Source organism: Streptomyces sp. NPDC000878, from assembly GCF_053599695.1.
Genome location: NZ_JBSFMT010000011.1, coordinates 1 through 56,872, shown reverse-complemented (window position 1 = coordinate 56,872; position 56,872 = coordinate 1). Strand labels below are relative to the sequence as shown.

At 70.8% G+C, this 56,872-nt stretch carries 50 protein-coding genes (1 of these 50 cut by a window edge); 21 read left to right on the top strand and 29 right to left on the bottom strand.

Annotated features, from left to right (window positions below; genetic code table 11):
• Positions 1-870 carry the 3' portion of an ABC transporter substrate-binding protein gene (locus ACWDR4_RS12940; protein ID WP_450407555.1) on the top strand. It extends 462 nt beyond the left edge of the window, so the window shows 870 of its 1,332 coding nt (coding positions 463-1,332); the start codon falls outside the window, past its left edge; it ends in the stop codon at positions 868-870.
• A 22-nt stretch (positions 871-892) separates the two neighbouring features.
• Here ACWDR4_RS12940 and ACWDR4_RS12935 read toward each other — a convergent pair whose 3' ends face one another.
• Both ACWDR4_RS12935 and ACWDR4_RS12930 read right to left on the bottom strand, forming a co-directional pair.
• Entirely contained in the window at positions 893-2,872 is a 1,980-nt protein-coding gene (locus tag ACWDR4_RS12935; RefSeq protein ID WP_450407553.1) for a hypothetical protein, read from the bottom strand.
• A 130-nt stretch (positions 2,873-3,002) separates the two neighbouring features.
• Positions 3,003-4,388 (bottom strand): transcriptional regulator, encoded by a 1,386-nt coding sequence (locus tag ACWDR4_RS12930; protein WP_450407550.1) that lies wholly within the window; start codon positions 4,386-4,388, stop codon positions 3,003-3,005.
• Positions 4,389-4,719: 331 nt separating this feature from the next.
• Between ACWDR4_RS12930 and ACWDR4_RS12925 the strand changes: the two genes are divergently transcribed.
• From ACWDR4_RS12925 to ACWDR4_RS12895, 7 genes are all read left to right on the top strand, one after another.
• Positions 4,720-5,382, top strand: a complete 663-nt coding sequence (locus tag ACWDR4_RS12925) for a bifunctional DNA primase/polymerase (RefSeq protein WP_450407547.1) — start codon at positions 4,720-4,722, stop codon at positions 5,380-5,382.
• A gap of 213 nt (positions 5,383-5,595) precedes the next feature.
• Positions 5,596-6,372 carry an ABC transporter ATP-binding protein gene (locus ACWDR4_RS12920; protein WP_450407544.1) on the top strand — a complete coding sequence of 259 codons (777 nt, stop codon included), beginning with the start codon at positions 5,596-5,598 and terminating at the stop codon, positions 6,370-6,372.
• Entirely contained in the window at positions 6,369-7,967 is a 1,599-nt protein-coding gene (locus ACWDR4_RS12915) for a transporter (protein ID WP_450407542.1), read from the top strand. Before ACWDR4_RS12920 ends, ACWDR4_RS12915 begins: the two co-directional genes overlap by 4 nt.
• 208 nt (positions 7,968-8,175) lie before the next feature.
• Positions 8,176-8,991, top strand: coding sequence for a hypothetical protein (locus tag ACWDR4_RS12910; RefSeq protein ID WP_450407539.1), 816 nt, complete (start codon positions 8,176-8,178; stop codon positions 8,989-8,991).
• A gap of 2 nt (positions 8,992-8,993) precedes the next feature.
• Positions 8,994-13,265 (top strand): CHAT domain-containing protein, encoded by a 4,272-nt coding sequence (locus ACWDR4_RS12905; RefSeq protein WP_450407537.1) that lies wholly within the window; start codon positions 8,994-8,996, stop codon positions 13,263-13,265.
• 38 nt (positions 13,266-13,303) lie between these two features.
• On the top strand, positions 13,304-13,477 hold the full coding sequence (locus tag ACWDR4_RS12900) for a hypothetical protein (RefSeq protein ID WP_450407534.1): 174 nt from the start codon (positions 13,304-13,306) through the stop codon (positions 13,475-13,477).
• Entirely contained in the window at positions 13,474-14,175 is a 702-nt protein-coding gene (locus tag ACWDR4_RS12895) for a hypothetical protein (protein WP_450407533.1), read from the top strand. Before ACWDR4_RS12900 ends, ACWDR4_RS12895 begins: the two co-directional genes overlap by 4 nt.
• A 107-nt stretch (positions 14,176-14,282) precedes the next feature.
• On the opposite strand, the gene ACWDR4_RS12890 is transcribed toward ACWDR4_RS12895, so the two are convergent.
• Both ACWDR4_RS12890 and ACWDR4_RS12885 read right to left on the bottom strand, forming a co-directional pair.
• The gene (locus ACWDR4_RS12890; protein ID WP_450407531.1) at positions 14,283-15,173 is read right to left on the bottom strand and encodes an alpha/beta fold hydrolase; all 891 of its coding nucleotides are present in this window, start codon (positions 15,171-15,173) and stop codon (positions 14,283-14,285) included.
• Between the two features lie 586 nt (positions 15,174-15,759).
• Entirely contained in the window at positions 15,760-16,452 is a 693-nt protein-coding gene (locus tag ACWDR4_RS12885) for a metal-dependent transcriptional regulator (protein WP_235477446.1), read from the bottom strand.
• A 282-nt stretch (positions 16,453-16,734) separates the two neighbouring features.
• Here ACWDR4_RS12885 and ACWDR4_RS12880 point away from each other — a divergent pair, with 282 nt between their 5' ends.
• Positions 16,735-17,490, top strand: a complete 756-nt coding sequence (locus ACWDR4_RS12880) for an SIS domain-containing protein (RefSeq protein ID WP_450407529.1) — start codon at positions 16,735-16,737, stop codon at positions 17,488-17,490.
• A 35-nt stretch (positions 17,491-17,525) separates the two neighbouring features.
• Here ACWDR4_RS12880 and ACWDR4_RS12875 read toward each other — a convergent pair whose 3' ends face one another.
• Positions 17,526-18,974, bottom strand: coding sequence for a PAS domain-containing protein (locus tag ACWDR4_RS12875; RefSeq protein ID WP_450407527.1), 1,449 nt, complete (start codon positions 18,972-18,974; stop codon positions 17,526-17,528).
• A 587-nt stretch (positions 18,975-19,561) separates the two neighbouring features.
• Here ACWDR4_RS12875 and ACWDR4_RS12870 point away from each other — a divergent pair.
• The gene (locus ACWDR4_RS12870) at positions 19,562-20,023 is read left to right on the top strand and encodes a GNAT family N-acetyltransferase (protein WP_450407524.1); all 462 of its coding nucleotides are present in this window, start codon (positions 19,562-19,564) and stop codon (positions 20,021-20,023) included.
• A gap of 111 nt (positions 20,024-20,134) precedes the next feature.
• Here the strand turns inward: ACWDR4_RS12870 and ACWDR4_RS12865 are convergent, their stop codons facing one another.
• Complete coding sequence (locus ACWDR4_RS12865; RefSeq protein ID WP_450407521.1) at positions 20,135-21,622, bottom strand: aldehyde dehydrogenase; 1,488 nt, start codon at positions 21,620-21,622, stop codon at positions 20,135-20,137.
• A gap of 106 nt (positions 21,623-21,728) precedes the next feature.
• Here ACWDR4_RS12865 and ACWDR4_RS12860 point away from each other — a divergent pair, with 106 nt between their 5' ends.
• Complete coding sequence (locus ACWDR4_RS12860; RefSeq protein ID WP_450407518.1) at positions 21,729-22,331, top strand: TetR family transcriptional regulator; 603 nt, start codon at positions 21,729-21,731, stop codon at positions 22,329-22,331.
• Between the two features lie 156 nt (positions 22,332-22,487).
• Here ACWDR4_RS12860 and ACWDR4_RS12855 read toward each other — a convergent pair whose 3' ends face one another.
• On the bottom strand, positions 22,488-22,895 hold the full coding sequence (locus ACWDR4_RS12855) for a RidA family protein (RefSeq protein WP_450407515.1): 408 nt from the start codon (positions 22,893-22,895) through the stop codon (positions 22,488-22,490).
• Positions 22,896-22,996: 101 nt separating this feature from the next.
• Here ACWDR4_RS12855 and ACWDR4_RS12850 point away from each other — a divergent pair, with 101 nt between their 5' ends.
• Both ACWDR4_RS12850 and ACWDR4_RS12845 read left to right on the top strand, forming a co-directional pair.
• Positions 22,997-23,377: a winged helix-turn-helix transcriptional regulator gene (locus tag ACWDR4_RS12850; RefSeq protein WP_235477435.1), complete on the top strand. Its 381-nt coding sequence runs from the start codon at positions 22,997-22,999 to the stop codon at positions 23,375-23,377.
• A 354-nt stretch (positions 23,378-23,731) separates the two neighbouring features.
• Positions 23,732-24,196, top strand: a complete 465-nt coding sequence (locus ACWDR4_RS12845) for a hypothetical protein (RefSeq protein ID WP_450407514.1) — start codon at positions 23,732-23,734, stop codon at positions 24,194-24,196.
• Here ACWDR4_RS12845 and ACWDR4_RS12840 read toward each other — a convergent pair.
• The 4 genes from ACWDR4_RS12840 to ACWDR4_RS12825 form a co-directional block, all read right to left on the bottom strand.
• On the bottom strand, positions 24,193-24,807 hold the full coding sequence (locus ACWDR4_RS12840; protein WP_450407512.1) for a lipoprotein: 615 nt from the start codon (positions 24,805-24,807) through the stop codon (positions 24,193-24,195). The genes ACWDR4_RS12845 and ACWDR4_RS12840 overlap by 4 nt on opposite strands.
• Positions 24,808-24,876: 69 nt before the next feature.
• Positions 24,877-25,236, bottom strand: a complete 360-nt coding sequence (locus ACWDR4_RS12835) for a hypothetical protein (RefSeq protein WP_450407509.1) — start codon at positions 25,234-25,236, stop codon at positions 24,877-24,879.
• A complete protein-coding gene (locus ACWDR4_RS12830) occupies positions 25,233-25,718 on the bottom strand; it encodes a hypothetical protein (protein ID WP_450407506.1) in 486 nt (161 codons plus the stop codon). The genes ACWDR4_RS12835 and ACWDR4_RS12830 overlap by 4 nt, the downstream gene beginning before the upstream one ends.
• 93 nt (positions 25,719-25,811) lie before the next feature.
• Positions 25,812-26,903 (bottom strand): citrate synthase 2, encoded by a 1,092-nt coding sequence (locus ACWDR4_RS12825; protein WP_450407504.1) that lies wholly within the window; start codon positions 26,901-26,903, stop codon positions 25,812-25,814.
• 199 nt (positions 26,904-27,102) lie between these two features.
• On the opposite strand from ACWDR4_RS12825, the gene pdxH reads away from it, so the two are divergent.
• Positions 27,103-27,810: a pyridoxamine 5'-phosphate oxidase gene (gene pdxH, locus ACWDR4_RS12820; RefSeq protein ID WP_450407501.1), complete on the top strand. Its 708-nt coding sequence runs from the start codon at positions 27,103-27,105 to the stop codon at positions 27,808-27,810.
• 57 nt (positions 27,811-27,867) lie between these two features.
• Here the strand turns inward: pdxH and ACWDR4_RS12815 are convergent, their stop codons facing one another.
• The 8 genes from ACWDR4_RS12815 to ACWDR4_RS12780 all read right to left on the bottom strand — a co-directional run bounded on the left by ACWDR4_RS12815 (position 27,868) and on the right by ACWDR4_RS12780 (position 38,125).
• Entirely contained in the window at positions 27,868-28,497 is a 630-nt protein-coding gene (locus ACWDR4_RS12815) for a TetR/AcrR family transcriptional regulator (RefSeq protein WP_450407498.1), read from the bottom strand.
• Positions 28,485-29,219: an enoyl-CoA hydratase family protein gene (locus ACWDR4_RS12810; protein WP_450407497.1), complete on the bottom strand. Its 735-nt coding sequence runs from the start codon at positions 29,217-29,219 to the stop codon at positions 28,485-28,487. Before ACWDR4_RS12810 ends, ACWDR4_RS12815 begins: the two co-directional genes overlap by 13 nt.
• Entirely contained in the window at positions 29,216-30,817 is a 1,602-nt protein-coding gene (locus ACWDR4_RS12805) for a 4-coumarate--CoA ligase family protein (RefSeq protein WP_450407494.1), read from the bottom strand. Before ACWDR4_RS12805 ends, ACWDR4_RS12810 begins: the two co-directional genes overlap by 4 nt.
• A gap of 26 nt (positions 30,818-30,843) precedes the next feature.
• On the bottom strand, positions 30,844-32,010 hold the full coding sequence (locus tag ACWDR4_RS12800) for an acyl-CoA dehydrogenase family protein (RefSeq protein WP_450407491.1): 1,167 nt from the start codon (positions 32,008-32,010) through the stop codon (positions 30,844-30,846).
• Positions 32,011-32,120: 110 nt separating this feature from the next.
• On the bottom strand, positions 32,121-33,971 hold the full coding sequence (locus ACWDR4_RS12795) for an ATP-binding protein (RefSeq protein ID WP_450407488.1): 1,851 nt from the start codon (positions 33,969-33,971) through the stop codon (positions 32,121-32,123).
• A gap of 10 nt (positions 33,972-33,981) precedes the next feature.
• The gene (locus tag ACWDR4_RS12790; RefSeq protein ID WP_450407485.1) at positions 33,982-35,586 is read right to left on the bottom strand and encodes an acyl-CoA carboxylase subunit beta; all 1,605 of its coding nucleotides are present in this window, start codon (positions 35,584-35,586) and stop codon (positions 33,982-33,984) included.
• Complete coding sequence (locus tag ACWDR4_RS12785) at positions 35,583-37,283, bottom strand: acyclic terpene utilization AtuA family protein (protein ID WP_450407795.1); 1,701 nt, start codon at positions 37,281-37,283, stop codon at positions 35,583-35,585. Before ACWDR4_RS12785 ends, ACWDR4_RS12790 begins: the two co-directional genes overlap by 4 nt.
• 17 nt (positions 37,284-37,300) lie before the next feature.
• Entirely contained in the window at positions 37,301-38,125 is an 825-nt protein-coding gene (locus ACWDR4_RS12780) for a TIGR03084 family metal-binding protein (protein ID WP_450407483.1), read from the bottom strand.
• Between the two features lie 232 nt (positions 38,126-38,357).
• Here ACWDR4_RS12780 and ACWDR4_RS12775 point away from each other — a divergent pair, with 232 nt between their 5' ends.
• Positions 38,358-39,143, top strand: coding sequence for a class I SAM-dependent methyltransferase (locus ACWDR4_RS12775; protein WP_450407792.1), 786 nt, complete (start codon positions 38,358-38,360; stop codon positions 39,141-39,143).
• Between the two features lie 16 nt (positions 39,144-39,159).
• Here the strand turns inward: ACWDR4_RS12775 and ACWDR4_RS12770 are convergent, their stop codons facing one another.
• Together ACWDR4_RS12770 and ACWDR4_RS12765 are read right to left on the bottom strand one after the other, a co-directional pair.
• Positions 39,160-39,636, bottom strand: a complete 477-nt coding sequence (locus ACWDR4_RS12770; RefSeq protein ID WP_450407481.1) for a hypothetical protein — start codon at positions 39,634-39,636, stop codon at positions 39,160-39,162.
• A 105-nt stretch (positions 39,637-39,741) separates the two neighbouring features.
• The gene (locus tag ACWDR4_RS12765) at positions 39,742-40,362 is read right to left on the bottom strand and encodes a TetR/AcrR family transcriptional regulator (RefSeq protein WP_450407478.1); all 621 of its coding nucleotides are present in this window, start codon (positions 40,360-40,362) and stop codon (positions 39,742-39,744) included.
• 130 nt (positions 40,363-40,492) lie between these two features.
• On the opposite strand from ACWDR4_RS12765, the gene ACWDR4_RS12760 reads away from it, so the two are divergent.
• On the top strand, positions 40,493-41,428 hold the full coding sequence (locus tag ACWDR4_RS12760) for a zinc-binding dehydrogenase (protein ID WP_450407475.1): 936 nt from the start codon (positions 40,493-40,495) through the stop codon (positions 41,426-41,428).
• A gap of 134 nt (positions 41,429-41,562) precedes the next feature.
• A complete protein-coding gene (locus tag ACWDR4_RS12755) occupies positions 41,563-42,747 on the top strand; it encodes an FG-GAP repeat domain-containing protein (RefSeq protein ID WP_450407473.1) in 1,185 nt (394 codons plus the stop codon).
• A 164-nt stretch (positions 42,748-42,911) separates the two neighbouring features.
• Here ACWDR4_RS12755 and ACWDR4_RS12750 read toward each other — a convergent pair whose 3' ends face one another.
• Entirely contained in the window at positions 42,912-44,810 is a 1,899-nt protein-coding gene (locus ACWDR4_RS12750) for a hypothetical protein (protein WP_450407471.1), read from the bottom strand.
• 186 nt (positions 44,811-44,996) lie between these two features.
• On the opposite strand from ACWDR4_RS12750, the gene ACWDR4_RS12745 reads away from it, so the two are divergent.
• Positions 44,997-45,770 carry an SDR family NAD(P)-dependent oxidoreductase gene (locus tag ACWDR4_RS12745; RefSeq protein ID WP_450407469.1) on the top strand — a complete coding sequence of 258 codons (774 nt, stop codon included), beginning with the start codon at positions 44,997-44,999 and terminating at the stop codon, positions 45,768-45,770.
• A gap of 86 nt (positions 45,771-45,856) precedes the next feature.
• Here ACWDR4_RS12745 and ACWDR4_RS12740 read toward each other — a convergent pair whose 3' ends face one another.
• On the bottom strand, positions 45,857-46,615 hold the full coding sequence (locus ACWDR4_RS12740) for a GntR family transcriptional regulator (protein ID WP_450407466.1): 759 nt from the start codon (positions 46,613-46,615) through the stop codon (positions 45,857-45,859).
• Between the two features lie 137 nt (positions 46,616-46,752).
• On the opposite strand from ACWDR4_RS12740, the gene ACWDR4_RS12735 reads away from it, so the two are divergent.
• On the top strand, positions 46,753-47,727 hold the full coding sequence (locus ACWDR4_RS12735; RefSeq protein ID WP_450407463.1) for an alpha/beta fold hydrolase: 975 nt from the start codon (positions 46,753-46,755) through the stop codon (positions 47,725-47,727).
• Here ACWDR4_RS12735 and ACWDR4_RS12730 read toward each other — a convergent pair.
• From ACWDR4_RS12730 to ACWDR4_RS12710, 5 genes are read right to left on the bottom strand one after another with little or no spacing between them, the layout of a single operon-like run.
• Positions 47,693-48,226 carry a carboxymuconolactone decarboxylase family protein gene (locus tag ACWDR4_RS12730; protein ID WP_450407461.1) on the bottom strand — a complete coding sequence of 178 codons (534 nt, stop codon included), beginning with the start codon at positions 48,224-48,226 and terminating at the stop codon, positions 47,693-47,695. The genes ACWDR4_RS12735 and ACWDR4_RS12730 overlap by 35 nt on opposite strands.
• A 30-nt stretch (positions 48,227-48,256) precedes the next feature.
• Positions 48,257-49,783 carry a carboxylesterase/lipase family protein gene (locus ACWDR4_RS12725; protein WP_450407458.1) on the bottom strand — a complete coding sequence of 509 codons (1,527 nt, stop codon included), beginning with the start codon at positions 49,781-49,783 and terminating at the stop codon, positions 48,257-48,259.
• Positions 49,780-51,006, bottom strand: a complete 1,227-nt coding sequence (locus tag ACWDR4_RS12720; RefSeq protein ID WP_450407456.1) for an amidohydrolase family protein — start codon at positions 51,004-51,006, stop codon at positions 49,780-49,782. The genes ACWDR4_RS12725 and ACWDR4_RS12720 overlap by 4 nt, the downstream gene beginning before the upstream one ends.
• Positions 51,003-51,839 carry a fumarylacetoacetate hydrolase family protein gene (locus ACWDR4_RS12715; RefSeq protein WP_450407453.1) on the bottom strand — a complete coding sequence of 279 codons (837 nt, stop codon included), beginning with the start codon at positions 51,837-51,839 and terminating at the stop codon, positions 51,003-51,005. The genes ACWDR4_RS12720 and ACWDR4_RS12715 overlap by 4 nt, the downstream gene beginning before the upstream one ends.
• 4 nt (positions 51,840-51,843) lie before the next feature.
• Positions 51,844-52,716 (bottom strand): fumarylacetoacetate hydrolase family protein, encoded by an 873-nt coding sequence (locus ACWDR4_RS12710; protein ID WP_450407451.1) that lies wholly within the window; start codon positions 52,714-52,716, stop codon positions 51,844-51,846.
• Between the two features lie 131 nt (positions 52,717-52,847).
• On the opposite strand from ACWDR4_RS12710, the gene ACWDR4_RS12705 reads away from it, so the two are divergent.
• Positions 52,848-53,597, top strand: coding sequence for an SDR family NAD(P)-dependent oxidoreductase (locus ACWDR4_RS12705; RefSeq protein WP_450407449.1), 750 nt, complete (start codon positions 52,848-52,850; stop codon positions 53,595-53,597).
• Positions 53,598-53,665: 68 nt separating this feature from the next.
• Positions 53,666-54,457: an SDR family NAD(P)-dependent oxidoreductase gene (locus ACWDR4_RS12700; protein ID WP_450407447.1), complete on the top strand. Its 792-nt coding sequence runs from the start codon at positions 53,666-53,668 to the stop codon at positions 54,455-54,457.
• A 193-nt stretch (positions 54,458-54,650) separates the two neighbouring features.
• On the opposite strand, the gene ACWDR4_RS12695 is transcribed toward ACWDR4_RS12700, so the two are convergent.
• Positions 54,651-56,618 (bottom strand): hypothetical protein, encoded by a 1,968-nt coding sequence (locus tag ACWDR4_RS12695; protein ID WP_450407444.1) that lies wholly within the window; start codon positions 56,616-56,618, stop codon positions 54,651-54,653.
• Between the last annotated feature and the right edge of the window lie 254 nt (positions 56,619-56,872).

Below are 56,872 nucleotides of genomic sequence, written 5' to 3'. Positions count from 1 at the left end.
CCGATGTCCTACCCGGTCAACGGCGGCTCGCCCGCCCTCCTGGCCGGTCTCGGCAAGGAACTCGCCGCCGTCTGCGGTCCCGTCGCCCTGGTCCGCCCCGACACCATCGCCGGCGACCAGCTGCCCCAGCTCCTCGACTCCGGCCTGAAGGCCGGCGGGCACGCCCAGGCGCTGGACCAGTTGGCCGCCGAGGACGCCACCGAGTACGGAACGCAGACGAAGCGCGCCCTCGAACGGACGACGGAAACAGATACAACGGACACAACAGACACAGAGGGCGAGGGTGACGGCGAGAAGGAGGGGTGTGTGGTGCCGGCGCTCGGGGACCGGACCAACACCTTCATGGACTCCTTCCGGCGCGACCGCGCGGACTACCCGGACGTCCGCACCGCCACCGTGCTCGGCAGCGTCGACCAGACCGTGATCAACGCGAACGGCGGCAGGTCGGGCCCGTACGAGGACTCGTACATCACAGGCTGGTACCCGGTGGCCAGTGACGCCCGCTGGGACGACATGAAGAAGGTCATCAGCGAAGAGGCGTTCGACGACAACCGCATCGACCCGCAGGACGCGGGCGTGCAGACCACCTGGATCGCGTACACCGTCCTGAAGGCGGTCGTCGAGTCGCTGGACGGCGAGGTCTCCTCGACCACCGTCCGGCGGGCCCTCGACGACGGCCTACAGGTCAGCACCGGCGGCCTCACCCCGACCCTGCGCTGGCGCTTCCAGGACCTGCTGTCGGTGGTCGGCTTCCCGCGCCTGGTCAACGCGCAGGTGACCCTCCAGGTCGTCCGCGACGGCCGCCTCGTCGCCGCCCGCAAGGGCTTCGTCAACACGACGAAGCTGCTGGAGAACGCGGCGGACGGCTGACCAGCGGACTCGCCGAGGGCGATCAGAGCTGGGTGGACTGGCGTTCCGTCAGGCCGTACGACTTCGCGATCGAGTTCCACAGCTCGGCCGCCCTGGCCTTCTGCGTGGTGGCGATCCCGCTCTGCTTGTTGCCGTTCTGGGTCTGGCCCGTCGTACGGGCCTGGCCCTTCTTGCAGCCGTTCTTGGCGGCCACCTGGTCGGCCCAGGCCGCGTAGTGGTTGTCGGCCGACTGGGAGGCCTGCCACGCCTTGGTGAGGGCGGCGGTCAGCGCGGCGTGGTTCGGGAGCTTGTCGACGGGGAGCGCCGCGAGCCGGGTGACCAGTTCGCCGCGCTGCTGGGCCGCGCCGCGCAGGTCCGAGGCCGCCTGGCCGAGGTTGGTACAGGACTTGACATCCGCCACGGCCTTGATCACCGCGTCGCGGCTGTTGTTGCTGTCGGCGAGCAGCTTGTCCAGCTCGACGGCCTGCGCCTCGGCCGGGTCGGCGGCCGGTGACCCGGACTCCTCCGGTGCGGCCGAGGTCGCCGCGACGGTCTTGTTGCCCGCGTCCTCGTCACTGTCCCCGCCGCCGCTCAGCAGGGCACCGGCCCCGACCCCGAGCACGGCGATCCCGATCCCGAGGGCCGCGATGACGGGCACCCGCGAACGTCTGCCCCCACCGCCACCGCCCCCACCGTGCCGGTCGTCCAGGACGTGGGGCGCCTGCGGCGCGGCGTTCGGGAAGCCGTACGAGGGCTGCTGGGCGGCGTACGGAGCCTGCTGGGCGTAAGGGGGGCCTGGCTGCTGGGGCTGGATGCGGGGCAGCTGCTGGGTGGCGCCGGCCGGTGCCGCATCGCCCTGGCCGCTGCGGAAGAGGTTGTCGAAGTCGGACGGCGGCTGACGGTCGTCGGGGGCGCCGTACGGCCCTGCGGGCACCGGCGGGATGTACTGCGTGGCCTGGGCGTCCGGATGCGCGGGGGCCTCCTGCGGCACCCGGCCCAGGAACGTGGTCGCCTCGGCGTTCGTCTCGGGCGGCAGCGCGCCGGGCCCCACAGGCGGGAGGAACTGCGTCGCCGCCTCGTTGACGTGCGCGGGAGGTGCGGGTGCGGGGGTGTGCGCCGCGACCGGCGGGAGGTAGTGGGTGGCCTGGTCGACGACCGGGCCGGGGGTGCCGGGAACGGGCGGTATGTACTGCGTCGCGCCCTCGTCGGCGGGCGGCAGCGGAGCACCGGGCGCGGCGGCGTACGGGACGGCCGTACCGCCCTCGGGGGGCAGCGGGGCGGACGGGGCGCCACCGTACGGCCCGTACGCGCCGGGGTGCTGGTTCTGGCCGTACGGCTGCTGCTGATGCTGCTCGTGCTGCGGCATGGGGGCGCCCCCGGCCGCGGGCGGGAGCGGCGCGGCCTCGGCGCCCTGCGGGGCGTGCGGTACGGGGAGGGGGGCGCCCGGGGTCGGCTGGGCGCCGTAGCCGGGCTGCTGGGACCAATCCCCGGACGCCCTCGGGTCGTTGTTCCACGCCGGGGCCGACGGCGCCTGCTGCTCGGGCTGTTGCTGCGGTTGGGGCTGGTGCTGGGGTTGCGGCTGGAGCTGGGGCTGGAACTGGTCCTGGGCGCCCCACTGTTGGTGCTGCTGGGCGTCGGGCGTCACCGGCCACCCCCCGGCCGCCGGAGACTGCCCCTGGCCCTGGGCCTGGGGCTGCCCTTGGTACGGGCCCTGAGGCTGACCCTCGTACGGACCCTGGTTCTGACCCTGAGGCTGGCCCTCGTACGGACCCTGAGATTGCCCCTCGTACGGGCCCTGAGGCTGCCCCTGGTGCTGGTTCAGGTCCGGGCCCCACGGCTGGCCCCAGGACTGACCGCCGGTCGGGGTCGGCGGGGGCGGGGGCGGTGCCTGCGCGGGGACCGGCCGGCCGGCGTTTCCTCCCGTCATGCCCGGGAGCAGCGGTTCGCCGCCGTCGGAGGGCAGCACGATGCCTTCGCGCGCCACGCGCGGCGAGGGCTCCTCGCCCTGTCCACTCTGCGTCACCGGGACTCCTACTGATGGGGGACCTTCGGAATCGTCGGTTAACGCTACCGGGTCCCCGGAATCCCCTTTCACGCAGCACAGGACCAGACCACTGCCCCACCAGCCGCTCAGCCCCTGGCTGTGTCTCCCGTCACGCCGCCGCCCGCAGGTCCATCCGTGCCCCGAACTCCCGGACCACCGGCTCGTCGCGGTACGGCTCCAGGCGCAGCTGCAGGTCCTCCAGGTACTCGGCGCCCCGGTTGGAGCGCAGGGTGCCCAGGAGTTCCACCGCGCGCAGACCCGTGTGGCAGGCCTCCTCGACCTCGCGCTGCTGGACCTGTGCCGAGGCCAGCAGCACAAGGCCGATGGCCCGGCGCCGTGCCCGTGTCTCGGGGTGCCCGTCCAGCGACTCCTGCGCGCATCGCGCCGCCGCCTCGGCCTGGCCGAGGTCCCGGTGGCAGTGCGCCAACTCGTCGGCCAGGTAGGCCCCGTCGAAGTGCGCGATCCACGCCGGGTCGTCCCCGGACTCCGGATCGGCCGCGTCCAGGGCGTTCACCGCGCGCCCGGATGCCAGCTGGGCCGCCCGCGCGTCGCCCATCAACGCGTGCCCGCGGGCCTCCGCCGCGTAGAACATGGCCTCCGCGCGCGGGGTGACCCTCCCACGCGCCCCCTCCTGCGCCGCCCGCGCCAACTGCGCGATCTCCCGCGGGTTTCCGAGCTGCGCGGCGAGATGGCTCATGGACGCGGCGAGTACGTACCCTCCGTACCCTCTGTCCCCGGCCGCCTGGGCGAGGCGGAGCGCCTGGATGTAGTAGCGCTGGGCGAGGCCGGGCTGGCCGGTGTCGACGGCCATGTACCCTGCGAGTTCGGTCAACCGTGCGACGGCGGCGAAGAGGTCACGCCCCACCGCCTCCCGGTACGAGCCCGCCAGCAGCCCGGAGACAACGCTGTTGAGGTAGTGCACGACGACCGGACGCACATGCCCGCTGCCGTACTGGTGGTCGAGGTCCGTGAGCGCCTGGGTCATCGCGCGCACCGCCGCCACGTCCGACGGCCCCACGCGCGGGCCCGCCTGGCGGGCCACCTGGGAGTCCGGGGACGAGATCAGCCAGTCTCGGCTGGGCTCCACGAGCGCGGACGCGGCGACGGACGAACCGGAGAGGAAATCGCGCCGGCCCACGTCACTGCGCCACAGCTCACACACCTGCTCGATGGCGCCGAGGACGGTCGGGGAGAACTGGAGCCCGACGCCCGAGGCGAGGTTCTTGCCGTTGGCCATGCCGATCTCGTCGATCGTGACCGTACGGCCCAGTTTGCGGCCGAGGGCCTCGGCGATGATGGCGGGCGCCCGGCCCCGGGGCTGCTGTCCGCGCAGCCAACGGGCCACGGACGTCTTGTCGTACCGCAGATCGTGGCCGTGCTCCGCGCCGCACATGTTGACCCGGCGGGCCAGCCCGGCGTTCGAGCAGCCCGCTTCCTGGATGAGCGCCTGCAACCGTTCGTTCGGCTGCCGCGCGACGAGAGGCCTTGCGGCCATGGCGTACCCCCTGTGGCTGCGGTGCCCTGCCCACGCACCGAGTTGACGTGTCTTCCGTGCCCGGAACCCCTCCCGTACTCGTCCGCGTACAGCGTCCTCGTACGGCGAAAAGATCCGGCCTTGAAGATCAATGCCCCGCAGGCATGCCGAAAATGCGAGGCTTGTGAGGATTGCCGGGGTAAAGGCGGATGCCAGCCCCTCCCCTGCCTACCCAGCCCCGCCCCGGATCCTCCTGCGCGCCCCCACACATGCATCCATGCGCCCCAGATGCGGAATCGATGCTCCTCCCCCGCGCATGTGACAGGCGTAACTCATGATTCCCACTAGAGTTGTGTTCATCGTGGAAGAGACCATCGCGGGCCCTGATGCTGCCCAAATCCCGAAGCAACGCGGCGAATCCCTCTTGGAAACCGCCGTCCGTTACGCCGAAGAGCGCCACTGGGACGTGTTTCCCGGTACGTGGCTGGAAGCAGTCGACGGGGTGCAGCGCTGCTCCTGCGGCGACGCCGCGTGCGCGCTGCCCGGCGCACACCCGACACGGCCCGACTGGATCACACAGGCCACGGGCAGTGCGACCGTCGCGCGCCGGCTGTGGACCGAGCAGCCGACGGCGTCGATCCTGCTGCCGACCGGCCATACGTTCGATGCGATCGATGTGCCCGAGACCGCGGGGTTCCTCGCGCTCGCGCGTATGGAGCGGATGGAACTGACGCTGGGGCCTGTGACGTTGACGCCGGATCGGCGGATGCGGTTCTTCGTTCTTCCGGGGGCGTCTGTGAAGGTGCCTGATCTGGTGCGCAAGTTGGGGTGGGCGCCGGCTTCTCTCGACCTGGTCGCGCTGGGGGAAGGGGCGTATGTGGCTGCGCCGCCTACTCGGTACGGGTCTCGGGGGGCTGTGCAGTGGGCCTGCCGGCCTACGCCTGCGAATCGGTGGCTGCCTGATGCGGAGGAGTTGATCTCGCCGCTCGCTTACGCGTGTGGGCGGGATCGGTAACCTTCGCGGTTCGGGGTGCCTGGTTGCGGTTGTGCGGCGGCTGCGGGTGTGTTGTGGCTGGTCGCGCAGTTCCCCGCGCCCCTGAAGGCGCCTCCCTCGGCCCCCGGCACAAGGCACCCCGCAGCCGGGAAAGGCCCCCCTGCGGTCCCCCGATGACAGCCTCCCGTGCCTCGGGAAGCCAAAAAGCAGGGAGTCTCGCCTAGGGTCTCTCGCATGGTCGATGGTGCTGCCGTGCGCGTGCAGGGGCTCTGGAAGCGGTTTGGGCAGCAGGTTGCTGTTGCTGGGATTGATCTGGAGTTGCCTGCGGGGAAGTTCGTGGGGCTTGTCGGGCCCAATGGGGCCGGGAAGACCACGACTCTCTCCATGGTGACCGGGCTGCTGCGGCCCGATCAGGGCACCGTGGAGGTCGTGGGGCACGACGTGTGGCGGGACCCCGTCGAGGTGAAGGCGCGGATCGGGGTGCTGCCCGAAGGGCTTCGGCTCTTCGAGCGGCTGTCCGGGCGTGAACTCCTCGCCTACTCGGGGCGGTTGCGCGGTCTGCCCGGTGCCGAGGTCGACAAGCGGGCCGCCCAGCTGCTCGACGTCCTCGACCTGGCCGGCGCCCGGCACAAGCTCGTCGTCGACTACTCGACCGGCATGCGCAAGAAGATCGGCCTCGCCGCCGCTCTCCTCCACAATCCCGAAGTCCTGTTCCTCGACGAGCCGTTCGAGGGCGTGGACCCGGTGTCGGCGCAGATCATCCGGGGTGTGCTGGAGCGGTACACGGCCTCCGGCGCCACCGTCGTCTTCTCCTCCCATGTGATGGAACTGGTCGAGTCGCTGTGCGACTGGGTCGCGGTGATGGCGGCGGGGCGCATCCGGGCGCACGGTCCGCTCGCGGAGGTGCGGGGCGACGCCTCCTCGCTCCAGGAGGCGTTCCTCGAACTCGTCGGCGCGGGCGGGCGCGACCACGGGTCCCACCTCGACTGGCTGGGCGGCGGCGCCCGGTGAGTACGGCGGGGTCCATCACTCCTGTCGTCGTACGGCTGAAGCTGTCGCTGTTGCGCAACGGGCTGCGGCAGTCCGCGGGGCGGCGGGCCGCGTACATCTCCTCCGTCGTCTGCGTGCTGCTGCTCGCCGCGATCCAACTCCTCGGTCTGATCGCCCTGCGCGGCAACGCGCACGCCGCGTCCGTCACCGTCCCGCTCCTCGCGGTCATGGCGTTGGGCTGGGCCGTCATGCCGCTGTTCTTTCCCGGCGGGGACGAGACCCTCGACCCGACCCGGCTGGTGATGCTGCCGCTGCGCCCCCAGCCGCTGGTCCGGGCGCTGCTCGCGGCCTCGCTCGTCGGGATAGGGCCGCTGTTCACGCTGTCGCTGCTCGTCGGGTCGGTGATCGCCGTGGCGCGCGGCGGGGCGGCGTACGCCGTGTCGGTCGTCGCCGTCCCGGTCGCGCTGCTCGTCTGTGTGGCGCTCTCGCGGGCTGTCGCCGCCGCCAACATCCAGCTGCTGAGCAGTCGCAAGGGGCGCGATCTCGCCGTACTCAGCGGGCTGGTCGTCGCGATCGGCACACAGGTCGTCAGCTTCGGTGCGCAGCGGCTCGGTTCGGCCGGGCTGGGCCAGCTCGACCCGGCTGCGAACGTGCTGGCATGGGTGCCGCCCGGGTCGGCCATCGGGGCCGTGGACTCGGCGAGTGAGGGGTCGTACGGGGTCGCGTTCGTCCAACTCGCGCTCAGCGTCGGGGCGTTGGTGCTGCTGGTGGGGTCGTGGTCGCGGACGCTCACCCGGCTGATGACCTCTCCCGACGGATCCACTCTCCAGGCCGCCGAGCACTCCGGTGCGCGGGAGCGGGGATCCGGCGGGCTGGGGCGGCTGTTGCCGGGCGGGCGTACCGGGACCGTGATGGAGCGGAGTCTGCGGTACGCGTGGCGCGACCCCAAGACCAAGGCCGCGTGGGTGACTTCGCTCGCGATCGGAGTGATCGTGCCGGTGTTCAGCGCGTTGCAGGGCACCGGTTCGGTCTACGTCGCCTGCTTCATGGCCGGGATGCTCGGCATCCAGATGTACAACCAGTTCGGGCAGGACACCTCCGCCTTCTGGATGGTCGCGATGACGATCTCGTCCACCCGGGACGCGTACGTCGAACTGCGCGGCCGGACACTGGCGTTGCTGCTGATCACCCTGCCGTACGCCGTCCTCGTGGTCGTTCTCACCACCGCGTTGCTCGACGACTGGGCCGCGCTGCCGGAGGCGCTCGGGCTGTCCCTCGCACTGCTCGGGGCGATGCTGGCGGCCGGGGCCTGGTCGTCGGCCAGGTTCCCGTACTCCATCCCGCAGGAGGGCTACAAGAACGTCGCCCCCGGGCAGTCCGGGCTCGCCACGGTCTCCATTTTCGGCGGCATGGTCGGCGCCACTCTGCTGTGTGCCCCCGTCATCACCCTCACGATCTGGCTGAACGTCGCCTCGGGCGGCGACCGTTGGACCTGGCTGCTGCTGCCGGTCGGCGCCGCCTACGGCGCCCTGCTCACCCTCCTCGGCCTGCGGCTCGCCGCCCCGCGCACGGCGGGCCGGCTGCCGGAAATCCTGGCGGCCGTCAGCAGAGGCTGAACTTGCCTACGGCACAGGGGGTTTGGGACGCAGAACGAGGGGAGGGAAGGGGGGTGACGGGAAAGCGCGCCCCAAAGGGGCGCGAGGCTGTGTCATATGCGGCTCCGCCGCGTGGGCGCGACCAGCCACGACGGGCGCCGCAGACGAACAACGGACAAGCACCGCCCCGCCCAACCAGCGGAGCGCAAATGCAGGGGGGAGCCTGCGCATGGCCAGATGGTTCGGCAGATCCAGGTCCAGGGGCAACGACAAGGCCGGGGACGCGGCGGAGCACGAGCACCTCGAACCCCTCGGTGTCTCCGACGACCTGCGGCTGGCGTACGGCCGTACCGGCGACCCGAAGCTGCTGCGCGGCTCGATACAGGCCGCCGAACTGGCCCTGGAGGTCTACCCGGTCACCGACGTCCGGCACGCCGCCGCCCTCTCCTCGCTGTGCATGCTGCACCGGCTGAGCTGGGAACGCGACCATGGCACCGCCGATCTGATCAAGGCCATCGACTACGGCCGCCAGGCCGTCGACAAGTCCCCGCCCGGCGACCCGGAACTCCCCCGGCACATGTCCTCCCTGGCCACCGCACTCCAGGAGGCCTACGACAGGACGGAGGACGAGGAGTCCATCGACGAGGCCATCGCCCTGTACCGGGGCTGTCTGGACCTCCTGCCGACGGGCGGCGGCACCGGGCAGGGCGAGGAGCGCGTCGGCCAGGAGTCGAACCTCGCCAACTCCCTGCTCCGCAAAGGGCGTAAGAGCGGCGACAGCGCCATCCTGAACGAGGCCGCCGAGCACGCCCGCGCCGCCCTGCGCGACACCCCGGACGGCCATCCGATGCACGCGGTGCGTCTCGTCAACCTCGGCGGTGTGCTCCTCGGGCTCGTCCAGAACGGCCATCCGGAACACATCGGCGAGGCCGAGGACATGTACACGCAGGGCCTGCGCGAACTCCCGGCCGGCCACCCCGCGAGCGCCGGCGTGCGGCAGACGCTCGCCATGATCCTGGGGCTGCGCATCCAGTTCGGGATCTGACAGTGCCGGATCAGCCTTCCCTGGTCGAACTGACGCTGCTCGTCGAGGACTTCGCCGGGCCGGACCACTGGCGGTGGGTGCTGGTCGCGCCGGACGGCGAGGTCCTCGCCCGGCACGAGGTCCGCCTGGACCCGACCGGCCCGCAGTACGAGGCCTTTCTCGACCTGCCCGGACATCTGCGCCGGCACGCGCCCCCGGACGTACGGGCCGCGCGGGAACGGGAGATCGTCCGGGAGGTGGGTGCGTGGATCGGCGCGGAGGTCCTCGGGCCCATCGCGCCCGCGCTGCTCGCGGCGGCCCCGGCGGTGGTACGGGTCGTCGTGCCGACGGACGTACCGGGCGCGCGGCGCCTGATGTCCGTACCCCTGGAACTGGCGCACGCGGACGGGCGGCCACTGGCCCTCCAGGACGTGACCCTCGTGACGCAGTGGGGTGCGGGGCGTACGGCCGGGGAACGCGGTGACGGCCGTCCGGTGCGTGTGCTGGCGCTGTTCAGTCTGCCCGAGGGCAGCCGGGCACTGAACCTGCGGCGCGAACGGCTCGCGCTGACACGGCTGTTCACGGCGGCGGCGGACGCCGGGCGCGCGGTGGAGGCGCACACGCTGCAGTACGGGGTGACGCGCGAGCGGCTGCGTGCCGTACTGGCGCGACCGGCCGGCTGGGACCTCGTCCACGTCTCCGGCCACGGCGCCCCCGGCGAACTCCTCCTGGAGACCGACGCCGGGCGCCCCGACCGGGTCCGCGCGCCCGAACTCGTCGACCTCCTCGCCACCGCCCGTGACGTCTCCCTCGTCACCCTGTCGGCGTGCTGGTCGGCGGCGGCCCCAGAGCCGGTCGAGGCTTCCGGCGGCTCCGGGGAACCGGTCGTCGGGGCCGTCGCCGGGGACCTCGTCGAGCGGCTCGGGTGTGCGGTGCTGGCCATGCGGTACCCGGTGGAGGACGGGTTCGCGATCGCCCTCGCCGAGCGGCTCTACCGCCAACTGGTCGTCAAGGGGCGGGTGTTGCCCCGGGCGCTGGCGGGGGTGCTGGGTGAGCTGTCGGGGGAGGCCGCAGGTTCGGAGGGGGTGCCGGGTTCCGCGCTGCGGGCGGGCACACCGGCGCTGTTCGGGGCGCGGGCGGTGGGGCTGACGCTGGGTGCGCCGATGGGTCCGCCCAGGGGTGAGCAGTCGGGTGAGGGGTCGGGTGCGGTGTCCGGCGAGGCGGATGGCTCCGGCCGGGATGTCTCCGTCGCCCAACTCCCGCCCGTACCCGAGCACTTCGTCGGCCGCGTCGCTCTCCTCGCCCGGGCCGGTGCCGCACTGGCCCCCCGCAGCGGGCTCGGCGGAGTGCTGCTGCACGGGATGCCCGGGGCCGGAAAGACCGCGTGCGCAAGGGAGTTGGTCGAGACGCACGCGCACGCCTTCGAGCGAACCGTCTGGTTCACGGCACCCCAGGAGCAGGACCACCCGTACGAGGAGACAGTGCTCGCCTCCTTCGCGCTGGCCCTGGAACAGGCGGTGCCCGGACTGCGCTGCCTGCATCTCCTGGACGGGGCCGACGGGCGCGCGGCGGAGTTCGTGGCCGCCGTCTCCTCGTGGCTGGAGCGGGAGCGCGTACTGCTGGTCATCGACGGCATCGACACCCTGCTGACCCCCGACAGGGTCTGGCGGGACCGGCGTTGGGGGGAGCTGATCGGTGCGCTGTCCGGGCGGGCCGGAGCCGGGCGGCTGATTCTGTGCGGGCGGGTGCGGCCGGCCGGGCTGGGGCCGCTCGTACGGACCGAACCGGTCGACCTGCTGACCCCCGACGAGTCCCTGCTGCTCGCCCGTGAACTCCCCCACCTGGCCCGGCTGATCGACGGACGGCTCCCCGGTACGACACCCGCGGGCGCCCGCCGACTCGCCACCGGCCTCCTCGAACTGGCCCAGGGCCACCCGAAGTCGCTGGAGCTGGCCGACGCCCAGGCCGCCGATCCGGAGCGCCTGGCACGACTGCTGGCCGCCGGAAACCGGGCGTCGGCGGCAGCCGAAGGCAACGACGACGAGCATCTGCGCGTGCTGCGTGCCTGGTCCGACGGTGTGGCCGCCGAGCTCGCCCCCGCCGACCGCGACTTGTTCCACGTCCTGTGCTGCCTCGACGAGACCGACCGCAGCCGGGTGGCCGTGGACCACAACTGGCCCGACCTGCGCGCCCAACTGGGCCATCCGGACAGCCCTGTTGACACTGCCCTGCGGACCCTGGTGGCCCACGGGCTGCTCACGCCTCGCCCCGGACCGTCGTACGAGATCCAGGCCGCCGTCGCCGCCGAGGGGCGGGCGCGGGCCGGTGCGCGGGTCCGGGAGCTGGTCGACACGCGACTGTCGGGGTACTGGCTGCGGGTGTTCGAGATGGCGTGGACCCGCGAGGGCACCGACGCCGAGGGCGCCCAACTGGCCGGACCGCTGCTGACGCTCGCCGCGCTGTCCGCCGCGCCCTATCTGATCCGGCTGCGGCAGGAGTCGTCCGCCGCGACGCTCCTGGAGGCTGTCCTGCGCCGGGACACCTCGGCTCCGACGAGGGCCCGCGTGCTGCCCCTGCTGCGCAGCATCGCGACCCGCGCCGCGTCCACGCCGGGCACCGGGGTCGTGCCGCCGACGGACGCGCTCGCGCGGATACTCGGCGAGATCGACCCGGCCGCCGCCGAACGCCACGAACGAGCGGCCCTGGCCTCGGCGTTGGCACGCGGCGACCACGGCAGCGCCGCCGCCGCGACCAGCGGCCTGGTCGACCTCTGCGTACGCACCGGACGCCTGACCGAGGCACTCGCCCTCACCGAACAGGGCGCCGAACACGCCCGGTTGGCCGGCCTCGGCACCTGGACGGCCCTCCTCTACGAGGTCCAGCGGCTGCACGTCCTGTCGCAGACCGACCGGGCCGGCGAGGCCCTGGCCGAGGCCGACGCACTGCACCGCCGGATGCGTGAGGTGCCCCGAACACGCGGTCCCCGTGAGGGAGTCGACTGGTGGGAGGTCTGGGAGGAGCTGTGCGACACCGGTCAGCGCGCCGCGATCGAGGCCGGGCAGTGGCGGCGGGCACTGGAGTACGCCGACGACCTGGGCGACTCCAAAAGGGCGCGCGGCGCACCGGTCACCGACTTCGCGGCGGCCCGGCTGCCCGCGTACATGCCGTTGCTGCGCCTGGGTCGTACCGAGGACGCGCTGCGGCTGCTGGAGGAGTGCCGGCAGGTCTTCGAGGACGCCGGGGACTTCCTGTACCTGGGCGAGGTGTTCGGGGCGCTCGCCAGTGTGGCGGACGTGCGCGGACACGGCGAGGTGGCGATCGCCCGGGAGCGGGACAGCCTGCGGTACGCGTACCGGGCGGGCGTTCCGCCGGTCGTCGCCGTCGGGCACGCCAACCTGGGCACGTATCTGCACAGCCACGCACGGGACGCGGCGGGCGCGGTCGCCCACCATCTCGCGGCGGCGCTGCTCGCCACGCTCACCGGGGGCGGCCGGACGATGAACGCGGCGCAGTCCCTCGCGGGCGACCTCCAGGAGTTCGGGGCGGACGCCGTGGCCCAACTGCCCGCCGGGGTGGAGGAGTTGTGCGCGCGGGTGGCCGAAGTGCCCGGGGTGGCCCTGGACCGGCTGCTCGCCGGCCTGGACCCCGGGCTCGGCCGTGCGCGGGAGGCGCTCACCGCGCTGGTGCGGGAGGCGAGCGAGCGGGCGGAGGAAGGGGCTGGGGCTGGGGCGGGGGCGAAGCGGCTCGCGGCTGTGCAGGCGGCGGCCTGGGGCATGCTCTGGGAGCCGGTGCTCGCGGCGCTGGTGGCCGCCGAGCGGCGCAACACGGCGGCGAAGGTGAAGCTGCGCCAGCATCTCGCCCAACTCGCCGCGATGGACCAGATGTTCGTGCCGCTGACCGACACCCTGAGCCGGATCCAGGGCGGTGAACGCGGGCGCGACGTGCTCGCCGGGCTGGGGCCCCTCGACGCCCCTGTGGCGCGGCGCGCCCTGGACGCGCTGGCCGGGCGGGTGACCGTACCCGTCGAGCTGTGGACGGTGATGTATCTCGGCATCGCCCTCGGCAGCTTCGTCTCCACCGTCCTCGGCGAGACCGGCACCGACGAGGTGACCCGCGAGAACCTCGACGGGTTCGCCCGGGACGCGCTACTGGCACCGATGGCCGCGGTCCTGGAACGAATCCTCACCGGCGAACGCGACCCCCGACTGGCCAACGGACTCCAGCAGCCGACCCAGCGGGCGGCGGTCGCGGCGGTGCTGCGCTGTCTCAACGACGCGGAGGAAGCGTCCCGTTGACCGGTCATCGGGGGACTGTGGCCTGGGATACTGCGCGTATGGCGGACGCCCCGAAGATCAACGACGTACGGCTGAGTGACGACGGCGTGCTGGAGTTCTACGACGGCACGGCGTGGGTCGTGTATCCGGACGTGCCCGATGACGCCACGAGGTCGCCCTTCGCGGTGAGCAGGCGCGATGCCCCCTCCGCCGACGAAGACGGGCCCCAGTGACCACCGAACCGCCCCCGCCTCCACCCCTGCCTCTGCCCGCGCCCGCGCCCGCGCCCTCGCCCTCTTCCGACCCGGGCATGGTCACCCCCTTCGACGCCCTCCCCTCCCCCCTCGACGCCGTGCCCGAACTGCGCGCCGCCGCCCGGTGGATGATCGCCGCGTTCGGTGCCGTCGGGGCCGCGCTCGTCGGCGGGGGGCCGCTGGTGGCCGTCGGGAAGGTGCACGGGCTGGGCGAGGCGCTGGTCGCGGGCGGGGCGCTGCTCGTCGCGCTCGCGGGGGTCTGCCTCGCCGTCTGGCAGGTCAGCCGGGTGCTCGTACCGCCGATCACCACCGCCGCCACCCTCAACACCCCGGCGGCACGCGGCCTGCGCGAGCTGGTCGACGCCTCCCCGGCCGACTTCTTCGGCTCCGCCGCCACCGGCGTCGACGACCTCCTGCGCCACCGTGCCGTCGCCGTGAACATCCACCGCGCGCTCACGGCCGAGACCGACCCCGGCCGCCGGGAACTGCTGCGACGGCACCTGGACCGGGCGAAGGCCAACATCGCCCGCACGGACCCCTTCGTACGCTGGCTCCTCGCCATGGCCCACGTCTGGCAGATCCGCACAACCTTCCACGAGGCCCGCCGCTGGTGCGTGCTGGCGGTGGCCCTGGTCGCGGCAGGGGCGGTGGCGTTCCTGACGGTGACGGGAGGCTGAGCCTGATGGTGGAGGCGCGAAGCGCCCCACCAGGGGCGCGGGGCTGTATCTATATGCGGCTCCGCCGCGTGGGCGCGACCAGCCACAACGGCGCCGCAGCAAAACCACTACCGAGCCAGCACCCCGTCCAGGAACGGCTCGATCGCCGCGCGCCACGCATCCGGCTGGTCATAGTGCACAAGGTGACCGGCGTCAGCCACCTCCGCATACTCCCCCCGAGGCAGCACACGGACCATCTCCTGCGCCTCCGCCCGCCCCAACTCCCCATCCAGCCCCCGCACCACAAGCGCCGGACACTGAACCTGCGTCAACTCCTCCCAGTGCGCGTCGAACACCCACGTCTCACGGGTCTTGAGCATCTGCTCCGGCTCGAAGACGGGCCGCCAGCCGTCGGGAGACTCCTGCATCACCTCGGCGTAGAACTCGCCACGCGACGGAGTCGGCCGCTCCACCCAGGGATCGTCCTCGCCGAACCACTTGCGTACGTCGGCGAGGGTGGCGAAGGGGGCCGGCCAGGCCTTGAACCAGTCCTCCCACTCGCGCTGGGAGGCCCCGCCGAGCGCCGAGGCCCGCATGTCGCAGATGATCAGGGCGCGCACCAGGTCGGGGCGTTTCGCGGCGAGCTGCCAGGCGGTCAGGGCGCCCATGGCGTGGCCGATGAGGACGACCGGGCCGAGGCCGAGCTGCTCGATCGCCGCCTCGGCGTCCTCGACGTACGCCTCGCGGCTGTAGATGTCGCCGGGCGGACGGTCGCTCTGGCCGTGCCCGCGCTGGTCGAGTGCGACGGCCCGGTGCCGCTCACCCAGCCAGCGGGCGGCGGACGCCCAGTGCGAGGCACGGCCCATGAGCCCGTGCAGTAACAGCACGCCGGAGGCACGCTCGGCCTCTCCCGTCCGGGTCTGGCCCTCTCCGGCCTCTCCGGTCTTGGGAGGGTCGGCGAACTCCCAGGCGGCAAGACGCACGCCGCCTGCTCCGGTCACGTCGATACGCCGCGCCATAGGTCCTGGCACCCCCCTAGCTATCGAAGTTTCCTCTACTGAGTTCCTCTACCGCCACAGATTATCGAATGGCTATTCGAAAATGCGGTCTCCGGCCGCAACACCCCTCGTTCGAGTGACCACGCTCCAGGAATGATCCGCGTGGCCGAGGGGAGATCTTCTGCGGGAGGCGGACCGCTCGGGGAAAACGGTCCGTAGGGGATGACCCTGGGAGCTCGGGGCTCCGGGTCAGCACAGGGGAGGACAGGCCCCGGCGCCACTTGGCGCCGGGGCCCTCCACATTTTTGCGGCGCATATGCCTGCCCCCTTCCGCCCCCAGGGACAGACTTGCACGCAACCCGTGAATGCGCTGCGATTCCGCACAGTCAACTACCCGCCAAGCAAGGCGAGTTTGCAAGTCGGGTCACCGATGGCTTCGATGAAACCGTTGCGTCCAGCCACCGCAGTGGACAGGGGTGATTGACTGCACCCCGCGCCTCTCGCAATCGGCATCCCGTACAACCGGGTCCACCGGATCATGCCGGGGTTGTGCCTTCGGGGACTCCTACGAGGGGACGGCAAGCGTAGCGCGTGCGATCACCATGCGTCAGCGCTTGGCTACAAAAACATGCGAGGCGACCTCCGCCTCCAGCTCGGCCGCCTCGCCGCCACTGCCGACCAGCACCCCGCCGGCCGCCTCCGTCACGCTCACCACCGAACCGGGCTGCACACCCGCCCGGCGCAGCGTGTACATCAGCTGCGCGTCCGTCTGGATGGGCTCGCCGATCCGCCGTACGACGACCGTCTTGCCGTCGACACCCGGGTCGAGGTCGGCCAGCGAGACCATGCCCTCGTCCAGGAACGGGTCCGCGCCGTCCTTCTCGCCCAGCTCCTCCAGGCCCGGGATCGGGTTGCCGTACGGCGACTCCGTGGGGTGGCGCAGCAGTTCGAGGACGCGGCGCTCGACGGCCTCGCTCATCACGTGTTCCCAGCGACACGCCTCCGCGTGGACCTGCTCCCACTCCAGGCCGATCACATCGACGAGCAGGCACTCCGCGAGGCGGTGCTTGCGCATGACGCGGGTGGCGAGGCGGCGGCCCTCGTCGGTCAGCTCCAGATGCCGGTCGCTGGCGACCGCGACCAACCCGTCGCGCTCCATCCGGGCCACGGTCTGGCTGACCGTCGGGCCGCTCTGGTCCAGCCGCTCGGCGATCCGGGCGCGCATGGGGACCACACCTTCCTCCTCCAGCTCGAGGATGGTGCGGAGATACATCTCCGTCGTATCGATCAGTCCGGACATTCGTGCCCCTTGATGAGATGTGCCGAAGGCTCGACGGCTCCGGCGCGTGCGCTGGCCCTGGCTTCAATTCTGACGCATACCACTGACAACCGTGCCGTCGCGGTGAAACCACACGGTTACGGATCCCCGTGGCCGGGTAGACAGTGCGTTTCACCGAGGGTACGGGGGCGGCGGCGACAACGGCGGACGGCCGTGTTGACAGGGCACTGGTCCAGACCTCACCGTGATCGGCGACACGGACCGCCAGACGACCGTCAGGCCGATCTCCCGAAGGGTTCCCCGATGAGCGACAGCGAGTTGGCCGGACAGTTCCTCGACGCCGCGATCGGCCTGTTGCAGCGGGTGCGCGACGAGGAGGCGGAGGCCGTGACGGCCGCCGGCACGCTCATCGCCGACACCGTGGCCGACGGGGGCCGCCTGTTCGCCTTCGGCGCCGGGCACTCCTCGCTCGCCGCGCAGGACATCGTCTACCGCGCGGGCGGCCTCGCCCTGATGAACCTGCTGGCTGTGCCCGGCACCGTCGGCGTCGACGTCATGCCGGCCACCCTGGGCTCCGCCCTGGAGCGCGTCGAGGGCCTGGCCACGACCGTCCTGGACACCTCGCCGCTGCGCGCGGGCGACGTACTCGTGATCATCTCCCTCTCCGGCCGCAACACCCTCCCGGTGGAAATGGCGCTGCACGCGCGTGCCCTCGGTGTGCGGGTCATCGGCGTGACCTCGGTGGCGTACGCGACGGAGACGACGCCCCGCAACGCCTCGGGCACGTTCCTGAAGGACCACTGCGACGTCGTACTGGACTCGAAGATCGCTCCCGGCGACGCCGTACTCACCCTGGACACCGTCCCGGCGCCCTTCGCACCCGCGTCCACGGTCGTCACGTCGGCGGTGCTCCAGTCGGTCATGGCGACGGCGGCGGGCATCCTGGCGGACCGGGGCATCGAGCCCCCGCTGCTGCGCTCCGGCAACGTGGACGGCGGCCACGACTGGAACGCCCGCATCCTGAAGCAGTACGGCGACCGGATCTTCTACGAGCGCTGAGCCGCACGGTTACGGTCAGCCGACCGGCTGCTCGCCTACTTGCCGAGGCCGGCCAGATCCAGGGCAGTCGCGATCCGGACGGCCACGTCCTCCGCGTACATGGCGTCCGTACGTTCGAACTGGCTCCGTCCGCCGCCCCGCAGGAACGTCACGACGCCCAGGGTGCGCCCCCTGCTGCGCAGCACCGCGCACAGCGCGTGGACCGTGTCCGGCGGCCATCTGCGCTGTACGGCCCAGTCGCGGGCCTGCTCGACGCCGTACGACCCGGCGCTCGCGCGCACCGACCCGGCCCGCTCCACGCACTGGACGGCCGGGTGCGCGTCGCCGTAGCGCACCGGCAGTCCGGCGTGGCCGGCGAGGACACTGGGGCCGGGCGCCCCGGAGGGCGTGGCGGCGGCGCGGACCAGCCGTACCGGCCCCTCGCCGTCGCCCGCCGAGCCGTCGGCCGCCGTACCGCCGATGACGGCGATCCGGTCGACGATCGCGTGGTCGGCGAAGCCGGCGAGGGCGAAGTCCAGGTGGACGGTCGCGGCCTCGGCGGGGTCCTCGCACTCGGCGGCGGCCCGCGCGGCGCGGTGCAGCTGGTGGGTACGGAACCGCAGCTGGGCGGCGTCCTGCTCGGTCACCTTGGCCTCGGTGATGTCCTGGAACAGCCAGCCCACACCGAGCGGAACCGGTTCTTCGGTGAGCGGCGAGGCCAGCCGCAGGAACCCGCTCCGCCAGCAGCGCCGCTTCTCGCCCTCGGTCGTCCGCACGCTCACCCACATCTCGGCGGGCGCGGGCGGCGCGCCCTCGGCGAGGACGTGCGTCAGCGCGCTCTCCAGCTCCTCGACACCCTGCGCGAGCAGCTCGCCGAGGGGCCGCCCGAGGACGGCCGTACGTCCGATGCCGAGCGCGCGGGCGGCGTGCGAGTTGACGACGGCGGGCCGGAGGTCGGCGTCGACGAGCACGACGCCCCAGCTGGCGTCCTCGAAGAGGGCCTCACTCAACGCGATGGACCGCTCAAGATCTATCTGCGCGTGCACCTCGCTGAAGGCGCAGTACAGCCCGGCGGGCTTGCCGTCGGGCCCGCGCACGGCGGCGGACTGCGTACGCACGAGCACGCGTCCCCCGTCTTTCGTGAGCAGGGCGAACTCGTGGACCTGACGCCCCGGGGCGTGCATCGCGGAGAGCAGCCGCCCCTCGATGTCCTCGGCGTCGGCGCTGCGTACGGCCCACCCGGCGAACCCGTGCCGCCCGACGGCCTCGTCCGCGGTCCAGCCGAGAATCCGCTCGGCCTCGCGGTTCCAGTGGGTGACGACCCCGTCGGCGTCGAAGGCGCACAGGGCGGCGTCCATGCCGTCGAGAAGGGCCGCGAGCAGGTCGGACCCACCACCGTCCGCACCCGCCGGGCCGTCCGAACCCACCGGGCTGTCCGGGCCGTCCCTCTCGGGCTCGTCCGGCCCCAGCTCGTCGGTGGTCCCACTACGCCGGGAAGCACTCACCTGGACCCCCTGCCGGCTGCGTCCGCACGTACTGCACGACGGTTCGCTCACTCACCATCATTCAACTCGAACGTGACGCAGGACACATCACGTTCCCCCAAGATTGAAGGAATTCGTTGTACGGCGGAAATTCGCCGTAGTTCACCGTAGTTCCCCGTGTTCCCCGTAGTCCGGGAACAAGCCCCTCCTGCCCCTCCCGCCACCGAACCAAACCGACCATCCGGAATGTCCGTGCCTTCAGGGAGTTCCCGCGCGAGCGCGAGCCCCCGCACGTACATCTCACTCCCGAACCCCCGCCGCCGAAAACCGGGCAGCACCCGCGCGATGATGGTGGCGACGGCCGGGGCGCCGTCCCCGGCGGACGGCCGAACGGTGGAGCACTCCACCAGGGTGTCGTGGAGATACTCGACTTCCAGCCGATTACGCCCACTGCGCACCCGTACCTCGTCGACGTCGGAGCCGCCGTCACCCACGGAGACGATACGAAGATCAGACACGGCGCCAGAAAATCGCACACCCCGGGCGGCCGTCAATGGGGTTCGGGTACGCGCGTAGACCTCGATGCCGGGCGCGATAGCGTGCCGATCATGGCGGACTGGGACATACGACCGGCGACGGCGACGGACATCGAGCCGATAGCGGAACTGCGGGCAGTGGTGATGCGGCCGGATCTGGAACGACTCGGCCGGTACGACGAACACCGCGTCCGGCAGCGCTTCCGGGACGGGTTCGACGCGGCCCACACCTGGGTGATCGAGGTGAACGCCGAGTTCGCGGGCTGCGTGGCCCTGCGCCCGGCGGAGGACGCCCACTGGCTGGAGCACTTCTACCTGGCCCCACGCTTCCAGGGCACCGGCATCGGCTCGGGAGTCCTGAGTGACCTACTGGAGCGCCGCGACGGCACGGGGGTCCGGGTCGTCCGCCTGAACGTCCTCCAGGGGAGCCCGGCGCGACGGTTGTACGAGCGGCACGGGTTCGGGGTGGAGAGGGAGGACGCGGTGGATGTGTTCATGGTGCGAGCTGGACGTACGAGCGCCGACGCGGTCTGACTGTCGATGGCGCGTCGAAGGGAGTACCAACGCTGACGGAGTCGTCTGCGGGGTGGGAAGGGAACAGTCCGGTCCGCCACGGCGGACCGGACCGGGCCGGGTGTGCTGCCGCTAGCCGTTGATCACGCGCAGGGGTTCGCCGTTCAGGAAGATGACGTGTGTGTTGAAGAAGGCGTCCAGGCCCTCGGGGCCGAGTTCGCGGCCGTAGCCGGACTGCTTGACGCCGCCGAACGGTACGCCGATGTCGACGCCGATGCCGTTGTTCAGGTTCACGGTGCCGGCGTGGATCCGCTGGGCCACGCGGAGGGCGTGCTCGGTGTCGGCGCTGTAGACGGCGCCGGACAGGCCGAACTCGGTGTCGTTGGCGATGCGGATGGCGTCTTCCTCGTCCCGGTAGGTCAGGACGGTCAGGACGGGCCCGAAGATCTCCTCCTGTGCGACCTTGGCGTCCGGTGACACGCCGGTGATGATCGTGGGGGCGACGTAGTAGCCGACGTCGTGGCCGGGGGCCCGACCACCACCGACGGCGAAGGTGCCGCCTTCCTTCTCCGCGGAGGCGAGGTAGTCCAGGACCCGCTCGTAGTGCTTGCGGGTGACCATCGCGCCCACGTCGGTGGCCGGGTCGCGAGGATCGCCGACGGTCAGTCGGGCGAACGCCTCGGCGAGGGCGGCGACGATCTCGTCGTGACGGTGCTCGGGCACGATGAGCCTGCTGGGGTTGGTGCAGCTCTCGCCGTTGTTCCCGGTGACGCCCGGCACCAGGGTCTCGACGATGCGGTCCAGGTCGGCGTCGTCGAGCACGAGTGCCGGTGACTTCCCGCCGAGTTCGAGGGTGAGCTGCTTGAGGGTGTCGGCGGCCGCGGCGGCGATGCGGCGGCCGACCACGGTGCTGCCGGTGAAGGTGATCTTGTCGACGCCCGGGTGGCGCACCAGGTGATCGCCGCCCGCGGGCAGTGCGTTGACGATGTTCAGTACGCCGGCGGGCAGTCCGGCCCTCAGCGCGGCGTCGCCGAAGTAGCCCGCGCTCAGGGGGGTGTCCTCGGAGGGCTTCATGATGACGGTGCAGCCGGCCAGCAGGGCCTGCGGGAGCTTGAACGCGGCGAGTGCGAGCGGGGCGTTCCACGGGACGATGGCCGCCACGACGCCCACCGGCCGCTTCTCGATGCGGGCGCTGACCCCCGACAGGCCGGTGCGCAGTTCGGTCAGCTCCGTCACCTCTGCCAGGGAGGCGTAGTAGCGCAGCAGGCCGGGCATCGTCAGGGCCCCGCCGCGGCTCTGCCCGACCGTCAGGCCGGTCTCGGCGACCAGCACCTCGGTGACCGGGTCGGCGTCCTTCTCCAACTCCTCGGCGAACCTCGTCAGGATCTCGGCACGCTCTCGCAGGGTCAGTCGCGGCCACGGACCGGAGTCGAACGCCGTACGGGCCGCGGTGACGGCCGCGTCGACGTCCTCGAAGGTCGCGGCGGCAGCCGATCCGATCTCCTTCTCGGTCGCCGGGTCGACGACCGGAATGCGCTCACCGGAGGAGCCGGGACGCCAGGTGTTGTTGATGAACAGGTCCCGCTCGAACACGGGCGAGGAGGATGAGGGAGTACTCATGACAGACCTTCCGCTACGGCCAGTAATGAAAATAACTGGATAGTTACCATCTAGGCACCGGGTCCGAGGTTTGTCAATAACTGGTTGGTTACCTTAGGCTGGCCTCATGGCCTACGACTCCGCAGCAACCCGCGCGAAGATCCTCAGGGCGGCGATCGAGGAGTTCAGCGCCGCGGGCTTCGCCGGTGCCCGCATCGACCGCATCGCCGAGGTCTCGGGCGCCAACAAGCGGTCCATCTACGTGTACTACACGAACAAGGAGCTCTTGTTCGCCGCCGCTCTGCACAAGGTCATCACCGAGCTGAACGACGCGGTGCCACTCACCGAGGACGACCTGCCGGGATACGCGGGCCGCATGTTCGACCACCTGACCCGACACCCCGCCGCGCTGCGCATGCATCTGTGGCGCCAGCTGGAGCGGCCCGAGCTGGGCCCCGACGCGGCGGACGTGTACAGCGAGAAGATGGCCCGCATGACCGCGGACTCGGCCACCGGGCAGCTGCCGTCGACCGACCTGCTCGTCCTCATCACCGGGCTCACGCAGAGCTGGGTTCTCGCGCCGCGAGATCTCCTCACCGCCGCCGACGGTTCCGACCCCTACCGGCCGGAACGGCTGGCTGAACACCGGGCCGTCGTCGTCGAAGCCGCCCGCCGCCTCTGCGCACCCGCCCCGACGGCCGCCGCAACCACGCCGCAGGAACACGGCTGACCCGGAAGACAGACGGACGGACTCCCCACCGTCACCGTCCCCACCGTCTTCGGCTGCTCCGCCGCGGGTGCGCCGCCCTCCGCCCCCTCCCGCCATCAGGGCCGCATCGAAAGCGACCGCCCGGTGATCGCCCCGTGTCACCTCGCCTGCGCCTGTTCAGTCAAGGACCGCGGTGGCCTCGATCTCGACCAGGTGGTCGGGGATGTCGAGTGTCGCCACGCCGATCAGCGTGGCCGGCGGGACCGGGGTGACGCCCAGGGTCTTGGCCGCCCGGGAGATGCCCTCCAGGAGCGTGGGCATCTTGTCGGGGGTCCAGTCGACGACGTAGAAGTTCAGCTTCGCCACGTCGTCGAAGGTGGCGCCGGCCTCGGCGAGGGCGGTGCCGACATTGACGTAGCACTGCTCGACCTGCGCGGCGAGGTCGCCTTCGCCGACCGTGACGCCGTCGGCGTCCCAGGAGACCTGCCCGGAGACGAAGACCAGCTTCGATCCGGTCGCGACGGACACCTGCCGGTAGACGTCGATCTTGGGCAGTCCTTCGGGGTTCAGCAGGGTGATGGCCATGTTCCTGTCCGCCTTCCATTGCTCTCTTGTGGTTACTCAGGAACCGTAGGAGAGTGAGCGCTGACATGGAAGAACGCACTTTTCAGTGACTGGGGAACCAGATGGTGACCAAGCAGTTCAGCGGCTCACCCGAGGACGCGGACCTGCGGCGCGCGGACTCGCTGGCACGCGAGATCTTCTCCGACGTCGCCAACAAATGGGCGCTGCTGATCATCGAGACCCTCGGTGAACGCACCCTGCGCTTCAGCGAGCTGCGGAACGAGGTCGAGGGCGTCAGCCACAAGATGCTCACGCAGAACCTGCGGATGCTGGAACGCAATGGTTTGGCAGAGCGGAAGGTGTACCCGACTGTGCCGCCACGGGTCGAGTACACGCTCACGGAGGCGGGGCAGGGGCTGCGGGCTACGGTCGACGGGATGTGCGAGTGGACGCATCAGTATCTGGGGCACATCGAGGGGGCGCGGCGGCGGTTCGACGTCTGACGGGTTCCCCGACGCCCGGTTTCTCCAACGTCTCGGAAAATCAGTTGATGGGCGGTCGGTCGCTTCCTAGGGTGTGGCTTACACACGAAGGGAGGTGATCGGGTACATGAGTGAAACCCGGACGCGTGAGGTGGCTGCGGGCTAGCGGCCTGCCACCACACCCTGTGCGGTGCCGGACCAGCGTGGGCGAGTGACGCGCAGCCGGCCCAAACCAACGCAGTCACCCGACCCGCGAGCTCGCCGGTACGTCCGGCCGGCCCTTCCTTCGGAGGGACCGAGCTCGCGGGTCGCCTGCATTTCCGGCCTCTGGGCCTGGGGGGTCTCCCTGGTCTGGTGCAGCGGAGGATGGTGCCCATGCACGCTCGTTTCGACGGCCCCGAGACCCGTCTCGTCTCGCCGGGCGAGTACCCCGTATGGGACCAGGCTCTCGCCCTCCTCAACCGGGACCTGGCCGTGACACTTCCCGAGCAGGAGCCCCTGCGACTGCTGGCCCTCGCGCCCCACGACGCGGGTGAGCCGGAGCAGGTCTACGTCGCTCTGGCCAACGGCGAGTGGCACGGCAACTGCCTGGACCCGGACTGGGCGGACGACCCTGCCGCCGCGCTGGCGATCATCGCCGATGCCGCACAGGACACCGTCACCGAGCGGCTGTGGCAGGCGTGGCCCCTGTGTGCCGAGCACGGCCTGGGCATGCATCCCAGGGATGCGGACGACGGACAGTTGTCCTGGTGGTGCGCGGGAGAACGGTCGCGTCGCGGCCCGACCCATGTCCGCGCGGCCGTGGGCTCGCTCGGCCTCCAAGCTCCAGGTCAGGGCTAACCCTCCAGGGTTCCCCTGGCCAGTTCGTACGCCGGAACCATCGCCTCGTGTTCCTCGGTGTCCAGGCCTCCGAGGTGGACGACGACCGGTCCGTCCTCGGTTGTGACCGCGAAGGCGCGTTCCTTCTTCGGGGTCTCCACGAACTCGTCCGTGTAGACGTACTCCACCTCGGCGCCGGTCAGGCCGTTCGCCTTGAACTCGGTGTACTTCGCCTTGCTCGCGCCCTTCTCGGCGATCACGAAGGCCTCCAGGGCGGTGCGGGCGTCGTTGTTGCCCGGGGTGCCGGTCCAGACGCGGAGGTAGCCGATGTGGCCGGCCGGCTTGGCGTCCACCTCGCAGGCGAGGGTGACCAGGCCCTGGCTCAGGGGTGCGTCGACGGCCTCCGCGGTCCACTCCTCGGCGATGTCGAACGTGATGGGGAGTTCGCAGGCCGAGCCGGGGGCGCCTATGCTGCCGCCGCTCTCGGCGGTAGTTTCGTTCGCCGTTGTCGCCGAAGCGATCGCCTTCGCCTTCGCATCGTCGCCCGGTGTTTCCGAACAGCCCGCCAGTACGCCTACCAGCAGCGTCGCCTGGACCAGCCCGCGCCGCCTGTTCCCCGCCCCGACCAGCATGTGCCGTTTCTCCCCTCGCTTGGGCGGACACATTATCGGAGCGGCTAACGGTCCCTCGGGGCGCCCGCGTCAGTGACTGTCCGTGGCGCGCGGGTGCCCCGTCCCCGCGAAGGTGATCCAGCAGGTCTCGCGGGCGATGTCCAGGAGATACCAGACGCGTCCGCCGCTGGTCACCTCGATCTGCCACTGCTCGCAGGTCTGTCCGCGGTGGGTGCCGTGGGCCAGACTGCCCTTGAGGCGGTGGTGGCGAGGTGTCCCGGTGGCTGGTCGGGGGTCCGTGCGCATGATGAGCCAGGCACGGTACGTGTTCTCCTGCGCCTGCTGGGCGAGGTTCTCCCAGCCCTTGGCCGAGGCCGCGTCCGCGAAGCGGACCTCCCAGTGGCCCTCCGGTGCCGGAGGCGCGGCACGGTCTCCGCGGCCCGCGCTCACACGGTGTCCCGCGGGTCCGGGACGGGGCCGTAGTCCTCACCGTGGTCCCCGGTCAGTGCGGCCAGGAGGACCGGGTCCGAGTGGACCTCCGCCGTGTGCTGCCAGGCGATGAGCAACTGCGCGACGGACGCGCTGTTGCCGACGGAGTCGGCGGCCCGCATGGTGTCGACCAGTTCGACGGCGAAGGCGTGGACGTCGGTCTCGGGCAGGAAGCGCACCCAGGGGAACGCGTCCGGCAGTATGTCGAGGAGCAGTTCCGTGCTGCCGGGCTCCCGGCGCGCCATCGCGGCCAGTATCCGGGTGGCGGCCGACACCACGGTCTGGTCCTGCTCGGCACGTACCGCCGTGGTGAGGACCAGGTCCTCCCCGTCCCTGCGGTGCAGCAGCAGCCGTGGCGATTCCTTGAGCCGGGCAAGCGTCTGCTTGTTCTTGTTCACCAGCTCGGAGAAGTTCACTGACACTGCCGCGTTGTCGGTCGCCATGACTTTGAAAGTACTTCGAAACCCATGGTCCCGCCATCACCCGGAAGAGGGGCTTGCCCTCTTCCGGATAGGCGGATAGGCGGATAGCCGGCCTCAGCTTGCGATGTCCCCGTACCCCTCGATCTCCCGCGTCCCCGGGCCGATGTAGCGGGCCGACGGGCGTACGAGCCTGCCGGTGCGCTTCTGTTCCAGGATGTGGGCCGACCAGCCGGCCGTGCGGGCGCACGTGAACATGGACGTGAACATGTGGGCCGGGACCTCCGCGAAGTCCAGGACGATCGCCGCCCAGAACTCGACGTTCGTCGCCAGGACCCGGTCCGGGCGGCGGGCGTGGAGTTCCGCCAGGGCGGCCTTCTCCAGGGCCTCGGCGATCTCGAAGCGCGGCGCGCCCAGCTCGCGGGCCGTACGGCGGAGCACGCGCGCGCGTGGGTCCTCGGCGCGGTAGACGCGGTGCCCGAAGCCCATCAGGCGTTCGCCCTTGTCCAGGGCCTGCTTCACGTACGCATCCGCGTCGCCCGTGCGTTCGATTTCCTCGATCATGCCCAATACGCGCGAAGGGGCGCCTCCGTGCAGGGGGCCGCTCATGGCCCCTACCGCGCCCGACAGCGCCGCCGCCACGTCCGCGCCCGTCGACGCGATCACCCTCGCCGTGAACGTGGACGCGTTCATGCCGTGCTCGGCCGCGCTCGTCCAGTACGCGTCCACCGCCGCCACGTGCTTCGGGTCCGGTTCGCCGCGCCAGCGGATCATGAAGCGTTCGACGACGGACTGTGCCTTGTCGATCTCGCGCTGCGGGACCATCGCGTGGCCCTGGCCGCGCGCCGACTGGGCGACGTAGGAGAGAGCCATTACGGCTGCTCGGGCCAGGTCGTCGCGGGCCGTCTGCTCGTCGATGTCCAGTAGGGGGCGTAGGCCCCAGACCGGAGCCAGCATCGCCAGCGCCGATTGCACGTCCACCCGGATGTCGCCCGAGTGCACCGGGATCGGGAACGGTTCCGCCGGCGGCAGGCCGGGGTTGAAGGCGCCGTCGACGAGCAGGCCCCAGACGTTGCCGAAGGAGACATGGCCGACCAGGTCCTCGATGTCGACGCCCCGGTACCGGAGTGCGCCGCCCTCCTTGTCCGGTTCGGCGATCTCCGTCTCGAACGCGACTACTCCCTCAAGTCCGGGTACGAAGTCGGACATCAGGCGGCTCCTCTTGATGTGGGCGACAGGATTGCGTGCGACATGCGACATCTGCGCTCGATTTTGCGGCAGCTGTTCCGAACGGTGTACGGCCGTGTGGCCAGGGCGCGCGATTATTTGCACGATATCCCCGAGTGCCACCTTTGGGGAGCCCCTGCGGCACTCAGTGCCATGTGCGGTCGCTCAATGCCGCTCAGTGATGTCGCCGATACGGCAGGATGACCATGTGACTGATCACCACGATCCCCGGGACGCCGCCCCTCTCGATCCCGCCGCCATGCGCAAGCAGTACCGCGCCGACGGCCTCTCCGAGACCGAGCTGGCCGACGGGCCCATGGAACAGTTCGCGCGCTGGTTCCGGCAGGCCGCCGCGGATGCCGGGCTCCTCGAACCCAACGCCATGGTCGTCTCCACGGCCGACACCGACGGGCGGCCCACCTCCCGTACCGTGCTGCTGAAGCAGTACGACGAGCAGGGCTTCGTCTTCTTCACCAACTACGGCTCCCGCAAGGGGCGCGACCTGGCCGCGAATCCGTACGTCTCACTGCTCTTCCCCTGGCTGCCGCTGGCCCGCCAGGTCGTCGTCACCGGCGTCGCCCGTCGCACCGGGCGGGACGAGACCGCCGCCTACTTCCGCACCCGGCCGCACGGCTCCCAACTCGGCGCCTGGGCCAGCGAGCAGTCCTCGGTGATCCTCTCCCGGGACGAACTCGACTCCTCGTACGCCGAGTTGGCCGCCCGGTATCCGGAGGGCGAGCAGGTGCCCGTACCGCCGAACTGGGGCGGGTTCCGGGTGGCCCCGGAGACCGTGGAGTTCTGGCAGGGGCGCGAGAACCGGCTCCACGACCGGCTGCGGTACGTCGCCGAGGCCGACGGGGGCTGGCGCGTCGAGCGCCTCAGTCCCTGATCAGCAAAAAGGCGGGCCTGATCAACAAAAAGGCAGGCCTGGAGGGACGTACGGCCGTCAGTCCAGGGACGCGTCCAGCAGGGCCGCCCACTGGGCCACCACCCGGTCCCGCCGGCCCCCGTCGTCCGTGAGCAGGTTCGCCAGGCCCAGGCCCCGGGACATGTCCAGCAGGCCCTGAACCGTCTCCCGTACGCCCGGACGGGACTCGTCCGCCCGCAGCAGGTCGACCGCGATGCGGTGTGTCTCGCGGCCCACCCGCGCCTCCAACTCCGTTACGCGCGGGCGCAGTTGCTCCTCGTTCGAGGCGGCCACCCAGAGGTGGAGGGCGGCGCGGAAGAGGGGGCCGGTGTAGAGGTCGACCAGGGCGGCGACCACGGCGCGGCGGTCGGCGGCGCCCTCGGGGAAGAGGGCGCGCAGGGCGGTGGAGCGTTCCTCGGCGACGTACTCGACGGCGGCCGTGAACAGGTCCTCGCGGGTACGGAAGTGGTGCTGGGCGGCGCCCCGGGAGACGCCGGCGCGTTCGGCGACGACGGAGACCGTGGAGCCCGCCCAGCCGTGTTCGGCGAGGCAGGACACGGCCGCTTCCAGCAGGCGCTGGCGGGTGACCCGGCTGCGGTCCTGTTTCGGCGCCCGCTGGGCACGCGATGCGGATGCCTGGGGTGGGCTGTCGGTCACTACAACTTCCATGCCGGGTCCCGTCGTTCGAGGAAGGCGGTCATCCCCTCGCGGGCCTCGGCGGAGGCGAACAGCCGTGCCGACAGGGCGGTCAGCTCGGCGGTGTCCCGGTCGAAGATCTCCAGCACCTTAGCCGTGAGCAGCCGTTTGGTCTCCGCCAGGGCTCCCGGCGCCGAGCTTCGCAGCCCGTCGAGGATCGGCTCCAGGGCCGTGTCCACGTCCTCGGCCGCCTCCGTGAGCAGGCCACTGCGAACAGCCTCTACGGCGTCGAAGCGGTCGCCGGTGAGGTAGTGGCGGGCGGCGGCGCGCGGGTCCAGGCGGGGCAGCAGCGGCATGGAGATGACTGCGGGCGCCACTCCGATCCGTACCTCCGTGAAGGCGAAGGAGGACCCCGCGCCGGCGATCGCGAGGTCGCACGCGCCCAGGAGGCCGAGGCCGCCCGCCCGTACGTGGCCGGTCACCCGGGCGATCACCGGTTTCGGCAGTTCCAGCAGCCGCCGGAGCAGGCCGACGAAGGCCGCCGGGTCGGGCGGCTGCTTCAGGTCCGCGCCCGCGCAGAACGTGCTCCCCGTGTGGGTGAGGACGACCGCGCGTACGGCCGGGTCCTTGCCGCAGTCCGTGAGGGCGTCCGCCAGGTCCCGTACGAGGTACGCGGACAGGGCGTTGCGGGTCGCGGGCGCGTCCAGGGTGAGTGTGGCGACGCCCCGCGCGCGCGTGACGACGACCAGGGTCACGTCTTCTCCCCCGCCTTCTGCTTCAGTTCCCTCTGGTCCCTCAGCTCGCGGCGCAGGATCTTGCCCGAGGCCGCCCTCGGCACGCCGTCGATGAAGGTGACGTGCCGGACGCGTTTGTACGGAGCGACGCGCTCGGCGACGTACATCAGCACCTCTCCTTCGGAGAGGTCGGGCGCGGACGGCTGGCGGACCACGTACGCGTGCGGGACCTCGTTGTTGTCCTCGTTGTAGACGCCGATGACGGCCGCGTCCGCGATGCCCGGGTGGGTCAGGAGGAGGGCTTCGAGTTCGGCGGGGGCCACCTGGAAGCCCTTGTACTTGATGAGTTCCTTGACGCGGTCGACGACGAACAGCCAGCCGTCGGCGTCGACGTGGCCGACGTCCCCGGTGTGCAGCCAGCCGTCCTCGTCGATCATCGCGGCCGTCGCCCCGGGGTTGCCCAGGTAGCCCTTCATCACCTGGGGGCCACGGATGACGATCTCGCCGGCCTCGCCGTCGTCGGCGTCCCGGTCGGGGTCGTCGAGGGACAGGATGCGCATCTCGGTGCTCGGCAGGAGCCTGCCGACGGTGCCGGGCGGGGCGGTGCCCATGTCGTCGAGGGGGACGATGTGCGTGCCCGGCGACAGTTCCGTCATGCCGTACGCCTGGCCGACCGGCGGCAGGCCGAGCCGGGCGGAGCAGGCGGTGGCGAGGGCCGCGTCCAGGGGTGCGGCGGAGCTGAGGACGTACTCCAGGGAGGAGAGGTCGTACCGCTCTACGGCCGGGTGCTTGGCGAGGGCCAGGACGATCGGCGGGGCCACGAACAGGCCGGTGATGCGGTACTTCTCGATGGCCTGGAGGAACGTGTCGAGGTCGAAGCGCGGCAGGACGACCACGGCGGCGCCCCGCTTCAGGGGCATGTTCATGAGGGCGGTCAAACCGTAGATGTGGAAGAACGGCAGCACGGCCAGGATGCGGTCGCCTGGGCCCATGCCGATGGTCGGCGTGAGCTGCGCGAGGTTCGTGGCGATGGAGCGGTGCGTGAGCATCACGCCCTTGGGGATGCCGGTCGTCCCCGAGGAGTACGGGAGGACCGCCACGTCCTCGGATGGGTCGATGTCGATCTCCGGCTCGGGCGCGGTCGAGCCGAGCATGTCGATGACCGAGCGGTGTCCGGGCGGCGCGGTGTCGCAGACGAAGATCTCCCGTACGCCGCCCGCCCGTTCGGCCGCCTCCCGAGCCGTCTCCAGGAGCGGGGAGACGGTGACGATCCAGCTTGCGGCCGAGTCGCGCAGCTGCACCGCGAACTCCTCGGCGGTGGCGAGCGGATGCACGGTCGTGACGGCGGCACCCGCGCGCGTGGCGGCGTAGAAGGCGGTCGGGAAGGCGATCGTGTTCGGGCTGTGCAGGGCGAGGACATCGCCCTTGCGGACGCCCGCCTCGGCGAGTCCGGCGGCTATCCGCCGGTGGAAACGGTCCAGTTGGTCGTACGTGAGGGTGGTGCCGTCGACGCCGTCGATGAGGGCGGGCGCGTCGCCGAACTCGGCGGCCCGGCCCAACACCGCTTCGTGGATGGGGAGTTCGACGGGTTCGACGTCTGCGTACTCGCTGCGGAACATGGTTCCTCCTCGCCTGTGTACGGCTCTCAGTACGACTTGGGCAGGCCCAGGGTCTGATGTGAGACGTAGTTGAGAATCATCTCCCGGCTCACTGGAGCAATACGAGCCACGCGGGCGACAGTTATCAACGAGGCGAGCCCGAATTCCCGTGTGAGGCCGTTGCCGCCGAGGGTGTGCACGGCCTGGTCGACTGCTTTGACGCAGGCCTCTCCCGCCGCGTACTTCGCCATGTTGGCCGCCTCGCCCGCGCCGACGTCGTCGCCCGCGTCGTAGAGCGCGGCGGCCTTCTGCATCATCAGGCGGGCGAGTTCGAGGTCGATGTGCGCCTGGGCGAGGGGGTGCGCGACGGCCTGGTGGGCGCCGATGGGCGCGTTCCAGACGGTCCGCTCACGGGCGTACCGGACGGCCTGGTCGAGCGCGTACCGTCCGATGCCGATGGCGAACGCGGCGGTCATGATGCGCTCCGGGTTGAGCCCGGCGAAGAGCTGGAGCAGGCCGGCGTCCTCGTCCCCGACGAGCGCGTCGGCGGGCAGCCGTACGTCGTCGAGGGTCAACTCGAACTGCTTCTCCGGGGATTCGAGGTCCATGTCGATCTGGCGCCGTGTGAAGCCTTCGGCGTCGCGCGGGACGATGAAGAGGCAGGGCTTGAGACGGCCCGTGCGGGAGTCTTCCGTACGGCCGACTATGAGGACCGCGTCCGCGATGTCCACGCCCGAGATGAAGACCTTGCGGCCGGTCAGGAGCCAGTCGCCGGTGTCCGGGTCGCGGCGGGCGGTGGTGGTGATGCGGTGGCTGTTGGAGCCGGCGTCGGGTTCGGTGATGCCGAAAGCCATGGTGCGGGTGCCTTCGGCGATTCCGGGGAGCCAGGTTTGTTTTTGGGTTTCTGTGCCGAAGCGGGCGATTACCGTGCCGCAGATGGCTGGGGAGACGACGAGCATGAGGAGGGGGCAGCCTGCGGCGCCCAACTCCTCCAGGACTATGGAGAGTTCGGCGATTCCGCCTCCGCCGCCTCCGTAGGTCTCGGGGAGGTTGGCTCCCAGGTAGCCGAGTTTGGCTGCGTCTTGCCAGAGTTCGGTGGGGTGGCGGTTTTCTTTGGTGACTGTTGTGAGGTATTCGCGGCCGTAGCGGGTGCCCAGGGCTGCTACTGCGGTGCGTAGGGCTTTGTGTTCTTCGGATTCGGCTACTGGGGACATTCGAGATTCCTAAGGGGGAGGGGGGTTCTGTCGTGTGGTGGGTGCGGGCCCGTCGTGGCTGGTCGCGCAGTTCCCCGCGCCCCTGTCGGGCGCGGCTTCGCCGGCGCCCGCTAAAAGACCACCGCTAGCAGCGTGCCGACCTCTACCTGTTGCCCGGCTACTACGTGAAGTTCCGTTAGCGTGCCGGTCGTCGGAGCCGCGATCTTGTGTTCCATCTTCATTGCCTCCAGCCATAGGAGGGGTTCTCCGGCCTTTACCTCTGTCCCGGTGGTCAGGCCCTTCGCCACTCTGACCACCGTGCCGGGCATCGGGGCCAGGAGGGAGCCGGGGGCGTGTTGGGGCGTCGGGTCCGGGAAGCGGGGGAGCGGGGTGAGGGTTGTGGTGTTGACGTGGATCTGGTCCGCGTACCTCGTGACCTCGAACTTCCTTCGTACGCCTGCTACTTCGAGGACGACGAGGCTCGCGTCCACGTGGACGACCCGTACGCCGTCCGCCGTCAGGCCCTCTCGGGTGTGGCGGTAGGTCACCTCGTGCTCCTTGCCGTCCGGTGTCGCGTACCGCTTGAGCTGCGGTTGGGCGGGGACGTTGCGCCAGCCGCCGAAGCGGGAGCGGCCATGGGCGTCGGAGAGGGCTGCCGCCAGGGGGGCGTGGGGGTCCGGGGTCGGTTCGGTCAGTTGCGTCAAGTGACGGTCGTAGAAGGCCGTGTTCATGCTGGCCGTCGTGAACTCGGTGTGGCGGAGGGAGCGGACCAGGAGGTCGCGGTTGGTGATCGGGCCGTGGATCGTCGCGCGTTCCAGGGCGCCCGCCAGCTTGCGGATCGCCTCCGCGCGCGTGGGGGCGTGTACGACGGCCTTGGCGAGCATCGGGTCGTAGTGGACGGGGATCTGGTCGCCGTCGGTGTAGCCGGTGTCCAGGCGGATGTTCTCCGCTTCCGGGACGGCCAGGCGGTGCAGGGTGCCGGTCTGGGGGGTCCAGTCACGGGCCGGGTTCTCGGCGTACAGGCGGGCCTCTATCGCGTGGCCACGCGCGCGTGGGGGGTCGGCGGCGAGGGGGATGCCTTCCGCGATGCCGATCTGGAGGGCCACCAGGTCGATGTCGAAGACCGCCTCCGTGACCGGGTGTTCGACCTGGAGGCGGGTGTTCATCTCCAGGAAGTGGGCCCTGCCGGTCCCGTCCTCCACCAGGAACTCGACCGTTCCCGCGCCCGTGTAGTCCACGGAGCGAGCCGCTCGTACCGCCAACTCGTGGAGTTCGTGAGTGAGTTCCTCCGGGATGCCCGGTGCCGGGGACTCCTCGATCACCTTCTGGTGGCGGCGCTGGAGGGAGCAGTCGCGGGTGCCGAGCGCCCACACCGTGCCGTGGGTGTCGGCCAGGATCTGGACCTCGATGTGCCGGCCGCCTTCGACGTACGGCTCGACGAAGACCTCGCCGTCGCCGAAGGCGCTCTGGGCCTCGGCTCGGGCCGCCTCCAACTCCCCTGGTAGGTGGGCGAGTTCGCGTACTACGCGCATGCCTCGTCCGCCGCCGCCCGCCGCCGCCTTGATCAGCACCGGCAGGTCGGTCTCCGTGACGTCCGTGAGCGGCTTGAGCCCCATCAGCTTCTTCGCGCGCGTCTTGGACGCCATCGCCTCGATCGCGGCCGGCGGCGGGCCGATCCAGACGAGCCCCGCGTCGAGTACGGCCTGTGCGAAGCCGGCGTTCTCTGACAGGAAGCCGTATCCGGGGTGCACGGCGTCCGCGCCCGCCGCCAGCGCCGCCCGCACGATCAGGTCGCCGCGCAGATACGTGTCCGCGGAGGCCTCACCCGGCAGCCGTACCGCCGCGTCGGCCACGCGCGCGTGCAGGGCGTTCTCGTCGGCGTCCGAGTGCACGGCGACCGTACGGATGCCCAGCTCACGGCAGGTGCGGAAGATGCGGCAGGCGATCTCGCCCCGGTTGGCGACCAGTACAGAGGTGATCACTTTTCGTCCCTCACATTCGGAAGACGCCGAAGCCGCCGCGGGCGCCCTCGTAGGGGGCGGTGTGGATCGCGGAGAGGCACAGGCCGAGGACGGTGCGGGTGTCGCGCGGGTCGATGACGCCGTCGTCGTACAGCCGCCCGGAGAGGAACATGGGGAGCGATTCGGACTCGATCTGCTGCTCCACCATGGCCCGGAGAGCCGCGTCGCCCTCCTCGTCGTACGGCAGTCCCTTGGCGGCGGCCGACTGCCGGGCCACGATCGAGAGCACGCCCGCCAGTTGCTGCGGGCCCATCACCGCCGACTTGGCGCTGGGCCAGGCGAAGAGGAAGCGGGGGTCGTAGGCGCGCCCGCACATGCCGTAGTGGCCGGCGCCGTACGAGGCGCCCAGCAGGACCGAGAGGTGGGGGACGCGGGAGTTGGAGACCGCGTTGATCATCATCGCGCCGTGCTTGATGATGCCGCCCTGCTCGTACTCCTTGCCGACCATGTAGCCGGTGGTGTTGTGCAGGAAGAGGAGCGGGATGTCGCGCTGGTTGGCGAGCTGGATGAACTGGGCGGCCTTCTGTGACTCCTCGCTGAAGAGGACCCCTTGGGCGTTGGCGAGGATGCCGACCGGGTAGCCGTGGAGCGCCGCCCAGCCGGTGACGAGGCTGGTTCCGTAGAGGGACTTGAACTCGTCGAAGTCGGAGGCGTCGACGATACGGGCGATGACCTCGCGGGGATCGAAGGGGGTCCGGAGGTCGCCCGGGACGATGCCGAGCAGCTCGTCGGGGTCGTACTTGGGCGGCTGGACCAGGGCGGGAGCCGGATCGGCGTACGTCTTGCGGTGGTTGAGGCGGGCGACGACGCGGCGGGCCTGGCGCAGGGCGTCGTGCTCGTCGAGGGCGAAGTAGTCCGCGAGGCCCGACACGCGCGCGTGCATCTCGGCGCCGCCCAGCGACTCGTCGTCGCTCTCCTCGCCAGTGGCCATCTTGACGAGGGGCGGCCCGCCGAGGAACACCTTGGCGCGCTCCTTGACCATGATCACGTGGTCGGACATGCCGGGGATGTACGCCCCACCGGCGGTGGAGTTGCCGAACACGACGGCCACCGTGGGAATTCCGGCGGCGGAGAGGCGGGTGAGGTCGCGGAAGACGGCTCCGCCGGGGATGAAGATCTCCTTCTGGGACGGGAGATCCGCGCCGCCGGACTCGACGAGGCTGATGCAGGGCAGCCGGTTGGCGAGCGCGATGTCGTTGGCGCGCAGGGCCTTCTTGAGGCTCCAGGGGTTGCTCGCACCGCCGCGCACGGTCGGGTCGTTGGCCGTGATCAGGCATTCCACGCCCTCGACGACCCCGATACCGGTGACGAGCGAGGCGCCGACCGCGTACTCGCTCCCCCAGGCCGCGAGCGGCGACAGCTCCAGGAAGGGGGTGTCGGGGTCGAGGAGCAGCTCGATGCGTTCGCGGGCGAGGAGCTTGCCACGGGCGTGATGCCGGGCGATGTACTTCTCCCCGCCGCCCGCGAGGGCCTTGGCGTGTTCGGCGTCCAGGGCTGCGAGTTTGCCGAGCATGGACTCGCGGTGGGAGGTGTGATCGGCGGTGGCGGGGTCGAGCGCCGAGGTCAGGACCGTCACAGGAGGGACTCCGGTATGTCGAGGTGCCGGGAGCGCAGCCATTCGCCGAGCGCCTTGGCCTGCGGATCGAAGCGGTGCTGCGCGGCGACGCCCTCGCCGAGGATGCCCTCGACGGTGAAGTTGAGGGCGCGGAGGTGCGGGAGGGTGTGCCGTACGACAGTCAAGTCGGCGGTCTCCGGGAGCAGTTCGCGGAAGCGGGTGGTGGTGAGGGTGTGGGCCAGCCAGCGCCAGGCCTCGTCCGTGCGCGCCCAGACACCGACGTTGGCGTTGCCGCCCTTGTCGCCGCTGCGGGCACCGGCGAGGAGGCCGAGGGGGGCGCGGCGGGTCGGGCCGGGGGGCAGGGGGTCGGGCAGGGGTGGTTCCGGTAGTTCGTCCAGTACGAGGGTGTCGTGCGGCGGGGGTACGGGGATCCGGCGTCCGTCGGCCAGGACGGCCAGGTGGTCCACGGCGTCCTGGGGGACGTACTTCGCCTCGAACACCCCGTAGGGGGCGCCTTTTCCGGGGGGTGCCAGGACATGGAACCCGGGGTAGCTGGCGAGGGCGAGTTCGACAGCGGCACCGCTGAGGGTGCGGCCCACGGTGTTCTGGTCGGGGTCGCGTACGACGAGCCGGAGCAGGGCGCTGGCGGTCTCCTCGGTGGGGGCGTCGGGGTGGTCGGTGCGGGCGAGGGTCCAACTGATCTCGGCGGGGCTGGACTTGGCCGCGTACAGGGCGGTCTCCAACTGGTCGCGGACCAGCTCGGCCTTGTGCTCGATGTCGAGCCCGGTGAGGACGAAGGTGACCTCGTTGCGGAAACCGCCGAGCCGGTTCAGGCCCAACTTGAGGGTGGGCGGGGGCGCTTCGCCGCGTACGCCGTGGATGCGTACCCGGTCGGGGCCCTCCTGGACGAGCCGCACGGTGTCGAGGCGGGTGGTGACGTCGGGGCCGGCGTACCGGGCTCCCTGCGTCTCGTACAGGAGTTGGGCGGTGACCGTGCCGATGTCGACGATGCCGCCGGTGCCGGGATGCTTGGTGATGACGCTCGTGCCGTCGGGGTGGATCTCGGCGAGGGGGAAGCCGGGGTGGCGGAGGGCGCGGACGTCCTGGCGTACGTGCTCGGCGAAGAAGGCGTAGTTGCCGCCGGTGGCCTGCGTACCGCACTCCAGCACATGTCCGGCGACGACCGCGCCCGCGAGGCGGTCGTGGTCCTCGGGCCCCCAGCCGAAGTGGGCGGCGGCGGGCCCGGCGACGAGGGCGGCGTCGGTGACGCGACCGGTGACGACGACGTCCGCGCCCTCGCGCAGACAGGCGGCGATGCCGAAGGCACCCAAGTAGGCGTGTGCGGCAAGGCTGTTGGGGTGGCCGGCGGTGAGGTCGTCGCCCTCGACGTGGGCGACGCGGGCGGGGATGCCGAGCCGGTCGGCCACCTTCCTTACGGCGTCGGCGAGTCCCGCCGGGTTGAGACCACCGGCGTTGGCGACGATCCGTACCCCGCGCTCGTGCGCGAGCCCGAGGCACTCCTCCAACTGCCGCAGGAAGGTGCGGGCGTACCCGGCCGACGGGTCCTTGAGGCGGTCGCGGCCGAGGATGAGCATGGTCAGCTCGGCGAGGTAGTCGCCGGTGAGGACGTCGAGTCGGCCGCCGGTGAGCATCTCGCGCATGGCGTCGAAACGGTCGCCGTAGAAGCCGGAGGCGTTGCCTATGCGGAGGGGGGACAGGTTCCCCTGGGGGGCCGTCACGGTGTACTCCCCGTACTCCCCGAACTCCCCTTCGGCGCGCGTCCGTTGCCCGGCGGTCCGGCGAAGGCCTGGGCGATGTCGAGCCATTGGTCGGCGTCGTCGCCTTCGGCGTGCAGGGCGAGGTCGGTGCGGTGGGCGCGCTGGGTGACGAGGAGGCAGAAGTCGAGGGCGGGGCCGGTGACACGGCCGGCCGCCCACTTCGCGTCCTGCGGACCGTACGTCCACAACTCCCCTGCGGGGCCCACGAGTTCCACGCTGAACTCGTCGAACGGCGGGGTCAGCCCGTGCACACCGAACGCGAAGTCGCGGGTGCGGACACCGAGTCGGACGATGTGCCGGAGGCGGGCGGTGGGGGCGATGCGGGGCACGCCCAGCGCGTCGGCCACGTCCAGGCCGTGGGCCCAGGTCTCCATCAGCCGGGCGGTCGCCATGGAGGCGGTGGACATCGGCGGCCCGTACCAGGGGAACCGCGCCCCGTCGGGTGCGGCGCGCAGGGCGTCCGCGAGGGCCTCGCGCCCGGCCCGCCAGTCCGCGAGCAACTGCGCGGGCGGCTTCCCCGCCCCCTCCTCGGCACCGTTGTCCACGAAGTCCCCGGGCGAGATCAGCGCGTTCTCCACCTCACGGGCGAAGGCGGCTTGGTCGGTCACGGCCAGCACGGAGGAGTGGTCGGTCCAGGCGAGGTGCGCGATCTGGTGGGCGACGGTCCAGGCGGGGGCGGGGGTGTCGAGGGCCCACTGTTCCTCACCCAACTCGGCGACCAGCTGGTCGAGTTGGGCGCCCTCCTGACACATGTCGTCGATCACGGCCGACGGGTCGGACACGGGCACTTCCCTTCGGGCACGACGGTGTGCCGGACATTGTGGCGTGGTGCGGTCCGTGGTCGAAGGATGTCAGCGACACCAGAAACAAGCAAGCGTGCTTGCATTGGTCGGGGGATTACGAGGAGTTGCAGGAAGTGGCTCAAAGGCTCATTGACTCCCGGAAATTGAGGTGCGGCGCCGCCGATCCCAGCAGTACGTTCCGCCGGTGGATAAAGCCGACATCGCGAATGACGTGAACGACGACGACCACCCCCACCAGGACCAGGCCCAAGACCAGGACGGCTACTTCGGTGAACCGATAGCCGCCGACTATGACGACCCCTCCTCCGACATGTTCGCCCCCGCCGCCGTCGAACCGGCCGCCGACTTCCTGGCCGAACTGGCCGGTGCCGGGCGGGCCCTCGAACTCGGGATCGGGACCGGGCGTATCGCGTTGCCGTTGGCGCGGCGCGGGGTCGAGGTGCACGGGATCGACATGTCGCGGGCGATGGTGGCGCGGATGCGGGCCAAGCCGGGCGGGGACGCGATCGGGGTGACGTACGGGGACTTCTCGGCGACGCGGGCCGGGACGACCGACGGGGAGTTCTCCGTCGCCTACCTCGTCTACAACACGATCATGAACCTGACCTCGCAGGAGGCGCAGGTCGCGTGCTTCCGCAATGTCGCGGCGCACTTGGCGCCCGGCGGGACCTTCGTCATCGAGGTCGGGGTGCCCAAGCTGCGGAACCTGCCGCCCGGGCAGAACGTCGTGCCGTTCCACACGAGCCCGACGCGCTGGGCCTTCGACGTGTACGACGTCGCCACCCAGAACACCAGCTCGAACTACGTGGAGGTGGTGGACGGTCGCGGGTCCTACCGGTCCATTCCGTTCCGGTACGTGTGGCCGTCCGAGCTGGATCTGATGGCCCAGCTGGCCGGGATGCGGCTGCGCGAGCGGTGGGAGGGGTGGGCGCGGGAGCCGTTCACGAGCGAGAGCACGAAGCATGTGTCGGTGTGGGAGAAGCCCGCCGCCGACTGACGCCCGCGCTGCCCGGTCAGTCGCCCGAGTAGCCGAAGATGCCCAGGTGGGTCGGCTCGTCGCCGGTGTACAGGACGACGTACAGGCCCGTCCACCGCATACGGCACTCCTCGATCAGGTCCTCTGTGGGGTGCGTACGGCCGCTCTTCCTCTCGTACGCCTCATCGAGCCGCGCCTGGAACTGCTCGGGGGTCGGGCGGTCGGTGCCGAATTGGTGGGCTGCGCGGTCGGGGGCCAGGGGTCGCAGGGTCCCGTAGTCCTTGGCCCTGCGCTCGGAAGGGGGGCGGGTCGTGTGCACCACCCGCTTGATGTCGAGGATCGAGTGGGTGCCCTCCTCCTCCATGAACTCCTCGTCGGCGTACAGGTCTTCGAGCGTCTCGTACGTGTCGTCGTCGCCGTACTCCTGCTGGAACACCTGCGCGTGCAAGTTCCCCAGTGCCCGTTCGACGCTGCCGTCGAACGGAGTGATGTACTCCCAGCCGCTCGCACCCATCGCGCACCCCTCTCCTCCGTGCCCTCCTTGCGAGGACGGCGTCAACCTAGAGGACGGCACTGACAACGGCGCGTCGCCCGGCGGTGCCTGCGGCGGAGAACCGGCTCACGCCTCCAGGGCGAGGGCCGAGTTCATGGACGAGCAGGACAGGCGCAGGAGTTCGGGCAGTTCGCCCGGGGTGCAGTCGGGGAGCCATTCGTCGAGGGTGCAGCGCCAGGTGGCCACGAAGAACTCGATGAGGAGCCGTAGTTCGAGGGGGTTCTGGCCGTCGAACCGGCGGGCGATCTCGGCCTGGACCTCGGCGCAGTGCCGCAGCGCGTACCCGTCGAGTGCCGGTGAGTCGGCGACCAGCCGGAGTGTGAGCGGGAAGCGCCGGTACCAGTCCTCGTCCATGCGCTCCAGGGTCGTCAGCATGGTGCGGAGCAGGACGTCCGCCAGCGGCCCGGACTTCTCCGTACCGCCGTCGTCCAGGACTTCCAGGTAGACGGCCCAGAGCTGCTTGGCGGCGGTGAACGCCACGTCCTCCTTGGAGCGGAAGTTGCGGAAGAAGGTCCGCCGCGACACCTCCACCTGTTCAAGCAGCGCGTCCAGCGGAGTGCTGTCGAATCCACGTTCGCCGAAGAGCGTCACGGCGGTGTCGGCCAGCGCCTGGCGCGTGCGCAGCTTCTTGCGCTCCCGCAGGGTGACGGGCTCTTCGGGGGCGGTCGGAGCGGTCGAGGTGGTCATCGACAGCAACCTTATCAAGGGCGCCGAGATTGAGCGTATGCTCCAATAGAGCAAACGCCACACTGTGGCACTTCATTTCACTTCACTCGTCCGCCTCCCCACCTCCCCACCTTCCCGAAGGGTTCCTCCCGTGCGCGCACTCGTCGTCGACCACACCTCGACCGGACATCTGTCGCTGACGGACGTCCCAGACCCGCGGCCCGCCGCCCACGAGGCGCTCGTGCGCGTCGAGGCGGTCTCGCTGAACTTCGGGGAGGTCTTCCACGGGGCGGCCGATCCGGCGACCCCGGACGGCACCGTGCTCGGGTGGGACGCGGCCGGTGTGGTCGTCCGGGCAGCCGCCGACGGCTCGGGCCCGGCCGCAGGCGAGCGGGTCGTCACCCTCGGCGAGGCCGGCTGGGCCGAGCTGCGGGCCACCCCCGCCACCCTGCTCGGCACCGCGCCGAAGGACACCGACCCCGGCGCCCTGAGCACCGTCCCCGTGGCCGGACTGAGCGCCCTGCACGTGCTGCGCCGGATGGGCTCGCTGCTCGGCCGCCGCGTGATGGTCACCGGCGCTTCCGGCGGTGTCGGCCGGTACGCCGTCCAGCTGGCCGCCCGCGCGGGCGCGTACGTCGTCGCCGTCAGCCGGAACCCCGCCCAGGCGGACGGCCTGCGGGCCCTGGGCGCCCACGAGGTCCACCCCGAGCCGGCCGCCGTACGGCAGCCCGTGTCGGCCGTACTCGACAACGTCGGCGGACAGCAACTCGTGGACGCCTTCGCCTCCTTGTCGGCCGGCGGCACCCTCTTCAGCGTGGGCCGCTCCGCCGGGACCGACTCGGTGCTGCCGGCCGACGCCCTGGTGGGCACCGACGGACGTCACGACCGGTCGATCCGCACGTTCTTCCTCTTCAGCGACCCCACCACCGACCACTCCGCGGATCTGACCTGGCTGGCCGGCGAGATCGCCGCGGGCCGCCTCGATCCGGGCATCAGCTGGCGCGGCCCCTGGACCCGCCATTCCGAGGCGGTACGGGCCCTGCTCGACGGCCGCCTCCACGGCAAGGCCGTCCTCGATCTCCAGTGACCGTCGATCTCCAGGCACCGTCACCATCACGGTCGGTCCTCGTCCGCCCGGAGAAAACCTCGGCTACGGCACTGTGCGAAACCACTGTCCCGTGACACGTCAATCACAGGAGCGGCTCCTAAGTTCCCGTTCCCATGACAGAGAACCGCAGGCACAAGAAATACAGGGCCCGCCGCGTCCTGGCCGCCGGCACCCTCGGGGCCTTAGCCATCGGATCCAGCGTCGTGGCCATGGCCTCCGCCACCGGGACGTTCACCGCAGCCGCCACCGCATGCTCGGGCTCCCTCTCCTTCACCCAGTTCGACACCTCCGCCACCACCGGCAACAACCCCCGGCATGTGGTGACCGGGGACCTCGACGGTGACGGGAACGCGGACGTCGTCGCCGCAAACAACGACGGCAACTCGCTGTCCGTGCTGCTGGGCAACGGTGACGGGACCTTCGGCGCGGCCACCGAGTACGCCGTGGGCGCCCACCCGTACCAGTCCGTGATCGCCGACTTCGACGACGACGGCAACCCGGACATCGCCACCGCCGACTTCAACGGCGGCACCGTGAGCGTGCTGTTGGGGACGGGTGGGGGTGCCTTCGGGGCGTCCACGCAGTACACCGTCGGCGCGGGTGCCCGTTCCCTCGTCGCCGGTGACCTCGACGACGACGGCAAGCTGGACCTGGCGGTGGCGGAGGAGTCGGGCGGCGGGGTCAGCCTGCTGTTCGGCGACGGTGCCGGGTCGTTCACCGTCGACGTCGAGGTGGTGACCGTGACCCGGCCGCACGGACTCGTCCTCACCGACTTCGACAGCGACGGCGACCTGGACATCGCCACCGCCAGTGTCGCCACCGCCGGCGGGGTCAGCGTGGCCCTCGGCAACGGTGACGGAACCTTCGGCGCCGTCACGGAGTACGACAGCGTCAACCGGCTCTACTCCATCGCCCAGGGCGACTTCGACGGGGACGGGACGACCGACCTGGCCACCATCAGCAACGGCTCCAACACCCTGGAGGTGTACGCCGGGAACGGCGACGGCACCTTCCAGGACTCCGTCGACTACACGACGCCCGGTCTCCCCGTCGCGGTCAACTCCGCCGACCTGGACGGCGACGACGTGACCGACCTCCTCGTCTCCTCCCTCAACGGAAACTCCGTCACCGTCTTCCAGGGCACCTCGGGCGGCGCCCTGGACGAGCTGACCGAGCTGGCCGCCCCCGGCGCGTACGAGGCGGCAGCCGCCGATCTGACGTCCGACGGGACGCAGGACCTCGTCGTGGCGGGCAGCAGCAACGACGAGGTGGACGTCTTCACCGGCACCTGCAACTGACAACAGTTCGCAGGCATTCACCCGCTATTCGCACGTGTTCGTACGTATTCACAGGTGGGCGAGCGGTGCCCGGCTTGGGGGCTGGGCGCCGCTCGTCCACCGCGAAACGTCCCTCAAGCGCTCGGCAAACCTCCCGCAGACGTCCCGCGAACTCCCGCAAGGGCTCAGGCCACCACCGTCAGCGTGATCGCCCCGCTGTAGTCACCACCCGGTTCTACGGCCGTCAGCACGCCGTCCACCGTCATCGCGACCGTGCCGCCGACTGGACCCGCGGTGACCGCCGAGTCCGCCGAGAGGGTCAGCCTGCTCAGGTACGACGTACCCGTCACCGCCCACTCCGAGCCCGCGTCCAGGGTCACGAGCACGCCGTTGTTGACGACCGGGCCGGGGGTGTTGGTCACGTGGCCCAGTTCGGCGTACTCGGCCGAGGTGATCGTGGTGACGGCGTGCCGGGAGACGGATGACGACAACACGCCCTGGACATGAGCCCCTTGGAAGGTCAGGACCATGTTCCTGCCCGTACGCATGGCGTTGCAGAAGTCGCCCGTCAGCTCGATGTCCGTGAACGTCGCCGTCGTGTCGGTGTCGTGGACGGCGGTCGTGTCGAAGGTGCCGTCCTTCACCGGGTCGGCGGTCGGCTCCGTGTACACCCCGGCGTTCGAGCCCGGGTTGTCGGTCTCCATCACCTGGAGGACGACCCCGTTGCCCGGGTTCAGCGCGGCACCCTGGGAACCGTCCACGGTGATCGTGGCCCGAACCCCCTTGTCCAGGAAGGTCGTTGCGGCCGAGGTGAGAACGGTCCCACCGCTGATGTGCAGGGTGCCCGCGCCGTGCCACATCACCCCGAAGCCCCGGGAGTCGATCACTGTGCTCCGTACGGGGATGGCCTCCAACTCCGCTTCCGACAACCCCAGTTCGAGGTCGGAGTTGAGCTGGGCGATGTCGGCGCTCGTGCTGTCGCCGTAGTGCACCGTCCCGTTGGAGGCGCCGATGATCGTGGCGTACGTACCGGCGTCGAGTACGCAACCCAGGATGCGTTCCGTGACGTTGCCGTCGGCAAAGGTGGCGTAGCCCTCGGTGCCGAGGTTGGCGATGGAGCAGTTGATCGCGGTGGCCTGGGCGTTGCTGACCGAGTCGACCGAGAAGGCACCCCAAGTCTCGGAGGAGATGGACGAGTTGATGTACGTGGCCTTCGTGCCGGTGCCGATCAGGTTGGTCGCGCGGACGTTGCCCGAGATGCCCAGCCGCCATGGCACGACCAGCATGTTCGCACCGGCCGCGAAGACGTAGTCGGCGGGCACGACCCCGTTCAGGCACCGGATCGACGAGTTCTTGACGACGACGTTCGCCCCCTTGTCCGCGACCAACCCCGTACGTTGCACACCCACGTTGGACACCGTGACGCCGTCCACGACGAGCGTCGTGCCCGAGCCGGTGCCGACGATCGCCGCCCCGTAGCCGACGAAGTCGCAGCGCCCGTTGGCCGTGAACCCGATCACCGTGTCCTTGATCTCGTACGCGCCCCCGCCTGCCACGTACACCCCGTTGAACGCCTCCCCGGTGGAGGCGATGCCCACTTCTCGCGCCGCCGCGTCGGTCACCGTGCCGCCCACCAGGGCCGACAGCGCGGACTTCGTGGCCACGGCGCCCGTGCCGTCGACGTACAGCGCCTGGCGTAAGGGGAAGGTGACCCCGGCGAAGGTGGCGAGGTTCTCCTCCGCGACGGTGAGGACGATGGCCCCGGTGTACGAGCCCGGCGCGATCGTCGTGCTCGTCGCCAGCGTCGCCGTCAGCACCGATCCGCACTCGACGCCGTCGATCGTCATCGTGAGGGTGCAGCCGGTGGGTGTGGTGAGGGTGCCTCCCTCGGCGATCGTGAGGGCGGTGAGGGGCGTGGTCGCGGTGAGGACGTACGTCTCCCCCGCCGCGACCGTCAACTCACTCTCGCTGTCGGCCTGTTGGGGACCTGCCGCCGCGCGGGCGGTGCCCGTTCCCGTGCCCGGGAGGGCCAGCACCGCCCCGGCCGTCACCGCTGCCGTCAGGGCCCGTACACGGTCTCTCATCGACGGGTCGTAGGTACTGCCGCTACCGCTGCCGCTGCCTGATTCCATGAGCCCGGAGTCTGCCCCCAGGGCTCACGCACTGTCGACAGTTAGGTGCGAATTCAAAGGTTCACCCCTTGACCCGGCCATAGTGTCGACACTAGGAAGAAGGTCGGCACGTAAGCCAACCCCCACAAGGAGGTCCAAGTGACCGGCAGACTCTCCGGCAAGGTCGCTCTCGTCACCGGTGCGGGCGCCGGGATCGGCCAGGGGTGCGCGCTGCTCTTCGCCGCGCAGGGCGCGACCGTCGTCGGCTGCGACATCGACCCGGCGGCGGCCGAGCGGACCCAGAAGCTGGCCGCCGAGCGGGGGCTGGGCGTCGAGGTGCTCGCGCCGCTCGACATGACCGTCCCCGACGACGCCCGGCGGTTCGCGGACGAGGCGTACGAGCGGCACGGGCGGGTCGACGTACTGGTCACCGCCGGTGCGATCGCCCCGCGCATGGCGTCCGCCGCCGAGATGGACTTCGACGCGCAGTGGACGCCGACGATGCGCGGCGAGGTCGACGTCGTCTTCCTGCCGGTGCAGGCTGCCTGGCCGCATCTTGTCGCGTCCGGCGGTGGGTCCATCGTCAACTTCGCCTCGGTGAACGCCTTTCGGGGCAGCGGCACCTTCGGCATGGTCGCCCACTGCGCGGGCAAGTCGGCCGTACTCGGGATGACCCGTCAGCTCGCCGTCGAGGGCGGTCCGGCGGGCATCCGGGCCAACACCATCTCCCCCGGCATGGTCCGCACCCCGGCCACCGAGTCGGCGGGCGCCCACGAGGGCGCCGCCCGCGAGGCCCTGCTCGCCCGCATTCCCCTGGGCCGGGTCGGCACCCCCGAGGACATCGCCTGGTGCGCCGTCTATCTGGCGTCCGACGAGTCGGCCTGGGTCACCGGCGGCAACTTCCCGGTGGACGGCGGGGTATTGGCGAAGTGACACGGGCGCCGGACCTCAACTGCCGTACAGGAGACCGCTGTTCAGAACGTCGGCGTTCAGGAGACCGCCATCCAAGAAGCCGCCGTTCAGGAAGCCGCCGCCCGGCGCCGACGCGCGGGTTTCCGGCCGCGCCCGGCGGCGTCCTGCTCCAACTGCTCCTCCACCGCCCGCAGCGCACGGACCGTCGCCCCGGCGATCAGCGCCGACGCCAGTTCCCCGTCGCGCTCCTCGCAGGCCTGGAGCAGGCGTTCCTGGTCGTCGACGCTGTAGGCGAGGCGCCCCGCACGGGTCAGGCTCAGGTGGCGCAGCATCAGGGTGCGCAGGGCGAGGGAGTCGAGGATCTGCTTCAGGGTGCTGTTGCCGACGATCTCGGTCATCCGCTCCTGGAGCTGCACATGGCTCCAGAAGTACGCGTCCACGTCACCGTCGTCGGCCAGCTTCCGCATCCGCCCGACCCGGAGCCGCAGTTCGGCCAGCTCCTCGTCGGTGGCGCGCTCGACGAGCAACCCGGCCAGCATGGAAAGGAGTTGGCGGCGCACCTGGTAGATGTCGCGGATGTCCTGGAGGGAGGGCGCGGCGACCCGGGGCCGCCGGCGCGCCTTCATCTCGACCAGGCCCTCCTGTTCGAGCACCATCAGCGCCTCGCGCACCGGCGTCCGGCTGGTGTCGAACCGGCGTGACAGATCGACGCTGTTGAGATCCTGGCCCGGTTCCAGCCGGCCCTCGATGATGCCCGACCCCACCCATTCGGCGATCTGCGCGACCAACGGCTCACGCCTGTCCCGCAGGCGCAGCAGGCGCGCGAGCACCACGACGTGCGTGTCCTCATCCTCTTCGGCAGCCATCCGGCGATTCTCCCTGACTCAGAGCGACACACAGCAAACGCACGGTGTCGACACTATCCCACTCTCCAGCCGACATATACCCCAGCCACCGGCCTTCTGTCGACAGACAACAGTCAACCATCACCCCAGGAGGAACAATGCAGAGAGATCAGGCAGATCAGCGAAATCCCAGCCGCCGTGCCGTCGTCGGCGGTGCCGCGCTGGCCGGGCTCACCAGCCTGACCGCCCTCAACACAGGAAACGCGACCGCCGCGTCCAGGTCCGGGGCCGGCGCCTCGGCCGACGCGCCCTGGACCCCCGTACCCCTCCCCCAACAGGTCGCCGTCACCGAGTACCAGATACCCGTCGCCGGGGGCGGCAGCCTGTGGGCCTGGGACACCGGCGGGGACGGTCAGCCCGTGATCCTCCTCCACCCCGGGTCCGGCAGCGGCGAGAGCTGGCCCTACCAGCAACCGGTGTTCTCCGGTGCGGGCTTCCGGGTCATCGGGTACTCGCGGCGCGGCGCGTACGGCTCCGTGGCCGGCACCCGCACCGAGTCCGACACCGCCTCCGGGGACCTGAACACCCTCGCCGACCATCTCGGCCTGGACCGCTTCCACCTCTCCGGTTCGGCGGCGGGCGGCTATGTCGCCGTCGACTACGCGCTCTCGTACGGGGACCGGCTGTACGGACTCACCGTGTCCAGCAGCAAGATGGGCGTCACGGACGCGGAGTACGCGGAACTGGAGCAGCTGCTGCTGCCCGACCCGTGGGACGACATGCCCGTCGACTTCAAGGAGTTGGGCCCCTCGTACCGGGGCGGCGACCGCGACGGCGTGGCGGCCTGGCTGGAGATCAACGCCCGCGCCAGGACCGCCGACGCCTTCCCCCAGTCACTCGCTCACACGACCACTTGGGCCCTGTTGGAGACCCTCACCATGCCGGTCCAACTCCTCGTCGGGGACGGCGACCTCTACAGCCCGCCGTCGCTGATGCGGCTCAACGCGCAGCACATCCAGGACGTGGAGTTCCATGTGATCCGCGAGTCGGGCCACAACCCGCACTGGGAGCAGTCCGTGCAGTGGAACCGCCTGATGGTCAACTTCCTTCGCTGGTCCGGCCGTTCGCGGTAGGCACCTGTACGTCCAGGGCCACCAGGAAGCGGGACACCATGTTGTACGCGGCCACGGTGGCGGTCAGCTCGACAAGTTCCGCGTCGGTGAAGTGGTCCCGCAGGGCGTCGAACAGCTCGTCCGGGACATGCACATCGCGGGTCATCGCGTCGGTGTACGCGATGACCCGCGACCGGCGTACGTCGTCCAGCTCAGGCCTCTCCTCACGCAGGGCCGCCAACTCGGCATCCCCCAGGCCCGCTTCACGCGCCGGGCCCTCGTGCGCGGTCCATTCGTACGGGGCCCGGTTGAGGACGGCGATCCGCAGGACGACCAGTTCCCGGATGTCGGCGGGCAGCGCCATCCGCTGCCGTACGGCGCCCAGAAGGCTGTTCCAGCCGTCGGCCAACTGGGGGCTGTGCAGCAGCATTTGGTCCAGGGGGCGGAGGGAGCCGCCACGACGTGCGCGGATACGGTCGGCGATCTCGCCGACCCCTTCGGTGCCGGGGAGTCGTGCCACGGGATGAATCTCCTGGAGATAGGTGGGGCGTCAGAGGGGGCGGGGCAGCATCGCCAGCAGCCGCATCGCGTCCAGCCGTTCGACCCGCCCCAGCTCTACGGGAGTCACCTCACCGCCGAAGACCATCGCCTCCGTGTCGGTGAAACGGGGCCAACTGGGCAGGGCTCCGGCACCGTTGGGGTCGCCCGTGTCGACGAAGCGAACCCAGGTGTCCGCCATCGTTCGCGCCAGCGCGCGGTCGGCCTCGGTCCAGGGCCAGGGTCGGGCGTGCAAGTTGTCGAGCACGTACGGGAGTTCGGCGGTGTGATGGACGCCGTATCCCGGGAGACCGTCGCGGGGCGGGGCCAGGTCGAGGTCGGGCGGCAGTGGTGGCGTACGGGTGAAGCGGTACATCCAGGTCGGTGCGACGGCGCTGTGGGCCCGCGCCCAGTGCCACACGGGGTACGTGAAGCGGCTCTCGCCGGTGAACCGCCGTGCCGTACGTCGGACTTGGTCGCCGTCGCGCAAGGGGTACAGCTCGTCCGTGCCCGGCTCGACGGGCAGGCGGCGTACAGCGTCCAGGGTCGCGTACACCGAGCCTTCATCGGAGTTGGTGCCCACGAGCAGCGGGACGGGGTGCTGGTGTCCGGCGGCGAAGACGTCGTCGCTCGGGGCGGTGAGGGCCCGTCCGTCGATGACCGGGCCAAAGTGACCCTTGAGGACCAGCTCGACGCCGTCGGTGCGGCGCAGCCCGGTAACATCCCGGTCTCCGAACTCCCCTGCCCAGCACAGCCCTTGTCGCTGTGCGGCGGCCTGGTCCGGGAGCGGTCCCTCCGCCCTGCCGACGCCCGAGGCGCTCTGGCCGATCGCGGCCCGGAAGAGGGGGCGGGCCGTGGTGGAGGCCATGAGGTGACAGATGTGGGCGGCTCCGGCGGAGTTGCCGGCGAGGGTGACGCGGTCGGGGTCGCCGCCGAAGGCCGCGATGTTCTCCCGTACCCAGGTCAGGGCCGCGACGATGTCCAGGAGGCCGTAGTTGCCGGACGCTCCGAGGTCGTCCTCGGCGGCCAGACCCGGGTGGGCGAGGAAACCGAGGGCGCCCAGGCGGTGGTTGAGGGTGACGACGACCACGCCCCGGCGGGCCAGGGAGCGGCCGTCGTGGATCTCCTGGCCGCCGTGGCCGTAGCGGTTGCCGCCGCCGTGGATCCACACCATCACCGGCAGGCCGCCTCCGACTCCGCCCCCGCCGGGCGAGTCGGACGGTTCCGGGGTCCAGACGCTGAGGTAGAGGCAGTCCTCGCTCATCACCAGGGCCCGCCGGTCGGCGAAGTTGGTGTGGAACATGATCGAGTCGCGGGGCGGCTGCGGTTGCAGGGGCGCGGGGCCGAAGTCGTACGCGGGACGCTCGCCGTCCCACGCGGCGGGCGGCCGGGGTGGCCGCCAGCGCAGCTCGCCGACGGGCGGCGCGGCGAAGGGGATGCCCCGGAAGACGGCCACGTCACCTTCCCAACGCCCCTTTAGTCGGCCGGTGTTCGTACGCGCCCGGATCGAGGAGTCGGATTCGACTGCCTGGCCGGTCACCCGGCCGCCCTGTGCTTGTGCAGTCGGCCGTCCTTCATGATCACCGCGAGCCGGTCGCGGTCCTGGAGGATGCGGATGTCGGCCAGCGGGTCGCCGTCGACGAGCACGAGGTCGGCGAGGAACCCCTCCCGGACCAGGCCGAGTTGGTCGCCGAGGCCCATCACCTGACCGCCGTACCCGGTCGCCGCGCGCAGCGCCTCGGCCTGGGTGAAGCCGAACCAGTCGACGAAGAGTTCGAGGTCGCGGAGGTTGCGGCCCACCGGGTTCCAGGCGAAGCCGTAGTCGCCGCCGGGGACGACGCGGATGCCGCGCCGGACCAGTTCGGGCACGACCCGGCGTACGGCCTCGGCGGTCGCCTCCACCTCCATGCCGGGCTCGGGTTCGCTGCCGGCCTCGTGGAGGTTGGCGTGGATGATGCCGGGGGTCGGGGCGACGAAGATCCGGTCGCGGGCGGCTTCGAGGAGGTCGAGGGCCTCCTCGTCGGCGAAGGTGCAGTGGTAGAAGGCGCGGATGCCGTGCCGTACGGCCATCTTGACCGACTCGGCTGCGTGGGCATGGGCGGTGAGCCAGACGCCGTGCTTCTCCGCCGTACGGGAGGCGGCGGCGACCTCCTCGTCCGTGAACTGCACGATCCGCGAGGTGCCCTGGACGACGGCGCTCTCTCCGGAGAGGGACAACTTGACGATGTCGACGCCGAGTTCGGCCATGCCGGTCACGAAACGGGACACCGACTCCGGGTCGGAGGCGCGGCCGTCGACGCCCGGGAAGTCGTACACGCCGGGCTCGACCATGCCTGCGCTGCCCTCCCAGGAGGCGGCCTTCAGACGCGGGCCGGGCATCCAGCCCTCGGCGAACGCCTTGCGGGCCGCGATCTCCGTACCGGGCAGCCGGTTGCCGCCGGAGTACGCGCTGGTGATCCCGTGGTCGAGCAGGACCCGGCCCGCGTGGGCCACCAACAGGGCCTTTTCCTCCGGCGGTTCGTCACGGCTCCGGGACAGGTGCTCGACGGTGGAGCCGAATCCGAGGTGGGCGTGGGCGTCGACGAGACCGGGGAGGAGGGTGCCTCCGCCGCCGTCGATCACTCTGGCGCCCGCCCGCTGGTCGCGGGGCACATCGGCGGCGACGGCGGTGATGCGGTCGCCCTCGACGAGCACCTGGCCCGGGAACGGGTCGCGTCCGGTGCCGTCGAAGATCTGGACGTCGGTGAAGAGCGTACGGGTCATGGGGCCGTCCTCCGGAAGCGGTGCCGCATCTCCCCCACCGACCCTATGCGACTGACCAGTTCGTCGTCCGGTGTGAGGAACCGCTGCGGCACGCGCCGGTTGCCGACGCCCGCCGGAGTGCCCGTGAAGATCAGGTCACCGGGGAGCAGGGTGCAGAACTCGCTGAGGTACGACACCAGTTGCGGGACGGGGAAGATCATGTTGGCCGTACGGTCGTACTGGACGACCTCGCCGTTCAGCTCGCAGGTCAGCTCCAGGTCGTCCCGGTGCCCGACGGCGTCGATCTCGTCGAGGCTGACGAGCGCGGGACCGACAGGGCCGAACCCTGGATACGACTTGCCGAGCGAGAACTGGGCTGGTCTGCCCGCGAGTTGGCTGATCCGCTCGGACAGGTCCTGGCCGACGGTGAGCGCGACGACCGGGTCCCAGCCCTTCTCCACGGGCACCTTGTGCGCCTCGCGGCCGATGACCGCGACCAGCTCCAGCTCCCAGTCGACGTTGCCCGGCGGCAGGTCCACGGTGGTGTACGGGCCGGTGAGGCAGGTCGGGAACTTGGTGAAGACGAGGGGTGCCGATGGTTCCTCGTAGCCCGCTTCCGCCGTGTGGGGGCGGTAGTTGAGGGCTACGGCGAAGATCTGACGCGGGGCGGGGCGGCCGGGGGCCTGGAGGTCGGCCGGGTCGTAGGGCCGGGCATCCGTGGCGGACGCGGATCTCGACCACTCACGCAGGTCGTCCCAGTGGGCGAAGAGGTCGGTCGCGAGGTCGGTCGGGACAGGGATGGCGCCCTCGTCCGTCAACAGGACGGTACGACCGGCGAGTTGTGCGATGCGCATCGGCTCAGGCCCACTGTCCGGCGGGCGGCTCGTCGGTCCCGTACGCGTCCTTCCAGGACAGCACCGGGTTGCGCAGCACGCCCAGGCCCTCGATCTCGGCCTCGACGACGTCACCGGGCTTGAGGTAGTTCGCGAAGGGGTCCGAGGTGCTCGCGGCGACGCCCGCGATCGTGCCCGTGGTGATGATGTCGCCCGCGCTGTAGATCTGCGGGGAGTGGTAGGCGACCAACTGCGGGATCGAGACGGACATCCGCGAGGTGTTGGACTTCTGGCGTACGTCGCCGTTGACCCGGAGTTCCATGTCGAGGTCGTGCGGGTCGTCGATCTCGTCCGCCGTGACGATGTACGGGCCGATCGGGCAGAACGTGTCGATGGCCTTGGAGAAGGAGAAGACCCCGGACTCCATCTCCCGGCGCTGGATGTCGCGCGCGGTGATGTCGTTGAACACCAGGTAGCCCGCGATGTGTTCGGCGGCCTCCTCGGCGGAGAAGAACTTGCCGGGTTTGCCTATGACGACGGCGAGTTCGAGTTCGTAGTCGAGTTCGCGGGTCAGGTTGGCCGGGTACACGATCGGCTCGTCCGGGCCGATGACCGCGTCGACGTTCTGGAAGAAGACGATGCCCTTGTTGACCGGGTGGGACCAGTCGACCCGGACCAGGTCCTCGTGGTGTTCACGGAAGTTGCCGGCCGTGTGGAAGAACTTCTTCGGCACGATCGGGGCGCGCAGCCGTACGTCCGCGAGCGCGAACGTCTGCCCGGTTTCCCGGACTTGACCATCGTGCGCGAAGAACGCCCGCGTAGAGGGCACTTCCAGCTCCACGACGGTCTCGCCGTCGAGCCGTCCCACCAGTCCCTCGTCGAACGTCACCAGCTTCATCGAATCTCCGACCTCGCTCAACCACCCACAGGCCTTAACTGTCGACAGACAGCCTGGCAATCACGCTGTTGAACGTCAATAGACGCGTCAAGTGTGGACACAAATCCATGTCGTGGCTTACCGTCCGGACCATGCGCGCTACTTGGGACTTCAGGGGAACGCGAGCGCTGGTCGCCGGCGCCGGTGGCATCGGAGCGGCGGTCGCCGGGGCGCTGGCCGGGGCGGGCGCGGTGGTGCTCGTCCTCGACGTCGACAAGGCGAAACTCGACCAACTCCAGCAGGAGACCTCCGGTTCGGTCAGCGGGCTGGCCGTCGACCTCACCTCGGCGGACGCCTGCCGTGCCGCTGTCGGCCGTACGGTCGAACTCCTCGGCGGAATCGACGTGTTCGTGCACGCGGTGGGCGCCAACGACCGCCGTCCGGTGCTGGAGACGCCCGACGAGGTGTGGGAGCGGATCACCGCGATCAACCTCGACAGCGCCTTCTGGCTGGGCCGGGCCGTCGGCGCGGTGATGGTGCCCGCCGGGTACGGGCGGATCGTGTACCTGTCCTCCGTCTCGGGGCTGCTCGCGCACGCGGACCACTCGCCGTACGCGGCGACCAAGGGCGGGGTGAACCAGCTGATGCGGGTGATGGCACGCGAGTGGGCGCCAACTGGCGTCACCGTCAACGCCGTTGCCCCGGGCTACACCGAGACCGAGCTGACCCGCGACTACCTCGCCCGGCCCGGCGTACGCGCCTCCCTGGAGTCGCTCGTCCCCGCCGGACGCCTCGGCCGGCCCGGGGATCTGACCGGCCCCGTCCTCTTCCTCGCCTCCGACGAGGCGGCGTTCGTCACCGGACAGGTGCTGTATGTCGACGGCGGGCGGACCCTCGTATGACATCCGTGTCCTCCAACTCGCCTTCAGAACTTCCTTTCAGAGCAACAGATCTCATGAACGGAGCCCGTATGACCCCCGTGACCCCCGTATCCGAACGCTTCGCCGGGAAGACCGTCCTCGTCACCGGTGCCGGTACCGGGTTCGGCGCCGAGATCGCCGTACGGGCCGCGCAGGAGGGTGCCGACGTCGCGGTCCACTACCGCGGCTCCCTGGCCGGCGCCGAGGCAACTGCCCGGCGCGTGACGGAACTTGGCCGCAAGGCCTTCGTCGTCCAGGCCGACATCGCCGAGCACGACCAGATCAGACGCCTCGCCGACGAGGTCTGGTCGCGCTTCGGGCGCCTCGACGTGGCCGTGAACAACGTCGGCGACGTGGCCCGCGAGCAGATGTCCTGGCGGGACATCACCGAGGAGTCCATCGACCACGTCCTCGCCGTCGACATCAAGGGCACGCTGCTGTGCACGCACGAGTTCGGGGCGCGGATGCTGGAGCAGGAGGGGGGCGGCGCGATCGTGAACGTCGGCTCCACCGTGGTCGTACGAGGGAGTGCGCGGGCGCCGCAGTACGCCGCCGCCAAGTACGGGATCATCGGGCTGACCAAGTCGTACGCTCAGGCCTTTGCGCCCAAGGTTCGGGTGAATGTCTTTGCGCCGGGGTTCATTGAGACGGCGGCGACGCTTGGGCGGGACGACTGGAAGAGTGGGCGGGGGGATGTGTTGCGGGCGGCTACGCCTATGGGGCGGATTCCTGGGCCTGCGGAGTTGGCGGGGACGGCGTTGTTCTTGGCTACGGAGGATGCGCAGCACATTACGGGTGGGTTCTTGATTGCTGATGGGGGCTACAACATGGTTGGGGCGTAGCGCTCCGCGGGTTCGGCAGGTTTTCGGGTGCGGGTGCGTTGTGGCTGGTCGCGCAGTTCCCCGCGCCCCTGGGTTGGTTGGGGATCTGGCCCGCTGAAAAGCTCGGCCCTGAATCGCCCACGAAAAGCCCCGGCCCCCGGGAATCGGTTCGCATCCAAATCCCGGGGGTCGGTCTTTTGTTGGCGTTACGTCGTTACGCGACCGTCAGGGTGATTGCTCCCGAGTAGGAGCGGCCGGCCGTGATGGTCGTGGTCGTGCCGTTGACCGTCAGGGTTACCGTTTTGCCGGTCGGGGCCTGGATGGCGGCGGTGGAGGCGAGCGTGAGGGCGCTCAGGTATGACGTGCCGGTGATCGTCCAGGTCGTGCCGGCGCCCAGGGTGACCAGGACGCCGTTGTTGACCACCGCGCTCGGGGTGTTGGTGACCTCGCTGATCTCGCGGTACTCCGCCGAGGTGATCGTGGAGACGGCGTGCTTGGCCGTGGACGCGGAGATGACGCCCTCGACCGTGGAGCGGGTGAAGGACAGGGTGAGGTTCTGACCCTGGATGCTCCCGTTGCCGCCGCCCCAGACCGAGTTGTAGAAGTCGCCGGTCAGGGCGATGTCCGTGAACGTGCCCTTCGCGTCGGTGGACTGGGACGAAGTCGTCGTCCAGGAGGAGGACTTGGTGGGGGAGCCGGTCGGCTCGGTGTACGTGCCTATGGTCTCCGTCTTCCACGCCTTCCCCGAGACCGTGACGCTGCTGGGGCGGTCGGAGTCCATCAGCTGGAAGACAACTCCGTTGCCGGGGTTGATCGTTGCACCGTCGGAGCCGTCGGCCGTGACGGCGCCCGCGACCGCCTTGCACATGAACGCGGTCTCGCCGGTGTTGACCTGGGTTCCGCCGTCGATGGTGACCGACCCGGCCGCGTACCAGAGGACCATGAAGCGACCGGCGTTGACGACCGTCGAGCGCTCGGGCAGTGCGCTCAACTCCGCACTGGTCAGGCCGAGTTCGAGGGACTCATTGAGGGCCGCGACCGCTTCCTTGGTGCTGTCGCCGTAGTGGGCCGAGGCGCCCCAGTGGATCAGGGCGTAGTCGCCGACGTCGAAGGTGCAGCCGAGGAAGTGCTCGGTGACGTTGCCGATGGCGTACGAACCGTAGCCCTGGCCACCGGTGTTGGCGATGCTGCTGTTGATGGCGGTGAGCGTGCAGTAGCTGCCCCCGTCGACCGACAGGGCGCCCCACTTCTCCGACGAGATCGAGGAGTTGACGAAGGACAGCTTGGTGCTCGTACCGAGCAGGTTGGTCGTACGGACGTTGCCGGACAGGCCCAGCATCCACGGGACGGTGATCATGTACCGGGTGTCGCCGGTGCCGGCGGTCGGGTACTCGTCCGGGACGGTGCCGTCGGCGCAGTGCAGCGTGGAGTTCTTGACGACGACGTTGGCGGTGGCGTCGGCGATGACGGCGGTGCGGACCACGCCCTCGTTGCTGATGGTCGCGCCGTCCACGACGAGCGTCGTGCCCTCACCCGTGCCCACGATGGAGGCGCCGTACCCGATGAAGTCGCAGCGCCCGTTCCCGACGTACGCGACCTGCGGATTCGTGAGCGTGTAGGTGCCGCCGCCGGCGACGTACACGCCGTTGAACGCCTCGCCGTCCGACAGCAGCCGGATGTCGCTCGCGCCCGTGTCGGAGACGGTGCCGCCGAGGACCGCCGAGGGGACCGACTTGGCCTCGTCGACGCCGTCGGCGTCCACGTACAGGGCCTGGCGGAAGGGGAAGGTGAGGTCGTCGTAGGCGACGTCGGTGGCCTCGGCGACGGTCAGGACGACCGTTCCGGAGTAGGTGCCCGCCGCGATGGCGGTCGCCACTCCGCCGTAGCCGTCGGTGAGTTCGGCCAACTCGCTGCCGATCTCGACACCGTTGACGGTAAGGCTGAGGCTGTAGCCGTCCGGGACGGCGATGGCACCGCCCTCCTCGATGACGAGGGCGCCCGCGGTGGTGGTCTCCGTGAGCGTCAGGGTCTCCCCGGAGGCGACGGTGATCGTGTCGGCAGCCGCGGCCCGCGCGGTGGCCGGTACGAGAACCGGCGGCGCCAGTACGGCGGCGACCGCCACGAGGAGGGCTCGATTGCGGGACCGATAGCTGATGTTGGTGCGCAGCACTGTGAACTCCATGGGTTTCAGGGGGTTTTCGGGCAGGGGGAAGGGACGCGTGGCGTCAGCCTGAGAAAAGAAGATGAGGAGAGGAGAAGGGAGGAAAGGAGAGGTAAGGAAAGGGGGGCTCAGGTGCCTTAGCGGATTACGGACTCCGTCAAGTCCGGTACGTCCGGCGCCCGTTCGCCTCGGATGCGGGACAGGACGCGCGTGCGCAGTTCGGTGAACCGGGGATCGGCGCGGGTGGTGAGCTGGTCGCGGTCGGCGCCCAGGGG

Bases quoted from the DNA above. Each gene is read 5' to 3' on its own strand.
- ACWDR4_RS12865 (WP_450407521.1), bottom strand. From the start codon at position 21,622: ATGAGTACTCCCTCATCCTCCTCGCCCGTGTTCGAGCGGGACCTGTTC.
- ACWDR4_RS12910 (WP_450407539.1), top strand. From the start codon at position 8,176: ATGGCCAGATGGTTCGGCAGATCCAGGTCCAGGGGCAACGACAAGGCC.
- ACWDR4_RS12755 (WP_450407473.1), top strand. From the start codon at position 41,563: ATGACAGAGAACCGCAGGCACAAGAAATACAGGGCCCGCCGCGTCCTG.
- ACWDR4_RS12715 (WP_450407453.1), bottom strand. From the start codon at position 51,839: ATGCGCATCGCACAACTCGCCGGTCGTACCGTCCTGTTGACGGACGAG.
- ACWDR4_RS12805 (WP_450407494.1), bottom strand. From the start codon at position 30,817: ATGTTCCGCAGCGAGTACGCAGACGTCGAACCCGTCGAACTCCCCATC.
- ACWDR4_RS12860 (WP_450407518.1), top strand. From the start codon at position 21,729: ATGGCCTACGACTCCGCAGCAACCCGCGCGAAGATCCTCAGGGCGGCG.
- ACWDR4_RS12855 (WP_450407515.1), bottom strand. From the start codon at position 22,895: ATGGCCATCACCCTGCTGAACCCCGAAGGACTGCCCAAGATCGACGTC.
- ACWDR4_RS12920 (WP_450407544.1), top strand. From the start codon at position 5,596: ATGGTCGATGGTGCTGCCGTGCGCGTGCAGGGGCTCTGGAAGCGGTTT.
- ACWDR4_RS12750 (WP_450407471.1), bottom strand. From the start codon at position 44,810: ATGAGAGACCGTGTACGGGCCCTGACGGCAGCGGTGACGGCCGGGGCG.
- ACWDR4_RS12930 (WP_450407550.1), bottom strand. From the start codon at position 4,388: ATGGCCGCAAGGCCTCTCGTCGCGCGGCAGCCGAACGAACGGTTGCAG.
- ACWDR4_RS12720 (WP_450407456.1), bottom strand. From the start codon at position 51,006: ATGACCCGTACGCTCTTCACCGACGTCCAGATCTTCGACGGCACCGGA.
- ACWDR4_RS12840 (WP_450407512.1), bottom strand. From the start codon at position 24,807: ATGCTGGTCGGGGCGGGGAACAGGCGGCGCGGGCTGGTCCAGGCGACG.
- ACWDR4_RS12735 (WP_450407463.1), top strand. From the start codon at position 46,753: ATGCAGAGAGATCAGGCAGATCAGCGAAATCCCAGCCGCCGTGCCGTC.
- ACWDR4_RS12800 (WP_450407491.1), bottom strand. From the start codon at position 32,010: ATGTCCCCAGTAGCCGAATCCGAAGAACACAAAGCCCTACGCACCGCA.
- ACWDR4_RS12890 (WP_450407531.1), bottom strand. From the start codon at position 15,173: ATGGCGCGGCGTATCGACGTGACCGGAGCAGGCGGCGTGCGTCTTGCC.
- ACWDR4_RS12695 (WP_450407444.1), bottom strand. From the start codon at position 56,618: ATGGAGTTCACAGTGCTGCGCACCAACATCAGCTATCGGTCCCGCAAT.
- ACWDR4_RS12765 (WP_450407478.1), bottom strand. From the start codon at position 40,362: ATGACCACCTCGACCGCTCCGACCGCCCCCGAAGAGCCCGTCACCCTG.
- ACWDR4_RS12850 (WP_235477435.1), top strand. From the start codon at position 22,997: ATGGTGACCAAGCAGTTCAGCGGCTCACCCGAGGACGCGGACCTGCGG.
- ACWDR4_RS12845 (WP_450407514.1), top strand. From the start codon at position 23,732: ATGCACGCTCGTTTCGACGGCCCCGAGACCCGTCTCGTCTCGCCGGGC.
- ACWDR4_RS12885 (WP_235477446.1), bottom strand. From the start codon at position 16,452: ATGTCCGGACTGATCGATACGACGGAGATGTATCTCCGCACCATCCTC.
- ACWDR4_RS12870 (WP_450407524.1), top strand. From the start codon at position 19,562: ATGGCGGACTGGGACATACGACCGGCGACGGCGACGGACATCGAGCCG.
- ACWDR4_RS12815 (WP_450407498.1), bottom strand. From the start codon at position 28,497: ATGGAAGTTGTAGTGACCGACAGCCCACCCCAGGCATCCGCATCGCGT.
- ACWDR4_RS12830 (WP_450407506.1), bottom strand. From the start codon at position 25,718: ATGGCGACCGACAACGCGGCAGTGTCAGTGAACTTCTCCGAGCTGGTG.
- pdxH (WP_450407501.1), top strand. From the start codon at position 27,103: ATGTCGCCGATACGGCAGGATGACCATGTGACTGATCACCACGATCCC.
- ACWDR4_RS12900 (WP_450407534.1), top strand. From the start codon at position 13,304: ATGGCGGACGCCCCGAAGATCAACGACGTACGGCTGAGTGACGACGGC.
- ACWDR4_RS12710 (WP_450407451.1), bottom strand. From the start codon at position 52,716: ATGAAGCTGGTGACGTTCGACGAGGGACTGGTGGGACGGCTCGACGGC.
- ACWDR4_RS12880 (WP_450407529.1), top strand. From the start codon at position 16,735: ATGAGCGACAGCGAGTTGGCCGGACAGTTCCTCGACGCCGCGATCGGC.
- ACWDR4_RS12705 (WP_450407449.1), top strand. From the start codon at position 52,848: ATGCGCGCTACTTGGGACTTCAGGGGAACGCGAGCGCTGGTCGCCGGC.
- ACWDR4_RS12770 (WP_450407481.1), bottom strand. From the start codon at position 39,636: ATGGGTGCGAGCGGCTGGGAGTACATCACTCCGTTCGACGGCAGCGTC.
- ACWDR4_RS12700 (WP_450407447.1), top strand. From the start codon at position 53,666: ATGACCCCCGTGACCCCCGTATCCGAACGCTTCGCCGGGAAGACCGTC.
- ACWDR4_RS12740 (WP_450407466.1), bottom strand. From the start codon at position 46,615: ATGGCTGCCGAAGAGGATGAGGACACGCACGTCGTGGTGCTCGCGCGC.
- ACWDR4_RS12825 (WP_450407504.1), bottom strand. From the start codon at position 26,903: ATGTCCGACTTCGTACCCGGACTTGAGGGAGTAGTCGCGTTCGAGACG.